At 68.3% G+C, this 56,731-nt stretch carries 51 protein-coding genes, 2 tRNA genes and 1 pseudogene (2 of these 54 cut by a window edge); 40 read left to right on the forward strand and 14 right to left on the reverse strand.

What is annotated here, in order from left to right; all coding sequences use genetic code 11:
- The 6 genes from lon to ABMY26_RS18225 all read left to right on the forward strand — a co-directional run.
- On the forward strand, positions 1 to 506 hold the 3' portion of the coding sequence (gene lon / locus ABMY26_RS18200; RefSeq protein WP_372398591.1) for an endopeptidase La. It extends 1,909 nt beyond the left edge of the window; 506 of the gene's 2,415 nt are visible here — the last part of the coding sequence; its start codon lies off the left edge, out of view; the stop codon is at positions 504 to 506.
- A 197-nt stretch (positions 507 to 703) separates the two neighbouring features.
- Complete coding sequence (locus ABMY26_RS18205) at positions 704 to 976, forward strand: HU family DNA-binding protein (protein WP_012974523.1); 273 nt, start codon at positions 704 to 706, stop codon at positions 974 to 976.
- A gap of 88 nt (positions 977 to 1,064) precedes the next feature.
- Positions 1,065 to 1,139 (forward strand) — tRNA-Val (locus tag ABMY26_RS18210).
- Between the two features lie 656 nt (positions 1,140 to 1,795).
- A complete protein-coding gene (locus ABMY26_RS18215; protein ID WP_372398592.1) occupies positions 1,796 to 2,215 on the forward strand; it encodes an organic hydroperoxide resistance protein in 420 nt (139 codons plus the stop codon).
- 168 nt (positions 2,216 to 2,383) lie between these two features.
- Positions 2,384 to 2,839, forward strand: coding sequence for a MarR family winged helix-turn-helix transcriptional regulator (locus tag ABMY26_RS18220; protein WP_372398593.1), 456 nt, complete (start codon positions 2,384 to 2,386; stop codon positions 2,837 to 2,839).
- 46 nt (positions 2,840 to 2,885) lie between these two features.
- Entirely contained in the window at positions 2,886 to 3,476 is a 591-nt protein-coding gene (locus ABMY26_RS18225) for a GNAT family N-acetyltransferase (protein WP_372398594.1), read from the forward strand.
- 7 nt (positions 3,477 to 3,483) lie between these two features.
- On the opposite strand, the gene ABMY26_RS18230 is transcribed toward ABMY26_RS18225, so the two are convergent.
- The 3 genes from ABMY26_RS18230 to arsC all read right to left on the reverse strand — a co-directional run bounded on the left by ABMY26_RS18230 (position 3,484) and on the right by arsC (position 5,904).
- On the reverse strand, positions 3,484 to 4,479 hold the full coding sequence (locus ABMY26_RS18230; protein ID WP_372398595.1) for an alpha/beta fold hydrolase: 996 nt from the start codon (positions 4,477 to 4,479) through the stop codon (positions 3,484 to 3,486).
- A gap of 97 nt (positions 4,480 to 4,576) precedes the next feature.
- Positions 4,577 to 5,509, reverse strand: a complete 933-nt coding sequence (gene prmB, locus ABMY26_RS18235) for a 50S ribosomal protein L3 N(5)-glutamine methyltransferase (RefSeq protein ID WP_372398596.1) — start codon at positions 5,507 to 5,509, stop codon at positions 4,577 to 4,579.
- Positions 5,510 to 5,562: 53 nt separating this feature from the next.
- Complete coding sequence (gene arsC / locus ABMY26_RS18240) at positions 5,563 to 5,904, reverse strand: arsenate reductase (glutaredoxin) (protein WP_372398597.1); 342 nt, start codon at positions 5,902 to 5,904, stop codon at positions 5,563 to 5,565.
- A 217-nt stretch (positions 5,905 to 6,121) separates the two neighbouring features.
- Between arsC and serA the strand changes: the two genes are divergently transcribed.
- A complete protein-coding gene (serA, locus tag ABMY26_RS18245) occupies positions 6,122 to 7,366 on the forward strand; it encodes a phosphoglycerate dehydrogenase (protein WP_372398598.1) in 1,245 nt (414 codons plus the stop codon).
- Positions 7,367 to 7,456: 90 nt separating this feature from the next.
- Complete coding sequence (locus ABMY26_RS18250) at positions 7,457 to 8,191, forward strand: hypothetical protein (RefSeq protein ID WP_372398599.1); 735 nt, start codon at positions 7,457 to 7,459, stop codon at positions 8,189 to 8,191.
- A gap of 21 nt (positions 8,192 to 8,212) precedes the next feature.
- Here ABMY26_RS18250 and ABMY26_RS18255 read toward each other — a convergent pair whose 3' ends face one another.
- Entirely contained in the window at positions 8,213 to 8,551 is a 339-nt protein-coding gene (locus tag ABMY26_RS18255) for an HNH endonuclease (RefSeq protein ID WP_372398600.1), read from the reverse strand.
- A gap of 50 nt (positions 8,552 to 8,601) precedes the next feature.
- Here ABMY26_RS18255 and ABMY26_RS18260 point away from each other — a divergent pair, with 50 nt between their 5' ends.
- On the forward strand, positions 8,602 to 8,886 hold the full coding sequence (locus ABMY26_RS18260) for a hypothetical protein (RefSeq protein ID WP_372398601.1): 285 nt from the start codon (positions 8,602 to 8,604) through the stop codon (positions 8,884 to 8,886).
- Positions 8,887 to 8,946: 60 nt separating this feature from the next.
- Here ABMY26_RS18260 and carA read toward each other — a convergent pair whose 3' ends face one another.
- A complete protein-coding gene (gene carA, locus ABMY26_RS18265) occupies positions 8,947 to 10,119 on the reverse strand; it encodes a glutamine-hydrolyzing carbamoyl-phosphate synthase small subunit (RefSeq protein ID WP_372398602.1) in 1,173 nt (390 codons plus the stop codon).
- Between the two features lie 380 nt (positions 10,120 to 10,499).
- On the opposite strand from carA, the gene ABMY26_RS18270 reads away from it, so the two are divergent.
- From ABMY26_RS18270 to ABMY26_RS18335, 14 genes are all read left to right on the forward strand, one after another.
- Entirely contained in the window at positions 10,500 to 10,964 is a 465-nt protein-coding gene (locus tag ABMY26_RS18270; RefSeq protein ID WP_372398603.1) for a GatB/YqeY domain-containing protein, read from the forward strand.
- Between the two features lie 193 nt (positions 10,965 to 11,157).
- The gene (dnaG, locus tag ABMY26_RS18275; protein ID WP_372398604.1) at positions 11,158 to 13,074 is read left to right on the forward strand and encodes a DNA primase; all 1,917 of its coding nucleotides are present in this window, start codon (positions 11,158 to 11,160) and stop codon (positions 13,072 to 13,074) included.
- 170 nt (positions 13,075 to 13,244) lie between these two features.
- Positions 13,245 to 15,257: an RNA polymerase sigma factor RpoD gene (gene rpoD / locus ABMY26_RS18280; protein WP_372398605.1), complete on the forward strand. Its 2,013-nt coding sequence runs from the start codon at positions 13,245 to 13,247 to the stop codon at positions 15,255 to 15,257.
- A 132-nt stretch (positions 15,258 to 15,389) separates the two neighbouring features.
- A tRNA-Ile gene (locus ABMY26_RS18285) sits at positions 15,390 to 15,465 on the forward strand.
- A gap of 43 nt (positions 15,466 to 15,508) precedes the next feature.
- Complete coding sequence (locus tag ABMY26_RS18290) at positions 15,509 to 17,182, forward strand: tetratricopeptide repeat protein (protein ID WP_372398606.1); 1,674 nt, start codon at positions 15,509 to 15,511, stop codon at positions 17,180 to 17,182.
- Between the two features lie 262 nt (positions 17,183 to 17,444).
- Positions 17,445 to 17,954, forward strand: a complete 510-nt coding sequence (locus ABMY26_RS18295; RefSeq protein WP_045580489.1) for a sigma-70 family RNA polymerase sigma factor — start codon at positions 17,445 to 17,447, stop codon at positions 17,952 to 17,954.
- A 14-nt stretch (positions 17,955 to 17,968) separates the two neighbouring features.
- On the forward strand, positions 17,969 to 18,886 hold the full coding sequence (locus tag ABMY26_RS18300; RefSeq protein WP_372398607.1) for an anti-sigma factor: 918 nt from the start codon (positions 17,969 to 17,971) through the stop codon (positions 18,884 to 18,886).
- A gap of 410 nt (positions 18,887 to 19,296) precedes the next feature.
- Complete coding sequence (locus ABMY26_RS18305) at positions 19,297 to 20,142, forward strand: SRPBCC family protein (protein WP_372398608.1); 846 nt, start codon at positions 19,297 to 19,299, stop codon at positions 20,140 to 20,142.
- Positions 20,139 to 21,374 carry a zinc-dependent alcohol dehydrogenase gene (locus ABMY26_RS18310; protein WP_372398609.1) on the forward strand — a complete coding sequence of 412 codons (1,236 nt, stop codon included), beginning with the start codon at positions 20,139 to 20,141 and terminating at the stop codon, positions 21,372 to 21,374. Before ABMY26_RS18305 ends, ABMY26_RS18310 begins: the two co-directional genes overlap by 4 nt.
- A 49-nt stretch (positions 21,375 to 21,423) precedes the next feature.
- On the forward strand, positions 21,424 to 21,678 hold the full coding sequence (locus ABMY26_RS18315; protein WP_372398610.1) for a hypothetical protein: 255 nt from the start codon (positions 21,424 to 21,426) through the stop codon (positions 21,676 to 21,678).
- A gap of 160 nt (positions 21,679 to 21,838) precedes the next feature.
- Positions 21,839 to 23,878, forward strand: a complete 2,040-nt coding sequence (gene treZ / locus ABMY26_RS18320) for a malto-oligosyltrehalose trehalohydrolase (RefSeq protein ID WP_372398611.1) — start codon at positions 21,839 to 21,841, stop codon at positions 23,876 to 23,878.
- Positions 23,879 to 23,903: 25 nt separating this feature from the next.
- Positions 23,904 to 25,940 (forward strand): amylo-alpha-1,6-glucosidase, encoded by a 2,037-nt coding sequence (locus tag ABMY26_RS18325; RefSeq protein WP_372398612.1) that lies wholly within the window; start codon positions 23,904 to 23,906, stop codon positions 25,938 to 25,940.
- A 590-nt stretch (positions 25,941 to 26,530) separates the two neighbouring features.
- Positions 26,531 to 26,881: a hypothetical protein gene (locus ABMY26_RS18330; RefSeq protein WP_372398613.1), complete on the forward strand. Its 351-nt coding sequence runs from the start codon at positions 26,531 to 26,533 to the stop codon at positions 26,879 to 26,881.
- Positions 26,882 to 27,005: 124 nt separating this feature from the next.
- Positions 27,006 to 27,368: a hypothetical protein gene (locus tag ABMY26_RS18335; RefSeq protein WP_372398614.1), complete on the forward strand. Its 363-nt coding sequence runs from the start codon at positions 27,006 to 27,008 to the stop codon at positions 27,366 to 27,368.
- 51 nt (positions 27,369 to 27,419) lie between these two features.
- Here ABMY26_RS18335 and ABMY26_RS18340 read toward each other — a convergent pair whose 3' ends face one another.
- The gene (locus ABMY26_RS18340; protein ID WP_372398615.1) at positions 27,420 to 29,042 is read right to left on the reverse strand and encodes a polysaccharide deacetylase family protein; all 1,623 of its coding nucleotides are present in this window, start codon (positions 29,040 to 29,042) and stop codon (positions 27,420 to 27,422) included.
- Positions 29,043 to 29,315: 273 nt separating this feature from the next.
- Here ABMY26_RS18340 and ABMY26_RS18345 point away from each other — a divergent pair, with 273 nt between their 5' ends.
- Entirely contained in the window at positions 29,316 to 29,705 is a 390-nt protein-coding gene (locus ABMY26_RS18345) for a DUF2934 domain-containing protein (protein WP_372398616.1), read from the forward strand.
- A 51-nt stretch (positions 29,706 to 29,756) separates the two neighbouring features.
- Here ABMY26_RS18345 and ABMY26_RS18350 read toward each other — a convergent pair whose 3' ends face one another.
- Positions 29,757 to 31,016: a L,D-transpeptidase family protein gene (locus tag ABMY26_RS18350; RefSeq protein WP_372398617.1), complete on the reverse strand. Its 1,260-nt coding sequence runs from the start codon at positions 31,014 to 31,016 to the stop codon at positions 29,757 to 29,759.
- Between the two features lie 510 nt (positions 31,017 to 31,526).
- On the opposite strand from ABMY26_RS18350, the gene ABMY26_RS18355 reads away from it, so the two are divergent.
- The gene (locus tag ABMY26_RS18355) at positions 31,527 to 32,027 is read left to right on the forward strand and encodes a DUF882 domain-containing protein (protein ID WP_372398618.1); all 501 of its coding nucleotides are present in this window, start codon (positions 31,527 to 31,529) and stop codon (positions 32,025 to 32,027) included.
- 641 nt (positions 32,028 to 32,668) lie between these two features.
- Here the strand turns inward: ABMY26_RS18355 and ABMY26_RS18360 are convergent.
- Positions 32,669 to 32,927 (reverse strand): annotated as a pseudogene (locus ABMY26_RS18360) (helix-turn-helix domain-containing protein); the annotation flags it as partial.
- A 543-nt stretch (positions 32,928 to 33,470) separates the two neighbouring features.
- On the reverse strand, positions 33,471 to 34,115 hold the full coding sequence (locus ABMY26_RS18365; protein WP_372398619.1) for a hypothetical protein: 645 nt from the start codon (positions 34,113 to 34,115) through the stop codon (positions 33,471 to 33,473).
- Between the two features lie 173 nt (positions 34,116 to 34,288).
- Here ABMY26_RS18365 and ABMY26_RS18370 point away from each other — a divergent pair, with 173 nt between their 5' ends.
- The 9 genes from ABMY26_RS18370 to ABMY26_RS18410 all read left to right on the forward strand — a co-directional run bounded on the left by ABMY26_RS18370 (position 34,289) and on the right by ABMY26_RS18410 (position 44,557).
- On the forward strand, positions 34,289 to 35,755 hold the full coding sequence (locus ABMY26_RS18370; RefSeq protein WP_372398620.1) for a dynamin family protein: 1,467 nt from the start codon (positions 34,289 to 34,291) through the stop codon (positions 35,753 to 35,755).
- A gap of 120 nt (positions 35,756 to 35,875) precedes the next feature.
- Entirely contained in the window at positions 35,876 to 36,760 is an 885-nt protein-coding gene (locus ABMY26_RS18375) for a substrate-binding periplasmic protein (protein WP_372398621.1), read from the forward strand.
- Positions 36,761 to 36,904: 144 nt separating this feature from the next.
- Positions 36,905 to 37,354: a type II 3-dehydroquinate dehydratase gene (gene aroQ / locus ABMY26_RS18380; RefSeq protein WP_045580475.1), complete on the forward strand. Its 450-nt coding sequence runs from the start codon at positions 36,905 to 36,907 to the stop codon at positions 37,352 to 37,354.
- Positions 37,355 to 37,376: 22 nt separating this feature from the next.
- A complete protein-coding gene (gene accB, locus ABMY26_RS18385; protein ID WP_045580474.1) occupies positions 37,377 to 37,826 on the forward strand; it encodes an acetyl-CoA carboxylase biotin carboxyl carrier protein in 450 nt (149 codons plus the stop codon).
- 19 nt (positions 37,827 to 37,845) lie between these two features.
- The gene (gene accC, locus ABMY26_RS18390; protein ID WP_372399031.1) at positions 37,846 to 39,186 is read left to right on the forward strand and encodes an acetyl-CoA carboxylase biotin carboxylase subunit; all 1,341 of its coding nucleotides are present in this window, start codon (positions 37,846 to 37,848) and stop codon (positions 39,184 to 39,186) included.
- Between the two features lie 478 nt (positions 39,187 to 39,664).
- Positions 39,665 to 42,148 (forward strand): methyl-accepting chemotaxis protein, encoded by a 2,484-nt coding sequence (locus ABMY26_RS18395; RefSeq protein WP_372398622.1) that lies wholly within the window; start codon positions 39,665 to 39,667, stop codon positions 42,146 to 42,148.
- Between the two features lie 27 nt (positions 42,149 to 42,175).
- Positions 42,176 to 43,618: a response regulator gene (locus tag ABMY26_RS18400; protein WP_372398623.1), complete on the forward strand. Its 1,443-nt coding sequence runs from the start codon at positions 42,176 to 42,178 to the stop codon at positions 43,616 to 43,618.
- 121 nt (positions 43,619 to 43,739) lie between these two features.
- Entirely contained in the window at positions 43,740 to 44,144 is a 405-nt protein-coding gene (locus ABMY26_RS18405) for a response regulator (RefSeq protein WP_372398624.1), read from the forward strand.
- Positions 44,145 to 44,149: 5 nt separating this feature from the next.
- Positions 44,150 to 44,557 carry a hypothetical protein gene (locus ABMY26_RS18410; protein WP_372398625.1) on the forward strand — a complete coding sequence of 136 codons (408 nt, stop codon included), beginning with the start codon at positions 44,150 to 44,152 and terminating at the stop codon, positions 44,555 to 44,557.
- Between the two features lie 21 nt (positions 44,558 to 44,578).
- Here ABMY26_RS18410 and ABMY26_RS18415 read toward each other — a convergent pair whose 3' ends face one another.
- Positions 44,579 to 45,175, reverse strand: a complete 597-nt coding sequence (locus ABMY26_RS18415; protein ID WP_372398626.1) for a nitrogen fixation protein NifQ — start codon at positions 45,173 to 45,175, stop codon at positions 44,579 to 44,581.
- Between the two features lie 121 nt (positions 45,176 to 45,296).
- Positions 45,297 to 45,746 (reverse strand): CoxG family protein, encoded by a 450-nt coding sequence (locus ABMY26_RS18420; RefSeq protein ID WP_372398627.1) that lies wholly within the window; start codon positions 45,744 to 45,746, stop codon positions 45,297 to 45,299.
- 119 nt (positions 45,747 to 45,865) lie between these two features.
- Between ABMY26_RS18420 and ABMY26_RS18425 the strand changes: the two genes are divergently transcribed.
- The 5 genes from ABMY26_RS18425 to ABMY26_RS18445 all read left to right on the forward strand — a co-directional run bounded on the left by ABMY26_RS18425 (position 45,866) and on the right by ABMY26_RS18445 (position 51,569).
- On the forward strand, positions 45,866 to 46,285 hold the full coding sequence (locus tag ABMY26_RS18425) for a secondary thiamine-phosphate synthase enzyme YjbQ (protein WP_372398628.1): 420 nt from the start codon (positions 45,866 to 45,868) through the stop codon (positions 46,283 to 46,285).
- A gap of 135 nt (positions 46,286 to 46,420) precedes the next feature.
- The gene (locus ABMY26_RS18430) at positions 46,421 to 48,001 is read left to right on the forward strand and encodes a DegQ family serine endoprotease (protein ID WP_372398629.1); all 1,581 of its coding nucleotides are present in this window, start codon (positions 46,421 to 46,423) and stop codon (positions 47,999 to 48,001) included.
- An 88-nt stretch (positions 48,002 to 48,089) separates the two neighbouring features.
- On the forward strand, positions 48,090 to 48,770 hold the full coding sequence (locus ABMY26_RS18435; RefSeq protein WP_045580465.1) for a response regulator transcription factor: 681 nt from the start codon (positions 48,090 to 48,092) through the stop codon (positions 48,768 to 48,770).
- Between the two features lie 25 nt (positions 48,771 to 48,795).
- On the forward strand, positions 48,796 to 50,241 hold the full coding sequence (locus ABMY26_RS18440) for an ATP-binding protein (protein ID WP_372398630.1): 1,446 nt from the start codon (positions 48,796 to 48,798) through the stop codon (positions 50,239 to 50,241).
- Positions 50,242 to 50,486: 245 nt separating this feature from the next.
- Positions 50,487 to 51,569: an AI-2E family transporter gene (locus ABMY26_RS18445; RefSeq protein WP_372398631.1), complete on the forward strand. Its 1,083-nt coding sequence runs from the start codon at positions 50,487 to 50,489 to the stop codon at positions 51,567 to 51,569.
- A 1-nt stretch (position 51,570) separates the two neighbouring features.
- Here ABMY26_RS18445 and ABMY26_RS18450 read toward each other — a convergent pair whose 3' ends face one another.
- From ABMY26_RS18450 to ABMY26_RS18460, 3 genes are all read right to left on the reverse strand, one after another.
- Positions 51,571 to 53,139, reverse strand: coding sequence for an MDR family MFS transporter (locus ABMY26_RS18450; RefSeq protein ID WP_372398632.1), 1,569 nt, complete (start codon positions 53,137 to 53,139; stop codon positions 51,571 to 51,573).
- Between the two features lie 585 nt (positions 53,140 to 53,724).
- Positions 53,725 to 55,476 carry a signal peptide peptidase SppA gene (gene sppA, locus ABMY26_RS18455; protein WP_372398633.1) on the reverse strand — a complete coding sequence of 584 codons (1,752 nt, stop codon included), beginning with the start codon at positions 55,474 to 55,476 and terminating at the stop codon, positions 53,725 to 53,727.
- Between the two features lie 73 nt (positions 55,477 to 55,549).
- The gene (locus tag ABMY26_RS18460) at positions 55,550 to 56,122 is read right to left on the reverse strand and encodes a peroxidase-related enzyme (RefSeq protein WP_372398634.1); all 573 of its coding nucleotides are present in this window, start codon (positions 56,120 to 56,122) and stop codon (positions 55,550 to 55,552) included.
- Positions 56,123 to 56,309: 187 nt separating this feature from the next.
- On the opposite strand from ABMY26_RS18460, the gene ABMY26_RS18465 reads away from it, so the two are divergent.
- Positions 56,310 to 56,731 carry the start of a response regulator gene (locus tag ABMY26_RS18465; protein WP_372398635.1) on the forward strand. Its footprint extends 691 nt past the window's final position, so the window shows 422 of its 1,113 coding nt (coding positions 1-422); it begins with the start codon at positions 56,310 to 56,312; its stop codon lies off the right edge, out of view.

Raw genomic sequence — 56,731 nt, forward strand, 5'->3', positions numbered from 1 at the left:
CGGTCCAGGCGGCCGAGAGCTACGTCAAGTCGCGCGCCGTCGCCTTCGGCATCAAGCCGACGCTGTTCGAGAAGAAGGACATCCACGTCCATGTTCCCGAAGGCGCCACGCCGAAGGACGGCCCGTCGGCCGGTGTCGCCATGGCCACCTCCATCGTCTCGGTGCTGACCGGCATTCCGGTGCGCAAGGACGTGGCGATGACCGGCGAGATCACGCTGCGCGGCCGGGTGCTGCCGATCGGTGGCCTGAAGGAGAAGCTGCTGGCCGCACTGCGCGGCGGCATCAAGCGGGTGCTGATCCCGAAGGACAACGAGAAGGATCTGGCCGACATCCCGGACAACGTGAAGCGCGGGCTGGACATCATGCCCGTCGCCACGGTGGACGAGGTGCTGCGCAACGCGCTGGTCCGTCCGCTGGAGCCGATCGAATGGACCGAGCAGGAGGTCGATCCGGCCGCTGCCAAGGTCCAGGAGAAGGCGGCCGACGGTGAGGGCCTGCGTCACTGATCCGGGGCGCGCGGTCCCGGCGGTACCGGGGCCGCTGCCGGACATGCGGCTTTCTGGATGAAACGAGCTTTGCCGCCCGTCGGGAATTGACGGGCGGCATACGCCGTGCTTATCCTTTGCTTTCAAAAAGTCGTGGACAAAAAGTCCTGGGGCGGCTTTTGTCTTTCAGTATTTGCTGAATTCGGAAGGGGGATTGCGTGAACAAGAACGATCTCGTGGCGCATGTTGCCGAAGCGTCCGGTTTGTCCAAGACCGACGCCACGAAGGCCGTCGATGCGGTATTCGACAGCATCGCCGAATCGCTGAAGAATGGCGATGAGGTCCGTCTGGTCGGCTTCGGCACCTTTGCGGTGGCCGAGCGTCCCGCGACCGAGGGGCGCAACCCGCGTACCGGCGAGAAGATCGACATTCCGGCTTCCAAGCAGCCGAAGTTCAAGGCGGGCAAGACTCTCAAGGACGCCCTGAACTGAGCTTGAAGTCTATCGCCCCTTCGGGGCATAGTGCCGCCGGCCGGGGACCAACCCGGCCGGTCGTCGTTTGGCGGCGACGGATTCTTCCGGGCGATTAGCTCAGCGGTAGAGCGCCTCGTTTACACCGAGGATGTCGGGGGTTCGATCCCCTCATCGCCCACCAGTTTTTTCAATGCTCTAGCGGTATCGCCACGACCCGCGAGAGTGCGCTGAACCGACCTGGGTAGCATTTAGGTAACGCCGTGCCGATGGCCGATGCCGGGCATGTGCGGAGCGGCGTCGCTCCCTGCGGCGACGCCAACCGTCGATCGCGCTGTGATAGCGATCGGTGCTATCCGGACAGCCTCCATCCCTTTCTACCGATCATTCAGCATTCGAGCGATGGTGTTGCAAGGCACGCGATATCCGCTGTGAACCGTGATTCGCTGATGTTGTCAGGCCTGCCGGGATCGATGACGCCCTCCTGAACGGAGCATGATCCCTTTCATGCCGTTGGCCGTCAGCCCCACGACATGCTGATGGCACAGTAGAATTTGAACGTCCCTCAAATCCCCGGTCCTGTGTATCGAAGCTGCCGACCGGTCCCGGCGGCAGGTGGGTTTTCGGCCGCGCCCCGAGCATCTGGATCCGATGGCATGCATATATCGCATCGTGCGCAATCGAATTGTGCATGCCGAAATTGGTTGCGAGCAATTCGATTGTGCGTCATATTCATTCCCACGAGATGACGCGGCGCCGGTGCTTCCCGCCGTCGCCTCCCGGTTCCAACCTGGCGACCCCTCCAGAGGGGCATCGCCTGCACGCAAGGAGTTGCACATCATGAAGACCCTCTATTCGACCAAGGTGACCGCCACCGGTGGCCGTGACGGCAAGGCCGTCAGCGAGGATGGCCTGCTGTCGGTCGCGCTGGCCGCGCCGAAGGAGCTCGGCGGGCAGGGTGGGGCCACCAACCCGGAACAGCTGTTCGCCGCCGGTTACTCGGCCTGCTTCATCGGCGCCATCAAGTTCGTCGGCAACCGCGACAAGATCGCCGTTCCTGCCGACCTGACCGTGAATGCCAAGGTCGGCATCGGCGCCCGTGACGACGGCGAAGGCTTCGGGTTGACGGTCGATTTCGTGGTTTCTCTGCCGGGCATGGACAAGGCCGCTGCCGAAGACCTCCTCGCCCGCGCGCACAAGGTCTGCCCCTACAGTCACGCCACCAAGGGCAACATCCCGGTCACCACGACCATCGCCTGAGGGCATCGCCTGAGGGCCTCGCGTAAGGCAGCGAACCGGACGCGCCCGCCGCGCATGGCAGGCGTTCCGGGGTTGCGCCGCCGGGCAGTTGCGCGCGATTGTGCCGGGCACGATCGACCGACGCGCGATGCCCTGGCGGCGCGCGCCGTTTTGAAGGTTTCGGAAATCATGACGGCCGACAAAGACGACCCGCTGTTGCTGTCCAACCAAGCCTGCTTTGCGCTCTATTCGGCGAATCTGGCGATGACGCGGGTCTATCGCCCGCTGCTGGAGTCGCTGGGCCTGACCTATCCGCAGTATCTGATGATGCTGCTGCTGTGGGAGGAGGACGACCAGTCGATGAAGGTCCTGGGCGAGCGGTTGGGGCTGGACAGCGGCACGCTCACCCCTTTGCTGAAGCGGCTGGAAGGGCAGGGGCTGGTCAGCCGCGCCCGCGACCCGCAGGACGAACGGCTGGTGCGCGTCCGTCTGACCGCGGAGGGGACTGCGCTGCGTGGCAAGGCCGAATGCCTGCCGGCCCGCATCACCGCCGCCGCCGGCTGTTCCGCGCCGGAGTTGGGCCCCCTGCGCGACGCGTTGCTGCGGCTGCGCGACGACCTGAACCGGTCGGCGGATCGGAGCTGATCCGAAGCCGTTGGTCTGCTGTCCTTCACTCACAAGGTGCTTCGCGATGACCGACGACCGTCTCCGCATCCGTCCAGCCGATGCCGACGACGCTCCGGACCTGGCACAGCTGATCGATATCGCAGGAGGCGGGGTCTACGCCTTCCTGCTCGACGGGCTGATGCCGGACATGAGCGCGGCGGAGATGCTGATGCCTGGTCTGGCCGGACGCAGCGGATCGCTGTCGCACCGGCAGAGCGGCGTTGCGGAACTGGACGGTCGGGTGGTCGGCATCGCCCACGGCTATCCCACCGACTGGATCCGGACGGAGGATTACAGCGGCCTGCCGCCGGACCGTGTCGCCCATATGGCCACATTTTCCGAAACGCTGGACTGGGGCAGCTATTTCCTGTCGGCGCTGGCGGTCGATCCGGCATGGCGGCGGCAGGGCATCGCCGGCAGGCTGCTCGGCTGGTTCTACGCGCGCGCGCGGACCGGCGGCTTCGACCGGGTTACGCTCCATGTCTGGGCCGACAATGCGCCGGCCCGCCATCTCTATGCCGGCGAAGGCTTCGAGGAAATCGGACAGGCCGACATCCCCTGGCACCCCCGCCTGCCGCACCATGGCGGCAGCATCCTGATGCGGCGTCACCTCTGAGCGGTTGTCACTCCGCGATCAGGGGCTCGACGGGCGCCTGTTCTACGGAGAGCCTGTCGACGCAACCCGCCACGAGGTCGGGGGCGGCGTAATGGACCATGTGGCCGGCCCCCGGCACCCAATGCAGGGTGCTGTTGGGAAGGACATGGTGCAGGCGGCCGCTCTGCTCCTCCTGGGTGACGACACGGTCGCCATGTCCGGCGACGATCGCCACCGGCAGGGACAGTCCGGCATAGCGGTGCTGCAAGCGGTCGGCGGCCGGCACCATGGTGACGCCATCCTGGGCATTGGCGCGCAGCTGGCCGGGGCGGGTGATCAGGGCGGCCGGGAAGGTCCCGGTCAGGTCGTCCGGCACCGGCTGGGGGGAGAACATCGCCTTCAGCATCAGCGGCATCATCGCCTTCGAGAGGGGCGGCGAGAGGGTGTGGCGCAGCAGGTCGCCCAGCACCGGCGTCGCCACCGGGGCCACCATCAGCGCGTCCACCCGCGTGGTCGGGAAATAATAGCCGGCCAGCAGCACCAGGGCGCGCGCCGAATCCGGATGGTCCAGCGCCAGGGCCAGCGCGACCAGCGTGGCATAGGAATGGCCGACCACCACCGCCTGCCCGATCCCCAGGACGGCAAAGGCCCGGGCCAGCAGATCGGCCTGGTCCTCCGGCGTCCAGTCGCGGCCGCGCGGCCGCTCGCTGTAGCCCATGCCCGGCCGGTCGAAGGCGATCACCCGATGGGACCGCGCCAGCCGGTCGAACAGTCCGCTCGCCAGCGAATCGTCGAGGGTCGAGGCGTTGCCGTGCAACAGGACCACCGGCGGTCCGCTGCCCGCCTCCAAATAATGCAGCCGCACGCCGTCGACGGTCAGGAAACGCCCTTCGGGCGGATGGCGCCGCTCGTCCCGCCGGGCGACCAGCGTGTTGACGGCCGCCAGGCCGCCCAGCGCCAGCGCGGCGATGCCGAAAGCCTTGACGGCGCCGGAATGGCGGATGTCGTGAGTGCGGCGGGTCATGGCGGTCGTTCTCCCAAACGGCTGCTGCTGCGATGCAGCATCGTGGGAGAACAACCGCCGGCGGAAGGAAGCGTTCCCGATCGGGGACGCGCTTGCTTTACTTCCCTGCCTTCAACTGCTCGCGCGTCAGCCAGAACACCTCGCCGAAGCTGTTGGCGGTCTGCAGCCACAGGAAGTCCAGGTGGGGATATTCCGCCTCCAGGATCTCGCGGCCGGTGCCGAACTCGCACAGCAGGCCGCCGTCCGGGGTCAGGTGCTTGGGCGCTTCCTTCAGGATGCGGCGGACGATGTCCAGCCCGTCGTCGCCGCCGGCCAGCGCCATCTCCGGCTCGGCGCGGAATTCCGGCGGCAAGACCTCCATCGCCTCGGCGTCGACATAGGGCGGGTTGGTGATGATGACGTCGTATTTCCGCGTCTTCAGCGGGGCGAACAGGTCGCCCTGGTGCAGCGTGATGCGGTCCTCGAAGCCGCTGTCGGCAACGTTGCGCTTCGCCACCTCCAGCGCGTCGGGCGACAGATCGACGGCGTCGACCTGGGCTTCCGGGAAGATGCGGGCGGCCAGGATCGCGAGGCAGCCGGAGCCGGTGCAGAGATCCAGCACCCGCTCGACCGAGGTCGGATCCTCCACCAGGGTGAAATCGTCGCCGCCGAACAGGTCGGAGAACAGCAGCTCGCCGATGTAGGAGCGTGGGACGATCACCCGCTCGTCGACATAGAAGGGGATGCCCTGGATATAGGCCTTGTTCAGCAGGTAGGGCGCCGGCTTGCGGGTGTCGATGCGGGCATGGAGGATGCCGGCCACCGCCTCGCGCTCCGCCGCGGTCAGCCGCGACTCCAGATAGGGCTCGAGCTGGTCGACCGGCAGGTGCAGCGTTTCCAGCACCAGGAACACCGCCTCGTCGAAGGCGGTGGTGGTGCCGTGGCCGTAATCGAGATCGGCCTCGTTGAAGCGGCTGACGCCGTAGCGCAGGAAATCGCGGATGGTCTTCAACTCGGTGGCCGCGGCGGCGGCGGTGTGCTTGGTGGTCACGGGCGGCGGGCTCCGGTGATGGGGCGGACGGCGGATCTGCGGGGATGGCGGGTTTACAGGATTTCCAGCACGGACTCCGGCGGGCGGCCGATGCGGGCACGGTCGCCCTTGACCACGATCGGGCGTTCGATGGCGGCGGGATGGGCCGACAGGGCGGCGACCAGCGCCGCGCCGTCCAGATCCCTGGCGATGCCGGCCTCGGCCGCTTCCTTGGCGCGGGTGACGGCGCGCGGCTCCTTGCCCAGCTTGGCCAGGATGGCGGCCAGCTCATCGGCGGTCGGCGGGGTCTTCAGATACTCGATCACCACCGGCTCGACGCCGCGGGAGCGCAGCAGCTCCAGCGTTTCGCGCGACTTGCTGCAGCGCGGGTTATGGTAGATCGTCACGTCGCTCATGGTCTGCTTCCAAGGTTCGAGGAGCGGTCCGAGAGATACACCCATCCCGCGTTCCGCGCCAATCCGGCATGCGGAAACGCTGCGGCGGCGCAACATCCCTCAGGTGACAAGGGCTTCCGTTGGTATTATTTTGCGCGCTCGCTTTTCCGCTGCCCGCCTGAGTCGTTTCGGCGGACGGGCCGCGGAACAGAACCGCTGCCCAGAACGGATGCCGGCCGTGACCAAGCTCTCGCTCTCCAAGGACAAGATCAACATCCTTCTTCTGGAAGGTGTCCATGACAACGCCATCGACGAGCTGGCCCGCGGCGGCTACGCCTCCGTCGAGCGGCTGCCCCGCGCGCTGGACGAGGCGGAGCTGCTGGAGCGCATCGGTTCGGTCCATATCCTGGGCATCCGCTCGCGCACCCACCTGACCGCCAAGGTGTTCGAGGCGGCGAGCAAGCTGATCACCGTCGGCTGCTTCTGCATCGGCACCAATCAGGTGGATCTGAACGCGGCGCGGCGCCATGGCGTCCCGGTCTTCAACGCCCCCTATTCCAACACCCGGTCGGTGGCGGAACTGGTGATCGGCGAGATCATCATGCTGATGCGCGGCATCTTCGAGAAGTCGCAGCTGGTCCATGGCGGCGGCTGGATGAAGTCGGCCAAGGACTCTTACGAGATCCGCGGCAAGACGCTGGGCATCGTCGGCTACGGCCATATCGGCACCCAGGTGTCGATCCTGGCCGAGGCGATGGGCATGCAGGTCCGCTTCTACGACACCGTGCGCAAGCTGGCGCTGGGCAACGCGCGGGCCTGCGACTCGCTGGAGGAGCTGCTGTCGGTCTCCGACGTGGTGACGCTGCATGTGCCGGACACCCCGCAGACCCGCGACATGATCGGCGAGCGAGAATTGGCCGCCATGAAGAAGGGCAGCCACCTGATCAACGCCGCCCGCGGCCAGGTTGTGCAGATCGAGGCGCTGGCCGCCGCGATGAAGTCCGGCCATGTGCTGGGCGCTGCCATCGACGTCTTCCCGGTCGAGCCCGGCTCGGACAAGGACGAGTTCCAGAGCGCGCTGCGCGGCATCAAGACCGCCATCCTGACGCCGCACATCGGCGGCTCGACCATGGAGGCCCAGGCCAACATCGGCACCGAGGTGGCGCAGAAGCTGATCGAGTATTCCGACAACGGCTCCACCGTCGGCGCCGTCAACTTCCCGCAGGTGGCGCTGCCGGTGCAGGCCGGCTGCACCCGCTTCCTGCACGTCCACGAGAACCGTCCGGGCATGCTGCGCAAGGTGAACGAGGTGTTCTCCGGCCGCGACCTGAACATCGCCGCCCAGTATCTCCAGACCGATCCGGAGCTGGGTTATGTCGTGGTCGACGTCAACGGCGACGTCGACGAGCTGGAGGTCACCAACGACCTGCGCGCCATCGAAGGCACCCTGAAGGCGCGCTTCCTGTTCCCGTCGCACCGGTGATCCTGCGGAAGGGCCGGAGCGCCGGTTTCCCGGCGGTCCGGCCCCTTCATGTCTCTTGTCGGCGGACGGTTTCCCGGTAACAGTGGCGGCATGACCGTTCGCTGCCTGTTCCTCTTCCTCGCCGCTGTCCTTGGCGGCATGTCGTCGGTGTCCGCCCCGGCCGCTGCGCAGTCCAACGGCTGCGACGGCTTTCCTGCGCCCACGCTGACAGTCGAGAGCGTCCTGGCGCCGATCCAGCGCGACGATGCGCTGACCGTGGTGCAGCTCACCCGGCTGCCGGGACGCTCGCCGGGACCGGTCGGCACCACCAGCGGCCATGTGCTCGGCCTGACCCAGGCGCGGTACGGCGAGCAGTCGCAGGTTTCCGCCCTGTTCAAGGCAATGGGCGACGGCACCTATTGCTCGGCCCCCAGGGCGGTCACCGTCACTTTCGGATTCCAGAAGCGCACCGTCCATGTCGCGAGGGAGATCCCTGCCGAGTCCTGCCTGCATGGCGAGGTGCTGGCGCATGAGATGAGGCATGTCGCGGTGGATGAGGAACTGCTGCGCGAGTTCATGCCGCAAATCCGCAGCCGTCTGGACGAGGTGGTCGCGCGCCTGGAGCCGGTGCGGTCGCGCAGCCAGGCCCAGGCGATGGCGGCGATCCGCCGGCCGCTCGAATCGGCGATGCGCGGCATCATGCGCGACTTCGGCGGCGAGCGCGACCGCCGGCAGGCCCGGATCGACACGGTGGAGGAGTATGAACGGGTCAGCCGCGTCTGCAACGGCGAGGCCCGCAACTATCTGCCCAAGCCGGCGGCGCGGCAGCCGGTACGCCGGGGCTGACGGTCAGGGCTTGAGAGGGGCTCAACGCCGCCGCCGGTCGGTGGCGTGGCCGTCGACGAACTCAGGCGGCTTGCGGCGGACCCAGCGGACGAAGGCGGCGAGGTCGGGATGGCCGCGCAGGGCATCGATCTCGTGATATTGGTCGCGCAGCTGCCGTTCGGTCAGCACCGCATGGATCTTGGCGTGGCAGATGCGGTGCATCGTCACCGCCTCGCGCCCGCCATAGGTGCGGGGGATCAGGTGATGGTCGTTCAGGCTGCCGCCCGGCACCATCGGGCGGCCGCAGAGCGGGCAGGCGGGCCGTTCGGGTTCGGCCGGCGGCGCGGGCCTGGCGGGAAAGGGATCGTCCGGAAGGCGCATGTCGTTCGGAACCGGCGGGCGTTGCCCATGTTGGCTGATCTGGAGGGACCATGATCCATATGGTCCGCAACCTCCGGGAGGCCACTGTGGACGATCGCAAATCACAGCCTCGCGACCAGAAGGCAGCCAGCCCGACGACGGCCGGGAAGAGCGCCGACAATGCCGCCGGCAAGGCTGCCGGTCCATCTGCCGACTGCACCGACTATGGCCAGGCCGCCGGCTCTCCGGGCGGCCGCGGCGGCACGACCTGCTACGGCGGTATCCAGCGGATCCAACCGCGCACCCAACCCGCCGCACCTGCGTCTTCCGAGAAAAAGCCGGGCTCGGACCCATAGGAAAGGGGGGAGCCGCGGTGACGGCTCCCCCCTTTTTCCTCCTGACGGCCGGATGCCGGTTCAGGCCGCCTTCTTCTCGGCGATCAGCTGGACGAAGCGGTCGAACAGATAGTGGCTGTCCTGCGGGCCGGGCGAGGCTTCCGGATGGTACTGCACCGAGAAGACCGGCTTGTCCTTCAGGCGGATGCCCTCGTTGGTGCCGTCGAACAGGCTGACATGGGTGACCTCGGCCTCGGCCGGCAGCGTCTCGGGGATGACGACGAAGCCATGGTTCTGGCTGGTGATCTCGACGCGGCCGCTCGCCAGATCCTTGACCGGATGGTTGGCCCCGCGGTGGCCCTGCTGCATCTTGGCGGTCTTGGCGCCGAGCGCCAGCGACAGCATCTGGTGGCCCAGGCAGATGCCGAACATCGGCACGCCGGTGTCGAGCAGGCCCTTGATCGTCGGCACGGCATATTCGCCGGTGGCGGCGGGGTCGCCGGGGCCGTTGGACAGGAAGATGCCGTCGGGGCTGTGTCGCATCACGTCCTCGACCGTGGCGGTCGACGGCACCACCGTCACCTTGCAGCCGGATGCCGCGAGGCAGCGCAGGATGTTGCGCTTGGCGCCATAGTCGATGGCGACGACATGGTATTGCGGCTTGTCCTGGGTGGCATAGCCGCCGCCGATGGTCCAGCCGGCCTCGGTCCAGTCGTAGGTCTGGCGGCAGGACACGTCCTTGGCCAGGTCCATGCCCTCCAGCCCCGGCCAGCCCTTGGCCTTGGCGACCAGCGCCTCGATGTCGAAAATGCCGTCGGGCGAATGGGCGACGACGCCGTTGGGCGCGCCGAGGTCGCGGATGCGGCGGGTCAGCCGGCGGGTGTCGACGCCGGCCAGCCCGACGAGGCCGTAGCTCTTCAGCCAGTCGTCGAGATGGCGGGTGGCGCGCCAGTTGGACGGGTCGGTGATGTCGGCGCGCAGGATCAGGCCGCGGGCGGCCGGGGTGATCGTCTCGATGTCTTCCGCGTTGGCGCCGGTGTTGCCGATGTGCGGGAAGGTGAAGGTGATGATCTGCCCGGCATAGCTGGGATCGGTCAGGATCTCCTGATAGCCGGTCATGGAGGTGTTGAAGCACACCTCGCCCACCGAATCCCCCGTGGCGCCGATGCCTCGGCCGCGGAACACCGTGCCGTCGGCCAGGACAAGCACGCCGGTGTGGACCGCTTCGTCGGAGGGGGGAGTGGCGACAGTCATTCCTATGAACCTTCCCAAAAACCGCGGCCGGCGACTGATCGGCTGATCGGCGGAACGGCGACGGCCTAGCGTCCCGCCGGGCGCGCACACGGAACCGCTCGCACCCCGCATCCGCCGGAAAGGACGGTGGTGCGGGATCGAGTGGGCTTATCGGGTGGGCCGGACATCCTATATGACAATCGGCCGGCGGATTTCCAGCAATAGCTTTGCAGGGCAGCCTTGGGCCGCGTTGCAGGGCGACCCAAGGCCGCTGGCAAAGTCCGGCATTTTGTGTGGAAATCGGCGGGCGCTTTCGGGGATAGTCCCCCGCTCCCGAACGGGCGGCCGGTTCTCCCGGCATGGCGCGTCCGGCACGGCACGACGAACAAGGAAGACAGGACATGACGCTGCGCACGCGGTTCACCGAGTCCCTGAAGGAAGCGATGCGCGCCAAGGACATGCGCGCGGTTTCCACCATCCGCATGATCATGGCCGGTCTGAAGGACCGCGACATCGCCGCCCGCTCCCGCGGGGTGACCGACGGCATCGACGAGGCGGAGATCCTGTCGATGATGCAGGGCCTGATCAAGCAGCGCAACGAATCTGCGACGATGTACGACCAGGGCGGCCGTCCCGAACTCGCCCAGCAGGAGCGCGAGGAGATCGGGGTGATCGAACGCTTCCTGCCCAAGCAGATGAGCGAGGAGGAGGCCGCTGCCGCCATCGACTCCATCGTGGCGGAGCTGGAGGCGTCCAGCATCAAGGACATGGGCCGGGTGATGGCCGAACTGAAGGCCCGCCATGCCGGCCAGATGGACTTTGCCAAGGCCGGCGGCCTGGTGAAGGCGCGGCTGTCGGGCAAATAGTCCGCCGGGCGAACGGGGCGGACCGGCCGCCGCGGGGCGATTATCAGGGCCAGGCCGGCCCCTGCGGCCTTGGGGCCGGCGGCCCTGATCCCCATACTATGCCTCTGCCGCAGCTTTGCGCCCTGAGGCGTCCGGCGCCCGATCCGCACCGCCCAACTCGCTCTGCCCAACTCGCTCCGGTGACCGTCCGACCATGGCTTTCCCGCCCCAATTCCTGGAGGAGCTGCGCAGCCGGCTCACGCTGTCGGAGGTGGTGTCCAAACGCCTGCGCCTGATCCGCGCCGGGCGGGAGTTCAAGGCGCCCTGTCCCTTCCACAATGAGAAGTCTCCCTCCTTCTACGTCAACGACCAGAAGGGGTTCTTCCATTGTTTCGGCTGCGGTGCCCATGGCGACGTCATCGGCTTCGTCATGCGCCACGACAATCTGGGTTTCCCCGAGGCGGTGGAGCATCTGGCCGGCGATGCCGGGCTGCCGGTGCCGCGCCCGACGGAGGAGGACCGCCAGCGCTACGAACGGCGCAAGACCCTGCACGATCTGGTCGAGCAGGCGACCCGCTGGTTCGAACAGCAGCTGCACGGTTCGGCCGGCCGCTCGGGTCTGGAGTATCTGGTGCGCCGCGGGCTGGACGACGACATCATCGCGCGTTTCCGCCTGGGCTATGCGCCCGGCGATTCGAACGCACTGCGCATCCATCTCGGCAGGCAGGGCTTTTCCGACGAGGACATGGTCAATGCCGGGCTGCTGAAGCGGCCGGACGACGGCCGGGCGCCCTACAGCTTTTTCCGCAACCGCGTGATGTTTCCGGTGACGGACCGGCGTGGACAGGTTGTGGCCTTCGGCGGGCGCATCCTGGAAGGCGACGGGCCGAAATACGTCAACACCGCGGATACGCCGCTCTTTCATAAAGGCACGCTGCTCTACGGCCTGTCGCGGGCGCGGCAGGCGGCGGCCGACGGCAAGCCGGTGATCGTCGCCGAGGGATACATGGATGTCATCGCCCTGGTCCGCGCCGGTTTCGAGGGAGCGGTGGCGCCGCTGGGCACCGCGCTGACCGAAACCCAGGTGCAGGAGCTGTGGAAGCTGATTCCTGCGGCGGAGAAGGTGCCCTTCCTCTGTTTCGACGGTGACAATGCCGGCCGGCGCGCGGCGTGGCGGGCGGTGGAGCGCATCCTGCCGCACCTCGCCCCCGGCCAGTCGGCCCGCGTCGCCTTCCTGCCGGAGGGCGAGGATCCGGACAGCCTGATCCGTGCCCAGGGGGCCAAGGCGATGGGCTCCGTGCTGGAGGCCGCCATCCCGCTGTCCGACGCGTTGTGGCGGATGGAGAGCGAGGGCAGGCCGACCGACACGCCGGAGGCCAAGGCGGCGGTGAAGGCGGCGCTGGAAGCCCGCGTCGCCACCATCGCGGACCGGGACGTCCAGAGCTTCTACCGCACCGAGATGCGCCGCCGCGTCGACGAGGCCTTCGCGCCCGCGCGGCCCGCCTACAATCGCGGCCCCTGGGTGCCGGGGCAGGGGCAGGGGCGCGGCCGGTTCGGCGAGCCGCCGCGCCGCCATGTGCCGGGTGTGCCGGGCCGCCTCACGTCCAAGCCGGCGGGAGAGGGGCGCGGCCGTGTCTCCCGCCTCGCCTCGATGCGCGAGCGGATCCTGCTGGCGACCATCATCAATCACCCGGAGCTGTTCGGCGAACTGACCGAGCCGTTCGGCCTGTTGCCGTTCGGTGACCCGGAGCTCGAAAAACTGCGCTGGGCCGTCATCGAATGCCTTTCCGACGACCGCAACGACGACTCGACACTTGACGCCGAAGCGCTTTGTCGCCACTTGTCATCCGCCGGCCATGAGGCCATGGTCGGCGCTTTGCTAGGCGAGTCGACCTATGTCCATGCTGGCTTCGCCCGTCCGGATGCCTCTACCGAGGACGCCCGGAAGGGATGGTGGCCTGCGTGGCGGCACCTGCACCATGAGCGGGTGCTCGACGATCTTAGGGAAGCGAAAGCGGCTCTGACCCGTGACAACAGCGAGGCAAACTTCGCGCGGGTCGTGGCTCTTCAGCAGGAGGTCATAAAGTCCGGCCTGGGTATGACGGATGATGGTGACTTTGACGATGTCTGACGGTTGATGGTTCGTATCGTCGGCAATCTGGCATCGGTTGATGGGACGGGGCCGCATGGCTGGTTCTGGGTAGTTGCACGGTTGGGGGGTGGGGCGGACGGGCCGGGGAACCGGGACCGGGCGCTCCTGTCGTCTTTTTTTCAATGGGGTAATGCGGGGGCACCGATCGCATGGCCACGAAAGCTGCGAACAGCGTGGAAGTTTCCGAAACGCGGGAGGAATCCGCAGACGGTCCTCTGATGGACGGCATGGGTTTGGCCGTCAAGAAGATGATCGCCCGTGGCAAGGAGCGCGGGTATGTCACCTATGACGAGCTGAACGCAGCGCTGCCGCAGGATTCGTCCTCGTCCGAGCAGATCGAAGACACGATGGCGATGCTGTCCGAGATGGGCATCAACATCGTCGAATCGGAAGAGCAGGATTCGGAGAACAGCGGCGAGGGGGCAGGCGAGGGCGAAGGCCGTTCGTCGGGCAATCTCGACGACGACGACATCGGCCGCACCGACGACCCGGTGCGCATGTACCTGCGCGAGATGGGGTCGGTCGAGCTGCTGTCGCGCGAGGGCGAGATCGCCATCGCCAAGCGCATCGAGGCCGGGCGCGAGATGATGATCGGCGCGATCTGCGAATCGCCGCTGACCATCCGCGCCATCCTCGACTGGCATGATTCCCTGATGGAAGGGAAGATGCTGCTGCGCGACATCATCGACCTGGACGCCACCTATGGCGGCGGCCCGGACGGCGAGGGGATCCCGGAAGGCCTGGTCGATGCGGTGGAAGCCGCCGGCGCCACTGTCGCGGGCCCCGGCCCGGCGGCCGAGGCGGCGCCTGCCGGCGAGGAGGGCGACGAGCCCCGTCCGCCGCGGGCGGAAGGCGAGGGCGAAGAGGGTGAGGAAGGCGAAGAGGGCGACAACAGCCTGTCGCTGTCCGCCATGGAAGCCGCGCTGAAGCCGCAGGTCATCGAGACCTTCGAGAACATCAAGGCGACCTACGACAAGCTGCACAAGCTGCACGAGACCCGCATGGCGGCGATGCAGCGCGGCGAGGACGTCGCCAAGCAGACCGACAAGAAGTACGACAAGCTGAAGCTCGAAATGGTCGAGCTGATGAACACGGTGCGGCTGAACAACCAGCGCATCGAGCAGCTGGTCGAGCAGCTCTATGCCTTGAACCGCAAGCTGACCGGCTTCGAAGGCCGTCTGCTGCGCATGGCAACCGACTGCCGGGTAAAGCGCGAGGACTTCCTCAACCAGTATTTCGGCCATGAGCTGGACCCGAACTGGCTGGAGCGCATCCGTGGCCTGAACCCCAAGACCTGGGGCAAGTTCGCGGAGAAGTACGACGGCGACATCCGCAAGACGCGCGAGGCGATCTCCAACGTCGCCGAGGAAGCGCGCCTGCCGATCAACGAGTTCCGCCGCATCGTCTCCACCGTCCAGAAGGGCGAGAAGGAAGCGAGCCGCGCCAAGAAGGAGATGGTCGAGGCCAACCTGCGCCTCGTGATCTCGATCGCCAAGAAGTACACGAACCGCGGCCTGCAGTTCCTGGACCTGATCCAGGAGGGCAACATCGGCCTGATGAAGGCGGTGGACAAGTTCGAGTACCGGCGCGGCTACAAGTTCTCGACCTATGCGACCTGGTGGATCCGTCAGGCCATCACCCGGTCCATCGCGGACCAGGCGCGGACCATCCGCATCCCGGTCCACATGATCGAGACGATCAACAAGCTGGTCCGCACCAGCCGCCAGATGCTGCACGAGATCGGCCGCGAGCCGACGCCGGAGGAACTGGCCGAGCGGCTGATGATGCCGCTGGAGAAGGTGCGCAAGGTCCTGAAGATCGCCAAGGAGCCCATCTCGCTCGAAACGCCGATCGGCGACGAGGAGGATTCGCATCTCGGCGACTTCATCGAGGACAAGAACGCGGTCCTGCCGCTCGACGCCGCCATCCAGGCGAACCTGCGCGAGACGACGACCCGCGTACTGGCCTCGCTGACCCCGCGCGAGGAGCGTGTCCTGCGCATGCGCTTCGGCATCGGCATGAACACCGACCACACGCTGGAAGAGGTCGGCCAGCAGTTCAACGTGACCCGCGAGCGCATCCGCCAGATCGAGGCGAAGGCGTTGCGCAAGTTGAAGCACCCGTCGCGGTCGCGCAAGCTGCGCAGCTTCCTGGATACCTGACCGGGAGCGGCATGGTTCGTAGCGAAACGGAGGCCTTTCGGCCTCCGTTTTCGCATGTGGATTTCGTGGACGGATCGAAGAACGAGGGGTTGCATTTCCCCCGGCCTTTGTCGCAGAGTGCGGCCCGCGGTTGGGCCTGTAGTTCAGCGGTTAGAACGCGCCGCTCATAACGGTGTTGTCGTCGGTTCGAATCCGGCCGGGCCCACCATTTTTTCCCGAACGACCCAACACTCTGATCGGGGGTCTTGGTCGTGGGTGATGCTCTCCAACTCGTTCAATCGGCTGCGGCGGCGTTGCAGCGGCGGGAGCCGGCGGCGGCGCGCAAGCTGTTGCGGCAGGCGCTGGCGCTCGACCCGGGGCGGGGCGACGGGTGGAGCATCCTGGGCGTGGCGGCCATCGGCAGTGGCGATGCGGCAGGCGCCCTGCCGCCGTTCCGCCGGTCGCTGTGCTGTGCGCCGGCCAATCCCGCCTATGCGCGCAATCTCGCCGCCTGCCTGAAGCGGCTGGGGCGGGCGGGCGAGGCCATGGCCGTCCTGCATCGGGCGATGCTGGCGGGCGCGCTGGCGCCCGACTTGCTCTGCGACCTGGCCGACTTGCGGCTGGGGAGCGGCGACGGTTCGGCGGCGCTGCAGCTTTACCGGCTGGCGTTGCTGCTGGCGCCGGACCATGGGCGCAGCCTGAACAATCTGACGGAAGCCCTGCGCCGGCAGGCGATGCCGGAGGCGGCGACCGAGCTGTTCCGGCTGGCGCGGCTTCGCGGCACGGCGACGGCCTGGGCCGCGGCAGGGGCGGAACTGGTCGAGGCCGGCCGGATCGAGGAGGCGCAGCCGGCGCTTCGCCGGTCGCTGGTGCTCGATCCGGCCGGCGCGGCAACCTGGAGCAACCTTGGATTCGCGCACCTGCAACGGCATCGGGCGGAAGCGGCGGTGGCGGCATTCGCCCATGCCCGCAGGCTTGACCCGGCATTGGCGGAGGCACCGGTCGGGCAGGGCAGTGCGCTGATGCTGATGGGACGCGTCCGCGAGGGAGCGGCGCTTTACGAGGAAAGAGTGCGGCTGCCGCTGTTCCAGCCGCCGCGGCGCTTCGACCGGCCGGACTGGGATGGCCGCATCCGGCCGGGAGCAACCCTGCTGGTCCATGCCGACCGCGGGTTGGGGGATGCGATCCAGTTCATCCGCTACGCACCCATCCTGCGGGCGCGGGGAATGCGGGTGCTGTTCTGCGGCCAGGAGAACCTGCTGGACCTGTTGCGGTCCTCCGGCGTCGTCGACGCGGCCTTCGGCTATGAAGATGAATTGCCGCCTTACGACATGCATGCCCATGTGATGAGCCTGATCCACCGGATGGGCACCGGATTGGACGACATCCCGGCCGACATTCCCTATCTCCGCCCGTCGGAAGCGGCGATGAGCCGCTGGGCCGGGCGGACCGCCGGGGTGAAGGGGCTGAAGGTCGGCATCGTCTGGGCCGGTTCGGCGCAGTTCCACTACGACCGGGACCGCTCGCCCCGGTTGGCGCCGCTGCTGCCGCTGTTCGACATTCCGGGGGTGACGGCGGTGGTGCTCCAGTTCGGCCAGGGACGCGACGACATGGCCAGATTGCCGTTACCCGCAGGCATTGTGGATTGGGGCGGGGAGTTGCAGGGCATGGACACCACCGCGGCGGCCCTGGAAGGGCTCGATATGGTGGTCAGCTCCTGCACCTTCATGGCCCATCTTGCCGGCGCGCTGGGGCGGCCGGTGTCGGTTCTGCTGCATGCCGGGTCGGAATGGCGCTGGCTGCGCGAGCGTGAGGAGTCGCCCTGGTATCCGACGGCGCGGCTTTACCGCCAGACTGTTCCCGGCGACTGGTCGGGGCCGGTGGCGCGGTTGCGGGCCGATCTGGCGGCGCTCGCGGAGCGGCGGATTGCCTTAGCGGGCAACTGACACCGGCCAGCCTGAAGCCTTTTGGGCACAAGCGTGGCCGTTGCGCATGAATTTTGCTGCAAGCCCGACAAAGTCTGGAATAAAGGATGCGCGGCAGGCGTTCGCCCCCATATGCATCGGGTTCTCCCTCGGCCGCAAGGCCGGATGGAACGGCCCGGCCCTGGACATGCGGCGCCCTTGTCGTCCCATCCGGCCGCCTTGCGGCCGACGGGGAAGGCCATGGCGTGAGCCGTGGCGTGATCGGTAAGGATCGGGTGCGCGGTTGAGCAAATTCGGGGTCGATCTGGAGGTCCACATCGCGTCCTTGCGGCGCTACGCGCGTGCGTTGCTGCGCAACGGCGCGGATGCGGAGGATCTGGTGCAGGAGGCGTTGACCCGCGCGGTGGCGCGGGCCGACAGCTTCCAGGCGGGGACGAACCTGCGGGCGTGGCTTTTCACCATCCTGCACAACGTCCACGTCAATCAGGTCCGTTCCAAGGCCGCCCGACCGCAGGAGGTCGACGTCGCCGACGTCGAATCGAAGCTGGTCACCCCGGCCCGGCAGGAAGAGCGGGTCGAGCTGCGCGAGATGATGCGTGCGGTCGACGAGTTGCCGGAGGAGCAGCGCAAGGTGCTTCTTCTGGTGGCGCTGGAGGGCCTGAAATACGACGAGGTCGCCGATACGCTCGGCGTGCCGATCGGAACCGTCATGTCGCGCCTGTCGCGGGCGCGGGAGGCGGTGCGGGCGAAACTGGCGAACGAGGGTGGCGTCACCCTCCGGCGGGTGAAGTGATGAATGCGCATCGGGTGTCAGAGGACGAACTCCACGCCTACGTGGATGGCCAGCTGGACGGAAACCGCCGCCTCGCGGTGGAACGATGGCTGGCCGACGATTCCGAGGCGGCGCGCCGGGTTGAGGATTATCGCGCCCAGGCGATGCTCCTGCACGAGATGTTCGATTCTGTCCTGCGGGAACCGCCGGGCGACACCGTCCAGGATCTGACCGACCGGCTGAAGGGCCGCATCGCCCGCAACGACAACCATCCGGCGTGGCATGCCCGGCCGCTGGTGCGTTTCGCCGCTGCGGTGATGCTGGTGGTCGCCGGTGCGGCCGGCGGCTGGATGGGCCGCGGCGCCGATCAGCAGGCGGCCGCTCCCATCGCCCAGCAGCGCCAGACCCTGGCCACCTTCGCCCAGGAGGCGACCCAGGCGCACCGCTTCTACACCTCCGACGAACGGTTCCAGGTGGAGCTGGGGGCCGACAACCAGGACGAGCTGAATGGCTGGCTGTCCAAGCGCATGGGCCGCGACGTCTTCGGCCCCGACCTCGGCCGGGTCGGCTACCGCCTGATCGGCGGCCGGTCGCTGCCGACCGACATGGGCGCCGGCGCGCAGTACATGTACGCCAACGACGCCAACAAGCGGATCACCCTGTTCGTCGGCGCACCGCAGAGCGGCAACCAGTCCAACTTCAGCTTCACCCAGAACGGCGACGTCGCCACCTTCTATTGGGTCGAGGGGCCGTTGGCCTATGCGCTGGCCGGCCGCCTGTCGAAGGAGGAGCTGCTGGAGATCGCCAAGGCGGTCTTCCAGGATGTGAAGGCCGGGCCGCCGCGGCGCGAGCCGCCGCCCGAACAGCCCCAACAGCAGCAGCCCCAACAGCAGCAGGATCAGCCGGCCGGCGTCCAGCCGGTCAGCGACACGCAGAAGCCGAAGGACAGCTGACGCCACGGGGGGCGCCCGCCGGGCGCCCTCTCCGCCTCTTCAAAAGCCTCTACCGCTCCAGCCGCGTCGCCTTCAGCCAGTCGCGCAACTTGCGGCAGACAGCCTCCGACGCCTCCTCCAGCTCGTGCGGGTCGCGGAAGCGCAGGCCGCAGCGAGGCGATCCTGTCGGCGGTCAGTCGGCGGCCAACCGCGGTTAGAGCCTGCTTGCCGGCGTATCGAAACCGCCGCCGATTCCGCCGACCCAGAGCACGGCCTTCCTCCCTTCCGGTCTGTATTTCCCCGACATAGCCGGGCGACGGGCGGCGTGGTTGCCACACGCCGGATGCCCCACCGCCTTTGCGATAGGCAACGAAGCCGCAACCCGGCTGTTCTCCAGTCACAGCGATTGGACAGACGGGAAAGGAGCGGCGATGGCGTCGAACAGTTTGAGCGGGTACGGCCGCCGGCCGGAGCCGACCATTCCGCCTTCGTCCGCGACGGACGGGGTTGCGGGACCCGGCGGGCGATGGCTTGCCATGATGGGCGGCGCCATGCTGGGGGTGCTGGGGTTGCGGCGGCCGGGATGGGGCGGGGCGATGATCGCGCTGGGCGGTGCCGGGCTGTTCGCCGCCGGTGCCCTGGGGCTGCGGCCCCTGACCGCGCAGATCCTGACCGCGCAGCCGAAAGCCGGTGCATGGCGCAGCGGCGGGCCGGGTTCGCGCCGCCATATGCTGACGCCGGAGCGCACCCAGGCGGTCGTCACCGTCGCGTCGGATCCGGGAACGGTCTTCCGCTTCTGGCGCAACTTCGCCAACCTGGCGAAGCTGATGCCTCAACTGGAGAGGGTCGACGTGCTGTCGGCCACCGAAAGCCGCTGGATCGTGCAAGCCGGCGGGATGCCCGGCGGGGAAGCCCTGAACTGGCGTTGCGTGCTGGACCGTGTCGACGAGGACCGGCTGCTGACCTGGCACACGGTGGGCGAGACGGCGCTGCCGCACCGTGCCTCGCTGATGCTGGGCCCGGCGCCGGGCGACCGCGGGACGGAGGTGCGCCTGACCCTGGTCTACCGCGTTCCGGCATCGGACGTGGCGGCGCTGCTGGGCGTGACCCCGCAGATGCAGGCGGAGGAGGCGCTGCGCCGGCTGAAGCAGCGGGTCGAGACAGGTGAGCTGTCGACCATCGACCGCCAGCCGCGCGGACATGGCTCGCCGGGGCTGGGGGCGTCCGGCTCGGCCTTCGGCTCTGGCCTCGGCGATTCGCGGGAGGCGACGGAATGAAGGCGCTCTGCTGGAACGGCCCCGGCGACCTGCGGGTGGAGCGGGTGGATGACCCGGTGCTGGTCAATCCGCATGACGCGATCGTCAAGGTGACGCTGTCGTCGGTCTGCGGATCGGACCTGCCCCTGGTCGACGGTCATGTGCCGACCATGCGGCCGGGCGACATCATCGGCCGCGAGTTCCTCGGCGAGATCGTGGAGAAGGGGGCGGAGGTCCGCCATCTCAACCGCGGCGACCGGGTCGTCGTCATGTCGGTCATCGGCTGCGGCCAATGCGGCCATTGCCGGAACGGCGAAAGCGCGCTGTGCGACAACTCCAACCCCAATCCGGAGGATGCCCGTGCCGCCTACGGCCATTGCGGTGCCGGCCTCTTCGGCCACAGCCACGCCTTCGGCGGCTATGCCGGCAGCCATGCCGACTATGTCCGCGTGCCCTATGCCGACTTCAACGCCATCCGCGTGCCGGAGGGGATCGGCGACGAGACGGCGGTCTTCCTGTCCGACACGGTGCCGACCGGCTACATGGCCGCCGAGATGGCCGGCATCAGGCCGGGCGACGTGGTGGCGGTGTGGGGCTGCGGCGGGGTCGGCCAGATGGCGATCCGCAGCGCCCACCTGTTGGGCGCCGGACAGGTGATCGGTATCGACCGCGTTCCCGGCCGGCTGCGCGCCGCCCAGATGAGGGCGGGGGCGGAAACGTTGGACTATGCCCGCGTCGACGTCTTCGACGCGTTGCAGGCGATGACCGGCGGGCGTGGTCCCGACGCCTGCATCGACGCTGTCGGAATGGACGCCGACGACAATTCTGGCGATGGCGTCTCCAACCCGGCGGAGGACCTGTACGACCGCGCCAGACGGACGGTCGGCCGGATGGCCGGTCAGGCGGTGGAGCGGGAGGCGGTGGGGGTGCGGACCGACCGGCCGGCGGTGTTGCGGCAGATGATCGAGAGTTGCCGCAAGGGCGGCACCCTGTCCATCGTCGGCGACTATGGTGGGCTGATCGACCGCTTCCCGGTTGGGGCGGCGATGAACAAGGGGCTGGCCTTCCGCATGGGGCGGCAGAACGGCCAGTGTTCAGCCAAGCACCTGTTCGAATATATCGGGAAGGGAGAACTGGATCCGTCCTACCTGATGACGCACCGCCTGCCTCTGGATGACGGGCCGCAGGGCTACCGCCTGTTCAAGGACAGGGCCGAGGATTGCCTGCGCGTCGTTTTCGCCCCGCATTCCTGAGGCCTGGCATTCCTGAGGCCTGGCATTCCTGAGACTGGGGAGAGCCGATATGGAGCTGATCTACGCCTATCCCGCCGAGCGGGGCCGTGGTGTCGAAGCCGAGATCGTCGGCACCCTGCGCGACCGCTTCGGTGCCGTCGTCCAGACCGCGCGCGAGGAACGCGACGCCGAACGCGGACGGCGTACCGACGTCTTCGTCACCCTGGACGTCGCCGCCGATCGGGCCGAAGCGGCGCTGACCGCCCTGCGCGCCCATCCGCTGGTGATCGACGCGGCGGCAGGGAGCTTCGGGGAGAGGGTCTGACGGCGGCAGCCGGGGCGCCGGAGAGGCCGGCTCCGAAGAGCGCCGGCGCAAAGGGACAGGATCCGGGCAATTTCCTCCATATGGCTGTGACCAAGCTCTTCCGCCGCTGTTGAGCAGGGAGGATATGCCAGCTCCGACCATCCAGTCCGGGAGGCCCGCCTTGGGGAAGTCTGCCACCGTTCCGTCTGCCGAACATCCGCCCGCCGACACGTCGCGTCGCTGGCCCATCGGCGTGGAGGTGCAGCCCGGCAGCGCTCTTCCGTGCGCCCTGCCGTGTGCCCATGCGCGGGTCTGGGCGCCCGAGGCGGGGCGGGTGGAACTGGTGGTCGAGCCGGATGGGCGCACCGCGGTGCTGGAGAGCGAGGGGAACGGCTATTTCTCCGGCGCGGTACCGGGACTGGAGGCCGGAGCGCTCTACCGGTTCCGGCTGGACGGCAGGGAGAGGCTCTATCCCGACCCGATGTCGCGCTTCCAGCCGGACGGGCCGCACGGCCCCTCGCAACTGGTCGATCCGCACCGCTTCGCCTGGACCGACCAGGATTGGCGCGGCCGGCCGATCGCCGGTCAGGTCATCTACGAGATGCACATCGGCACCTTCACCCGGGAAGGCAGTTGGGACGCGGCGCTGGCGGAACTCGCGGCGCTGGCCGAACTCGGCGTCACGGTGCTGGAGGTGATGCCGGTCTCGGACTTTCCCGGCCGCTTCGGCTGGGGCTATGACGGGGTGAACCTGTTCGCGCCGACGCACCTGTATGGCGATCCCGACGCCATGCGCCGCTTCGTCGACGGGGCGCACCGGCTGGGGCTCGCCGTCATCCTCGACGTCGTCTACAACCATCTGGGTCCGGACGGCAATTACCTGAAATGCTTCGCCGGGGCCTATTTCACCGACCGCTACAAGAACGACTGGGGCGCGTCGATCAACTTCGATGGGTCCGATTCCGCTCCGGTGCGCGAGTATTTCCTGACCAATGCAGCCTTCTGGATCGGGGAATATCATCTTGACGGGCTGCGGCTCGACGCCACCCAGTCGATCTTCGACGGCAGCTCCCCGCACATCCTGACCGACATCTCCCGTGTCGTGCGCGAGGCCGCCGGCCATCGTGCAGCCATCCTGGTGGGAGAGAACGAGCCGCAGCATTCCAGCATGGCGAAGCCGGAAGGGGAGGGCGGTTATGGGCTCTGCGCCATCTGGAACGACGATTTCCACCATTCGGCCATGGTGGCGCTGACCGGCCGGATGGAGGCCTATTACAGCGACTACCGCGGCACGCCGCAGGAACTGGTGTCGGCGGCGAAATACGGCTTCCTCTATCAGGGCCAATGGTATGGCTGGCAGGGCAAGCGCCGCGGCATGCCGGCCTTCGGGATGCCGCAACCGGCCTTCGTCGCCTTCCTGCAGAACCATGACCAGATCGCCAACTCCGCCCGCGGCCTGCGCCTGCATGCGCTGACCACGCCGGGCCGGATGCGGGCGATGACGGCGCTGACCCTGCTCGGCCCCGCCACGCCGATGCTGTTCCAGGGACAGGAATTCGCGGCCAGTACCCCATTCCTCTATTTCGCCGATCACCAGCCCGAACTGGCGGCCATGGTCGGGAAGGGGCGGGCGGAGTTCCTGAGCCAGTTTGCCAGCATCGCCGATCCGGCGATGCTGGACGGTCTGCCCAGGCCGGACGCCGAGGACAGCTTCACCCGGTGCAAGCTCGACCACCGGGAGCGGGAAAGCAATGCCGGTGTCTGGGCGCTGCACCGCGATCTGTTGCGGCTGCGCCGCGAGGATCCGGTCTTTTCCGCTCAGCGGGGCGGCGGGCCGGAGAGTGGCCAAGTGGGTGGACTGGATGGCGCCGTTCTGGGCGAGGAAGCCTTCGTCCTGCGCTTTTTCCATGACGGCGAAAAGGGGGGCGGAGAGGGCGGCGACCGGCTGCTGCTGGTCAATCTCGGCCGTGACCTGACGCTGCCCGTATTGGCCGAGCCGCTGCTTGCCCCGCCCGCGGACGGAGCCTGGACTTTGCTTTGGTCGAGCGAGGAGCCTGCCTATGGCGGGTGCGGAACTGCGCCGGTGGAGCGGCCGGGCGGTGCATGGCGGCTGCCCGGCCATGCCGCCCTGGTGCTGGGCCCGGCGCGCGGCTTCCCGAGGGAAAGCGACGGTGCCGGGGGCAACACGACCCCGGTCATCGTGGTTTCCAAAAGCAGGTAAACGCACAGCAGATCGCAGGTTCATCATGTCTGATTTCGTTCGCACCCTGTCGCACGACGTGCTCGAGAACGGTTCCGACAGCACGGGAACCCGGGAATGGCTCGTCGCGAACGGCCTCGGCGGCTACGCATCGGGGGCGGTTTCGGGGGCGGTGACCCGGCGCTACCACGGGCTGCTGATCGCGGCGCTGCCGGCACCGCTCGGCCGGGTGCTGATGCTGAGCCAGTTGAGCGACACCGTCGTCGATGCCGACGGCCGCGACTACTGGTTGAGCAGCCGCGAGGCGAGCGGCGACCCCCGAGAGGATGGACAGACCGCGGCATTGCAGGAATTCCGGATGGAATCCGGCCTGCCGGTCTGGCGCTTCCGTGCCGGCAGCGTGCTGATCGAGAAGCAGATCGTGCTGCCGCACGGACAGAACATCGTGCATGTCACCTATCGTGTGCTGGAAGCCGGACAGGCGGTCCAGTTGCGGCTGCGCCCCGTGCTCGCCTTCCGGACACAGGAATCGGCGGTGGACAGGCCGCTGGCCGGCGCCTACCGCATCATGGCGGAGGGCCAGCGCTATGAGGTGTCGGCCGGTCCCGACCTGCCGGTCCTGCGCATGGCGATCGAGGGCGGGGACTTCTCCATGACGCTCGACGGCGGCATTCGCCGCGAGATCTATTACCGGGTGGAGGACGAACGCGGCTACCAGGCCCGCGGCTCGCTGTGGACGCCCGGCTATTTCAGCGGTGAGGTCAGTGCCGGGCGGAGCATCACCTTCGCCGCCGCGACCGAGGAGTGGTGGCGGCTGGAAGCCTTGCCGCCGGGCGACGTGCTGGGCTTCGAGACGGAACGCCGCCGCCGCATCATCCAGAATGCCCACCCGTCCCTGCGCGCCGGCGCAATGGCGGACCTCGTGCTATCCGCCGATAGCTTCCTGTTCCTGCCGGCCGGCCGCGTCGCCGACCAGATGCGGGCACGGGCGGAGGGCGAGGAGGTGCGGACGGTGATCGCCGGCTACCATTGGTTCACCGATTGGGGCCGCGACACCATGATCGCGCTGGAAGGACTGACGCTGGCCACCGGCCGCCACATGGAGGCCGGCTGGATCCTGCACACCTTCGGCCATTACATCCGCGACGGCCTGATTCCCAACATGTTCCCCGATGGCAAGGATCGCGGGCTGTACCATACGGCGGATGCCACGCTGTGGTTCTTCCATGCGCTGAACCGCTATCTGGGCGTCACCGGCGACCGCGACACGCTGCGGCTGCTGCTGCCAAGGCTGCGCGAGGTGATCGACTTCCACCGCCGGGGCACCCGTTTCGGCATCGGCGTCGATCCCCGCGACGGGCTGCTCCGCCAGGGCCAAGAGGGATATCAGCTGACCTGGATGGACGCCAAGGTCGAGGACTGGGTGGTCACGCCGCGCCGGGGCAAGGCGGTGGAGATCAACGCCCTGTGGTACAACGCATTGCGCCTGACGGCAGGCTGGCTGCGCGAGGAGGAGGACGAGGCCGCGGCACAGCCGCTGGACGAGTTGGCCGATCGGGTATACGCCTCCTTCAACGCCCGCTTCTGGTGCCAGTCGGCCGGCCATCTGTTCGACGTGGTGGACGGGGAGCATGGCGACGACATCGCGTGCCGGCCCAACCAGATCTTCGCCGTCTCGCTCGACAATCCGGTGCTGGAGCGCGACCGGTGGGCACCGGTGGTGGAGACGGTGCGCAGCCGGCTGCTCACCCCGGTCGGGCTGCGGTCGCTGGCGCCGGGTAGCCATGACTACAAGGCCAAATATTTCGGCGACCTGCGGGCGCGCGACGCAGCCTATCACCAGGGCACAGTCTGGGGCTGGCTGATCGGCCCCTATGTCGATGCGTGGTTGAAGCTGCATCCGGAGGACAAGGCGGGGGCGCGAGGGCTGCTGGAGGGGTTCCTGCCCCATCTGGACGAGGCCGGCATCGGCACCATCAGCGAAATCTTCGATGCCGAGGCCCCTTTCACACCGCGCGGCTGCATCTCCCAGGCCTGGAGCGTGGCCGAGGTCCTGCGCTGCTGGGTGAAGACGGACGGATAGGCCGGCAGGCCGCTGCGGCCCCGTTTCCGACGAAGGGCATAGGGCCCGAGACGAAGGTTGCCTCCCCTGTAACAATGGTGCAATGGCCTTGGAAGCAGTTGTCAACAGGGCACAATCGGGTGTGAAATCGACGCGCCGGCTGGAATGTGACAGATTTCGGTTGACACGCAGCCCAGGCTTCCCAAGGCATGAATAGTAGTTTCTCTTTATAGATCAGGCATTTACGTTAATTGCCTGATTTTTGGGCAAACACCGTGAGGCCCTTGAATCGCCTAATGCGAATCGGGGCTGCCCACGGCTTGCCCACACAGTTATCCACAGCCTCTGTGGAGACTGCGGGCCTCGCTGGCGGTCATGCCTTCCGCCGCGCCTTCCTGGGGCCTGTTCGTCGGTACCTGTCCGTTGGTTGCCTGTGCTTTCGACCAATGGCAGGGATGGCCCCGGTCCAACGGGGTAATCGGTTTGGATTTTGGCCAAGCCGGGAAAAGTCTCCTATAGTTTCCCTGCCAGTCTCTTCAGCGCCCTGTCCATCCGGATGGTTCCGATCGTTCGGATCGGCGGCAGGGAGGATAGCCAGAGCGGAGGTGCCAATGCGGAACCTTGTGCGGAGCGTTGCCGGCGCGCCGTATCCGGCGGTCCGGACCGGTTGGCCCGTTGGCCTGCCGGAAGAGTCCTCCCGTCGCCGCGGCACGGTCGGCCTGCTGGCCGCGCTGGCCGGTCCGGTGCTGGGGGCGACCGTTCTGGGGGCGCTGATCCTGCACTTGATGGCCGGTCTGGCCGCGCGTCTTCCCGTTTCCGACGCCCTGGGTGCCGTGTCGATCGTGGCCGGCATGACGGTGGTTCTCGTTACCCTGCTGCCCTTTGCCTTGCTGTGGGTGCGGCGGGCGCAACGTGTCTGGGCGGATGTCCAGGATGCCCTGCAGGATGACGCACGCCGCTGACGAACAGTCAGGGATTGCCCGAAGGCTCTATCCCGCAGGAATCCGTTGCTCCCGGCGCTTTGCCCGCGTTTAATCGCTGGCGGGAGCGGTATCGCGCCGTTCCGCGGTGTTCCCGGGGGCAGGTATGGGGCTTTTCGACTTCCTGAAAGTCACGGTGAGCGACAAGAAGGCGGCAAAGCCGGCCGGCAGGCTTCCGGTCAGCGTCGTGGAGTTCGACGGGAAGTGTTTTCCCATCGTCTCGCTGACGCCCAAGGGCTTCGTCGCCCGTAGTTTCGACGGATCGCTGATCGCCGGCCAGAACGCTCGGGTGTCGGTGCGGGTCGACGATGCGTCCGGAAAATTCTCCTTCTCCACGACCGTGACCGTGGTGGAAGTCAAGGGGGCCAGCCTGGGGGCGGCCTGGACGTTGCTGCCGGCGGACGTTCAAGCGGCGATCCACAAGTACGCACAGCTTCGCAAGCAACAGGACGCGAAAGGCGCGAAGTAGGGCGTTGCCCGTCCTTCCCCGCTCCCGGCCGGAGGCGGTTCCCGGCTGCCCTTACTGGCGTCCGGCCGCGGCATCGGCAGGCGGCGAGGGCATCCCGGCATTCACGATCTTGGGAAGCGTCAGGTTGCGTGCCTGATCCAGCCACTCCGACAGGGTGACGAACTCGCACCCCTTTTGCCGCAGTTCGGCGATCACGCGGGGCAGGGCCTGTGCGGTGGTCGGATAGGTGGAGTGCATCAGGAAGACGTTGCCCGGCATGCCGCCGACCTTGATCTGGCTGACGATCTTGTCGGCGTTGCGGACCTGCCAGTCGCGTGTATCGACCGACCACAGGACGGAGCCCATGCGCTCCTCCCGCGCGATGGTCAGCAGGTCTTCCGAGTAGCGGCCATAGGGCGGGCGGAACAGCACCGGATTGGCACCGAATTCGCGCAGGATGCGATTGGTTTCGGTGATCTCGTAACGCGCCCCCGCCGCATCCATCTTTCGCAGGTCGGAGTGGGTCAGGCTGTGGTTGCCGATCTCGTGCCCGCTCACGACGAAGTCGTGGATCAGTTCCCCGTGCCGTTCGGCGATGCGCCCGACCGGAAAATAGGTGGCGCGCACACCTTCGCGGTTCAGGATGTCCAGGACCTGGCGGGTGACCGTGCGGTGCGGACCGTCGTCGAAGGTCAGGGCGCAGAGGTTCCAGTTCTGCTTCTTCAGCGTCGCCGGCATCACGTCGTAGCGCGAATCCGGCATCACCGAGCGCAGCCGGCCCTTGCGCCGGCTGTGCTGCTCGATGTCCGCCATCGTGCGGGCGTCTTCCTCGCTGTAGATGATCGTGCCGTCGGCTGGCGGTACCGCAAGGGCGACCGATGGCGGTGGCGGGGCCAGCGGTGCAGCGACGGCAGAGCCGATGGGCGCCAGGACCGAGGTGGTGGTGCCCGGCTGCGGCGGCTCGGGCTTGACCGCCGGCTGCGGCGCCTCCGGTTTGACGGCCGGTTGCGGTTCGGCCGAAGGCGGCGCGACGGCGACGGTCACGGCCGGCGGTTTGGCCGGTGCCGGGGCGGGAGCGGCGGCGACGGCCGGCATCGGGGCATTCGCCGTGGCGGCCGCCGTCCGGGTGTTTGGAGCCGGTGCGGCGGACGGCGCCGGCCGATCGACGACGAGGCAGCCGAAGCCGGCACCGACGAGCTTGCGGCACAGCGCCTTCGGATCGACGCCGTTGCCGATCTGGGCGTACAGCGCCACGCCGCCGGCCTCGCTCTTGCCGTCCAGCAGCATGACCGACGCGGTCAGGTTGGCGGTCAGCTCCGGCTCGCGCCGTTGCAGGCTCTTCCAACTCCACCATGCGTCGCCGTCGCCGGAATAGATGCCGAGCTGCAACACCGGCCCATTGGCCGGGGGCGTCGCGGCGGGCTTCTCCTCCGCCTTGGCAGAAGCGGCGGCGGAAGCGGCGGCCGGAGCGGCGGTCTGCTTCGCGGCGGGCGGGCGTTGCGGTCGGGTTTCGGCGGCATGGGACGAGGCCGGCAGGCTCAGGGCGCCGCCCAGCAGGGCCGTAGCGACCACCACCGTTCCCAACAGGATGCCGTGCGACCGGACGACCGGTGCGGCGACTCGGCTGCGGACGGCGTCGGCCACCCTTGGGGAGGGGGCGGGGAAGGCGGCGTTCGGCCAAAGGATGCGCAACATATCGGTCCCGTCGCTTGGCCCAGCCACAATTTGCGGGACCGCCGGTTGATCCCGGTGCAATATCACCACGAAAGTATTAATTCAAACGACAAGCGGCGGAATTGGGGCAAATCCGGCGGTTTTCGGGCAGGCGTTGCCGTTGGGAAACGGTGCGGTGCGGTAGGGCCGGAACCGGCGGGGGAACGGCGGGGTTCACTAGGGACCGGCAGGGTGGCCGGAGGGCGCGCAAGGCGCTTTCCAAGGCCTCCGCTCCCTTCACTCAAAGGCCCACCGATGAAGACGACACCCCATCATATGGACGAGGAACTGGAAAGCCGCATCCGCCGGCGTGCCCATGAAATATGGGAGCGGGAAGGCCGTCCGGACGGGCGGGAGAATGCCCATTGGGAACTGGCCAGCGAGGAGATCGCGATCCAGGACAATTATCTGGACACGCTCAAGCCCAACCCGGCCGGGGGGCCGGAAGCGACGGCGATGCGGACGGAACCGGTCGAACCGGTGCTGAGCATCGCGAACCAGGGCGAACAGCCGGGGCTTGCCGACCAGGGCGAGGAGTTCGGCATGCCGATGCGCGGCGACCGCGACGTCTGGCCGAGGCCGGACGAGGCCGCCTCCACCGCCGTTCCGCCCAACCGCAGCAGGAAGACGCGCCGCCGGGCCTGAATGTCCGTGCGGCCGCCAAGATCTCCAACTGGCCTTGGCGGCCGCCGGGGATCAGGCCCGCGACCTGACGTTCGTCGCCGCGGCGCGGCCGGCATCGGTCGGAGATCCGACCGGTACCGCCGGCATGGTGGCGGGGGCATCCGTCGTCGGGACCGACACGGTGGCCGGCGCGTCGTCCAGCCGGTCGTAGATGTCGGGATGCAGGCGGACCGTTCCGTCCGTCTCCACGGTCGCGATCCAGTAGACGAACTGCACCGGCATGGGCGCCGCCAGCTTCACCCATTGCGGTTGCGGGCGGTCCAGCATGCGGTCGATGCGTGCCGGTGTCACGGTGGTTCCCTGGAGAAGCAGTTCGGCCAGGCGCCGCGGATCTTCCAGCCGCACGCAGCCGGAACTGATCGAGCGCAGCTCGCGGGCGAACAGCCGCGGCTCGTTGGTGCCGTGCAGATAGATGTCGTAAGGGTTGGTCAGGTTGAAGCGGAAGCGGCCAAGCGCATTGTGGTCGCCCGGCTGCTGCACGATGCGGACGCGGCCGGGGCTGACCTCGTTCCAGTCGACCGTTTCGGGTGCCACCTCCTGTCCGTCGAGATAGACGACGGCGTTCTGGATGCCGGGCGTGCCCTTGGCGCGCAGCATCGGCAGCTTGTCTTCCTTCAGGATGGTGGGCGGCACGGTCCAGGTCGGGTTGACGATGATGTGCGTGATCCGGTCGGTCAGCAGCGGCGTCTCGCGCGACGGCCGGCCGACGATGGCGCGCATCGTCAACTCCTCCTCCCCGCCGCGGACCAGCGTGGTGGTCTGGTCGGTCAGGTTCACCACCAGCACGCTGTCGGGCGCGGTGTCGCGGAAGCTGCGCATCGCCGCCGCGCTCTGCCGCATGAGGGCCGCGGCCTCGGCGGGCGTCCGGTCGAGCGCCGCGCGGGTGCCGGCCCCGACCAGCCCGTCCTGCTTCATCCGCTGCGAGAGCTGGAACGACTTCACTGCACGGTCGATGTCGATGGTGAACAGGTCGGACAGCTTGTCGGCCGGCAGCAGCCCCAACTCCACGAGCCGTTGCGCCAGGCGACCCACCCGCTCGCCCGTGCTGCCGAGCTTCATCAGCCCGCCTTCGCCGATTCGGGCCGAAACCTGCGGTGCGGCGCGATCCAGCTCGACCGCGGCGGCATCCAGACGGTCGGCCCATTGCGTCAGGGTGTCGCGGTAGGGCAGGGCGTCCGCCGGTGCGGCCCCAAGCAACGCCAACGCCGATGCGGCGGCCAGTGCCAGGGCGGCCAGCTTGCGGGGCTTGTGGAGATCGGCGGATACGGTCATGTCGGAACCCTCTGTCGCATGGGGGCGGCGACTTGTCCGAAGGGATGCGCCGCGGTCCTTTTACTCAATCTATGCAACGCAATAATGGAAGGCGAGGCGTGGAGGGCGAATTTCCTCCAATCATTCCTCCGGTGTGATTTTCCTGCCGCCATCCTATGACTGTCCTATGCAATAAGGTCACAGTATAAAATTTTTTAATTGCCTCGGCCGATGACCTTCCCTATACGAATATCCGTCCGGAGACGTTTCGCACCAGATGGGACGGTTCGGACCAGCGTTGGACATAAGGTTTACACCATCGCGGGCGCTGCGCGACCCGCCAAACGCCGAACGGCCACAACGTAGAACGGCCAAAACGTAAAACGAAGAGGTTCGGGGATGCATTTGGGGGATGACGAGCGTGCCGCGCCGGCAATCGGGCGGCGCGGGTTCCTGGGTTTTGCCGTAGCGGCAATGTCTGCGGCGGTTCCTGTCGCTTCGGCGACGGTCACGGGGGTAGCCACCAGCGTCGTGACGGCTCCGGTCCTGTTCGGGACCGGTTCGGCGGAGGCGGCGCCTCTGAGCGGCGGCGTCCGGCGCCTGACCCTTCACAACATCAACACGAACGAACGGTTCGACGGGGTCTATTGGGCGGACGGCCATTACAAGCCCGACGCGTTGCGCAAGCTGGACGTGCTATTGCGCGACCACCGCGCCAAGCAGGTCTGCCGCTATGACCCGCGCCTGTTCGATCTGCTCGCCCGCGTACACCAGTCCGTCGGTTCCGACGACCCGTTCGAGGTGATCTGCGGCTACCGCTCCCGCCGGACCAACGCCATGGCGCGGCGCCGGTCGCGTGGGGTCGCCAAGGAAAGCTACCATACCCGCGGCATGGCCATCGATATCCGCCTGCCCGATACCCAATTGCGCGCGATCTCCGAAACCGCGCGGGCGATGGAGGCAGGCGGCGTCGGATTTTACCCGCGCAGCGGTTTCGTCCATCTCGACGTCGGTCCCGTCCGCAGCTGGTGAGGCCGGCGCATCCTTCCGGGGACCATGCCGATAACGGAAAGGCTCCGCATTCTTAACGATGCGGAGCCTTTCCGTTATCCAGTTCACTCGACGATCACGCCTTGCGTGACGTTCGGGTCCGTCGTTTTCGAGTCTGTCGTTCGCAGCTGTTCAGTTGCGGGGCGGCGGTTTGGATGCGCGCAGAATATCCGTCGGATCCCACACGGCACCGTGCCGCCGTCGCGCCTTGTTCGAATTGTCGGTGGATTTCACCGTCTTGACCCGCGGGGAGTCGCTGCGGACGGTGCGGCTCGGGCCTCGAACGCCTTCCGTCTCCTGGACCGAGCCGTCCGCTTCTCCGGCCGTCGTGCCGTTCTCGGCAGGGTGGCCCGACGATCGTGCCGGGGTCTTGAGCTGGGGCGGCTGGCCCCCATTCTGCGGTGCCGCTGCGGATCTTCCGTCCTCGCCGTCTTCCGGGCCCTCGGGGGTTTCCTTGATTTCGGGCGAGAGGGCGGAGAGCAGGGACAGCATCTCGTCGGAGACATGGGCCGGGGCGGCGCGCCACAGGCGCAGCAGGCGCGCCTCCCTCCGGCTGATCTGGGTTCCGGTTTCTTCCGCCTCGTCGCCGCTGCTGCGCAGCCGGCGCGACGAACCGGGGTCGTTGTAGCTATCGAAGAAGAAGCTGACCGGAACATCCAGGACTTGGCCCAGGCGATAGAGCGTGCCTGCCGAGATACGGTTGGAGCCGCGTTCGTATTTCTGCACCTGCTGGAAGGTCAGGCCGATGGCCTCGCCCAATTTTTCCTGGCTCATTCCCAGAAGGGTCCGGCGCATCCTCACGCGCTGCCCGACATGGGCGTCCACAGACCAGGATTCCGGCGATCCGCGTCGTCCTCTTTTGCGCGCCGTCGGTTCACTCATGTCCATTGGTCTCCGATACCCAGTCGTTCACAGCCTCTCTTTGCGAGAATGAAAGGATTGTTTGCACGTCCGCTGTTTGACTTCAAGAGAAAAATCATTAATATTAACGTATTTCCGTCATATTCCGATAGGCGACGCTGATCGACCAGCATTCGCCGGTAACTCCCTGTTACAGTTTTGTATTATGCGCGTGGTCAAGGAAATCAATTCCGTAGACACTCTATCCGTACCCTGCGCATATCCCATTGTGAAAATGACCGATTCTTTGGGCTCATCCACTGGTTGGATCGACAGCTTTCCGATTTCGGAATTTATCCGTTCGATCACGGGCGGTGCTTGGATCTTCCCAGATGTCGGTAGAAGACGTTCTGGCTTCGGCAAATAATCATGCGTTGGCAAAGCAATTTTCAGCATACTTAGGGCCGATAGCGTCCGTCACGCGCATGAAATCTCAGGCTGTCGCAGGCGGACTTGTTGCCCAACCAAACGTTAACCCATAATTAACCATGAAAAGATGCCGGATCGGCCGTCCCATCGGCCGATTCAGGCTTTCCCGGCCCGCGATGCGTGACGACGCATATCGGCCTTGGCAGCGCCTTTCCGCCGCGCAGGAGATGCGGCCTCCTCCCATGGGCCGCCGGGCATTGCGAAGCCCTCCACATGGTCGCGCAGCTTCTGGACCTGGGAAGGGGTCAGGCTGCGGCCGAAGCGGGACTTCAGCAGGGTCGCCAGCGCTCCCCGGGTCGGCCGGGCTCCGGCGGACGACAGCGTCCGGTAGGCGACGAAGGCCTCGGCGTACAGGCGGATGCGGTCGGGTTGCCGTCGCAACTGCGCGGCCTGGGCGGAGGCCGAGCGGTCGAGATGGGCCGCCAGCCGTTCCGCCGCCTGGGCCTCGCTCAGGTCGGGCAGCGGCACGGCCGGAACCTCCTGCGGTTCGGGCCGGCCGATGGCGTCGCGCATGCGGCGGCGGCGCTGGCGCTCGCGATCCCCTGCACGCAGCCGCTCGGCATAGTCTGGGTCGCTGGCCCTGCGTTCGGTGCGGCTGCGGTTGGATCGCGCCGCGCGCTCGGCGTCGCGGGCCCGCTCGGCCGGGTCGCGCAGCAGGAAGGCAAGTTCCTCCGCGGTCAGCCGATGGTCCTCCTCCGGCGTGGGGGCGGGTTGTCCGTCGGGTGTGTCGGCGCTGTCCATCGCCGGGTAACGCGCCGGTCCCGCCCGCGGTTCCCGCCGGAGCCCCGCATGGATGATGAGGGAGATTTCATGTCCGGCAGCCGTCCCGCCCGTGCTAGACAGGACCGTTCTTCCCGGGCCGGCGTCCCATCGGGCCCGGTCCTGCCCCGTGCCACTTTGGAACGTGTCCGCCCATGACCCCCCGGCAAGCCCTTCAGCAGCGCCTCGCGGCATTGGACGCGCATCTGCGCGCTGAAAACCCGAACCTGCTGCCGGTCCTCCCGACCTTCCGCGCCTTCGACCGGATCCTGTCCGGCCTGGGGCTGATCGACCGCCACGAATCCCTGACCACCCGCATCCCCTGGTGGCCGATGGTGGCGGTGCTCGGCACCTTCTCGGCCGGCAAGTCGACCTTCCTCAACGGCTATCTGGGCGAGGCGCTGCAGAATACCGGCAACCAGGCGGTCGACGACAAGTTCACGGTGATCTGCCACGGCCCGCAGACGCGGAAGGAGGCGCTGCCCGGCACCGCCCTGAACGCCGATCCGCGCTTTCCCTTCTACCGCATCGCCGACGAGATCGAGAAGGTGTCGGCCGGCGAGGGCAAGCGGATCGACAATTATCTGCAGTTGAAGACGTTGTCCGGCCCGCGGACACGGGGCAAGATCTTCATCGATTCGCCCGGTTTCGACGCCGACGACCAGCGCCGCTCGGTCCTGCGGCTGGTGGACCATATCGTCGAGCTGTCCGACCTCGTCCTGGTCTTCTTCGACGCCCGCCATCCCGAACCGGGCGCCATGCAGGACACGCTGCGACATCTGGTCGCCAAGACGGTCAACCGCGCCGATGCCCGCAAGGTCTGCTACATCCTGAACCAGGTCGACACCACGGCGAAGGAGGACAACCTGGAGGCGGTGTTCGGCGCCTGGCAGCGCGCCATCGCCCAGGCCGGGCTGGTGTCGGGCCGATTCTATGCGATCTACGACCAGCGGTCCGCCGTCGCCATCGAGGATGACGGCCAGCGCGCCCGCTACGAGGCGCGGCGCGATCACGACCTTGCCGAGATCCACAGCCGGATCAACGAGGTGGAGGTCGCCCGCTCCTACCGCATCATCGGTTCCATCGACAGCCTGACCAAGGAGCTGGAGGGAGAGGTGGTGCCCAAGCTCCGCGAGGCGATGGCGGCATGGCGCCGCCGCGTGCTGATCGCCGACGCGGTGTGGGCCACGCTGCTGGTGCTGGTGCTGGGCGTGGTGCTGCAAACGGTTGGCGGCGGGTTCGGCGCCTTCCTCGGCTGGCTGTTCGAAGCCGGGACCGACGGCGGCGCCCCGGTGCGGCCGATCGGTGCCGCCGTGGTCCTGGGCGGCCTGTTCCTGGCCGGGCATTTCAAGATCCGGCAGTTCTTCGCCGGCCGCATCGCCGCGACGCTCGGCGACCGTTTCGGCGACGTCGACCTCAACCTGCGGCAGGCCTTCCTGCGCAACACGCGCTTCTTCCGGTCGATCTTCGCCAAGCAGCCGGCCGGCTGGGGCGGCCGCGCCCGCAAGGCCATCTTCGCCATCCGCGAGGCGACGGCGGTGCATGTCCAGCGCATCAACGACCTCTACACCGACCCGGCCGGCCGCCGTGCCAAGGCCGCTGCCGCGGCGGCGGCGGAGTGATCCCGGGCGCGCCGGCTTGCCGGCCGCCCTTTACAGCGCGGCGGAAAGGCCGTTAGATCCCGCCTTCATGCGCCGCGTGGCCGCAGGCCCGGCAAGCGGACGGAAGGGGAATCGGGAAGCATGGGCGCTCGAAGAGCCGGTGCGGCCGGCGATGCGGGGCAGGGCGCGCGCAGGGCATTCGCCGCGCCATTCGTGCTGGCCGGCCTGTTTCTCGCCGCCGCCCCGGCACCGTTGCGCGCGGCGGACGCCGGCCCCGCTCCGGCCCAGGCACCCTATACCGGTCTGGATCTGGTGACCGGCGACGATTATGCCCCCTATACCGGCGAGGATTTGCCCGGCGGCGGTCTGGTGACCGACCTGGTCCGCCGGGCCTTCGCGTTGCAGGGCCGCCAGTACGATGTCCGCTTCATGCCGTGGAAGCGCGGTTACGACGGGGTGGTTGCAGGGCGTTTCCTCGCCACCTTTCCCTATGTCCGCACGCCGGAGCGTGAACGCGAGGTCCTGTTTTCCGATCCGGTGATCGAGGTGCGGCAATTCGTCTACCTGTCGAACCGCACGGCAATGACCTTCCACGGCCGCGCCGGCGGCCGGGAGGAGACGGCCGGTTCCGGCGGGGCGGAGGAGTTCCACGGCCGGACGGTCTGCCAGCCGGTCGGCTATGCCCTGCCGCCCGAACTGGAGGCGCTGGTCGAGCGGAGGGCTCTGACGCGGCAAACGCCGTCCGATCTCGGCGCCTGCGTGCGCATGGTGGCGACCGGACGGGCGGATGCCTTCATCATCGACGAGTACAGTGCCGCCGCCGCCATCGCCCGGTCCGGCCTGGCGGACGACATCCGGATGTCGGAGCGGCCCTATGCCGTCGTCACCTTCCATCTGGTGATAGGCCGTGCCACGCCTGGGGCGGATTCGACGGTGGCCGCCTTCAACGACGGGCTGAAGGCACTGAAATCGCAGGGCGCATACCGCGACCTGCTGACCGGCCATACACCGCCCCCACCACCCTGAGGGCGATCCCGGGGCAGGGCGGGGGCGTTGCGGGGGCGCCGCGGGCGCGCGCTTTTCCGCGCAATGCCATCCGCTCACCATGGACAGGACGATGCTTCGTGCTATAAACGCGCGGTTTCGATCTATGGAAAAGGGGCGCGGGCCGTGGCCATCGACGCGTCGATTTTGGTCCTCAACGGGCCGAACCTCAACATGCTGGGCGTACGCGAGCCGCAAATCTATGGGTCGATGACCCTGGACGACCTGGAGGCCGCCTGCCATGAACGTGCCGACCGGCTGGGTCTGACCGTCGATTTCCGGCAGTCCAACCACGAGGGCGAACTGGTCTCGTGGATCCAGCAGGCGCGGACCGAGAATGACGGCATCGTCATCAATGCCGGCGCCTACACCCACACCTCGGTCGCGATCATGGACAGTCTGATCCTGTCGGAACTGCCGGTGATCGAGGTCCATCTGTCGAACATCTTCAAGCGCGAGCCGGTCCGTCATCACTCCTACATCTCGCCGGTGGCGAGGGGAATGATCTGCGGATTCGGGCCGCACGGGTATCTTCTGGCGCTGGACGCCATCGCGAACATCATCGACCGCGATTAAGGAAACGGGAACGACTGACATCATGGCGAGCTTCGACATCGACGGCGATCTGGTCCGCAAGCTGGCGGACCTCCTGCGTGAGACGGGCTTGAGCGAGATCGAGTTCGCCGAAGGCGAAAAGCGCATCCGCGTCACCCGTCCGACCGCCGCCCAGACGGTCGCCGTCCAGGCAGCCCCGGTCCTGGCTGCGGCCCCCGTCGCCGCCGTCGCGGCTCCGGCCGGCCGTCCGGCCGCCCATCCCGGCGCGGTGACCTCGCCGATGGTCGGCACGGCCTATCTGGCGGCCGAGCCGGGCGGCACCCCCTTCGTGCGTCCGGGCGACGTGGTCAAGGCCGGCCAGACGGTGATGATCATCGAGGCGATGAAGGTCATGAACCCGATCAAGGCGCCGCGCGGCGGCACGGTGGCCGAGGTGCTGGTGTCCGATGCCCAGCCGGTCGAATTCGGCGAAGTTCTCCTCATCATCGAGTAAGCGGGGCATTCCCTTGGCGATGTTCGAAAAGGTCCTGATCGCGAACCGCGGTGAGATTGCGCTCCGCATCCACCGCGCCTGCCGCGAGATGGGGATCCAGACCGTGGCGGTGCATTCCACCGCCGACGCCGACGCCATGCACGTCCGCCTCGCCGACGAGAGCGTGTGCATCGGCCCGGCCTCCGCGCGCGACAGCTACCTCAACATTCCGGCCATCCTGTCGGCGGCGTCGATCACCAATGTCGACGCCATCCATCCCGGCATCGGCTTCCTGTCGGAAAACGCCCAGTTCGCCGAGATGGTGGAGGAGCATGGCTTCACCTTCATCGGTCCGACGCCGGAGCATATCCGGGTCATGGGCGACAAGGTGACCGCCAAGAAGACGGTGATGGAGCAGGGGTTGCCCGTCGTTCCCGGCTCCGACGGTCCGGTGACGACGCTGGAGGAGGCGGAGAAGGTCGCCCACGACACCGGCTATCCGGTGCTGATCAAGGCGGCGGCCGGCGGTGGCGGCAAGGGCATGAAGGTCGCCCGCAACCCCGACCAGTTGAAGGAGGCCTATCAGCTGGCCCGTGGCGAGGCGCGCGCCGCCTTCGGCAACGACGAGGTCTATCTGGAGAAGTATCTCGGCCGTCCCCGCCACATCGAGATCCAGCTTCTCGGCGACACCCACGGCACCTGCGTGCATTTCGGCGAGCGCGACTGTTCGGTCCAGCGCCGGCACCAGAAGGTGATCGAGGAGGCGCCGAGCCCGGCGCTCAACGCCGAGCAGCGCGAGTTCATCGGTGCCCTGGCGGCGAAGACCGCGGCGGCCATCGGCTATCGCGGCGTCGGCACGATGGAGTTCCTGTTCGAGGACGGGCAGTTCTATTTCATCGAGATGAACACCCGCCTGCAGGTCGAACACACCATCACCGAGATGATCACCGGCATCGACCTGGTGCGCGAGCAGATCCGCATCGCCGCCGGCGCGCCGCTCGGATACGGCCAGTCGGACATCCGCTTCGAAGGCCATGCCATCGAATGCCGCATCAACGCCGAGAATCCGGAGACCTTCATGCCGTCGCCGGGCAAGATCGACGGCTACCACGCGCCGGGCGGACTGGGTGTCAGGGTCGATTCGGCCTTGTATGACGGCTACCGCGTTCCGTCGCACTATGACAGCCTGATCGCCAAGCTCGTCGTCCACGGCACCAGCCGCAACGAGTGCCTGATGCGCCTGCGCCGCTCGATCGAGGAGTATGTGATCGGCGGCATCCAGACGACCCTGCCACTGCATGAGCGCATCATCGCCCAGCAGGCCTTCATCGACGGCAATTACGACATCCATTGGCTGGAGCAGCTGATGGCAAAATCCTGATCGTCGACCAGGATCCATCGTGTAAAGCCAATGGCTGCGACAAGTTGCCGCAGTATTGACGCCCCCATCTCAAGTTGAGGTGGGGGTTTTTATTTACAAGATTTTACTATATGATATTTTTCTACTTTATAATTGCATGTTATGATTTTTGCATTTTGGAAATTCATCCGGAAATTCGCGTTTCTATTCGCAAAATGCAAATCCGGGACAGCGGTCAAGCCTGTTTCAACATAGCGGGGGGCGTCTGGCGGAGCTTGCCGCCCATAGGGGTTGTTCCGGAAGCCGGCTTTCCGGACAAGCCGGTGCATGTGGCATGCCCCTTGCTGTTTTGATCTGGGTCAGTGCGGAGCGATGCCCACCCAGGGTAGATGAAACAATCTTCCGTTCGCCGTCCTGAACCGCCGCCCCTTCCGCAAGGTGCGGTGTTCCTTGTTTTGCCGCCCCCTGCCAGAGCCTATTCTCCGACGAGGCCCCGTCCATGCGTGTGAACGAACCGATCAGCAACCGTGAAATCGTGATGGAAGACGGCGTCCTGCTGGTGTCGCGCACCGACACGGGCGGGCGCATAACCTTCGTCAACAAGGCCTTCGTGGATATCAGCGGATATGCGGAAGACGAACTGGTCGGCGCACCGCACAACCTGATCCGTCACCCCCACATGCCGAAGGAGGCCTTCGCCGACCTGTGGGCGACGATCAAGGACGGGCGGCCGTGGGAAGGGCTGGTGAAGAACCGCACCAAGGCGGGAGACTTCTATTGGGTCCGCGCGAATGTCACCCCGGTGATCGAGGATGGGAGGATGACCGGCTTCATCTCCATCCGCACCAAGCCGTCGCGCGATCAGGTGGCTTCGGCCGAACGGCTCTATGCCGACATCCGCGAAGGACGGGCACGCCATCTGACGGTGCGTGACGGGCAGGCGGTCGGGCGCGGCGCGGCGGCCTCCCTGCGGCGCTGGTCGGCCAGCATCACCGGCCGGCTGACCATGATCTTCGCCTTCATGGTCCTGTCGATGCTGGCGGTGGGCGGGGTCACCCTGCGCGGCATGGCCGACAGCAACGCCTCGCTGAAGACGGTGTACGAGGACCGGACGGTTCCGGCGGTGCAGATCGGCCAGATCCTGGACCATATGCGCGACCAGGTGCAGACGCTGCAGACTCTCGTCATCGATACCCGCGACGGCAGCGACGCCAAGGTGACCGCCGGGCGCGAAGCGCGGATCGCCGGCAATACCGCCACCATCGACCGGCTGTGGGCGGAATACCTCACCACCTACCTGACGCCTGAGGAGAAGGAACTGGCGGAGCGCTTCGGCAAGCAGCGCGCCGCCTTCCAGGCCGACGGGCTGAAGCCGGCGCTGGATTTGGCGCGTCAGGGCGATTCGCTACGGCTGGAAGTGCTGGTTCGGGACCGGATCGAGCCGCTGTTCCAGGCCGCCTTCCAGACCAACAAGGATCTGCTGACCCTGCAGTTGAACGTCGCCAGGGCGGAGTATGAAGGGGCGCTGGTCGATTTCCAATGGCATCTGGTCTTCGCCGTGGCGGCCGGGCTGGCCGTGCTGATCGCGGCGGTGCTGTGCGGCCTGCTGCTGTTGCGCACGGTGCGGCGGCCGCTGGCGGCCTTCTCGGCGGATTTCGACGCCATCGCCCGCAACGACCAGTCCCACATCATCGACCTTCCGGCGGAGGCCGAGTTCCACCCGGTGGCCGGCCAACTGCGCGGGCTGAAGGCGCGTCTCTGCTATGCCGTGCAGGAGCGTGTCGAGCGCGCGCGCCATGCCGACGAGGAGCGGCGTCGGGCGCTCGAGGCGATGGCCTCGACCGTGGAGCGCGAAGCCGGGCGCGCGGTGGAGGAGGTGGCGCAGCGGACCGGTGCCATGGCCGACGACGCCGAAGGCATGTCGGGCTCGGCCGAGCGGGTCAGCGTCAACGCGCAGACGGTGGCCTCGGCCGCCGGGCAGGCGCTGGCCAACGCCCAGACCGTCGCCGCCGCCAGCGAGCAGCTGGCCGCCTCGATCCGCGAGATCTCGTCCCAGGTCGTCCATTCCAGCGAGGTGACGCGTCGTGCGGTGGAGAATGGCCGCAACACCCAGACCACCATCCGCTCCCTGTCGGAGACGGTGTCGAAGGTGGGCGAGGTGGTGAACCTGATCCAGTCGATCGCCGGCCAGACCAACCTGCTGGCGTTGAACGCCACCATCGAGGCGGCACGGGCGGGCGAGGCCGGCAAGGGCTTCGCGGTGGTGGCGCAGGAGGTGAAGAACCTCGCCAACCAGACCGCAAGCTCGACCGAGGAGATCACCCGCCAGATCACCGCCATCCAGGCGGTGACCGACGATGCGGTGCAGGCGGTGGAGGAGATCGGCAGGACCATCGCCGAGATCGACCATATCGCCGGCTCCATCGCCGCGGCGATGGAGGAGCAGGCCGCCGCGACCCAGGAGATCAGCCGCAACGTGGTGGAAACCTCCACCGCCGCGCAGGAGGTGTCGCACCGCATCGCCGCGGTGTCGGAGGAGGCCGACCGCACCGGCGAGCAGGCCACCCAGGTCAAGAACGGCTCCGGCGACGTTGCCCGCTCCATCGAGGCCCTGCGCATGGTGCTGGTCCGCATCGTCCGTACCTCCACCGGCGATGCCGACCGCCGGCGCAAGCCGCGCTTCCAGGTGGAGGAGACGGGAACCCTGCTGGTCGGCGGCGACCGGCTGGCGGTGACCGTGCGCAACCTGTCTATCGGCGGCGCCATGATCGATCCGGTGACGGCGACGGACGGCCGCTCGCTCGCCGGGGCCGTCGGGCACTTGCGGCTCGACCGCTATGGGGCAGAGGTCACGGTCGTCGTGAAGGCGGTGGAGCATAAGCGCATCCATCTCGCCTTCGATACCAAGGAGATGTCGCGCGACTTCATCCACGCCGTGGAGATGGCGACCAACGGCCGCCCGCCGGTCGATGCGGCTGCCTGACCTGCCGCCGCCATGACCGATGGAAGGATGACCGACGGAAGGATGACCGGCGAACGGGAGCCCGAGGGACGCCAGGAGCCGGCGCAGGCGCAGGTGACGACCCTGCTGGTCGCCGGCCCGTGCTGTCCGCCCGTGCGCGCATCGCGGATTGCCCTGGCATTCGCCGGTGTCCTCACGCGGGTGGAGACGGTCGACGGGGCGCTCGACCGTCTGCGCAGCGGCCGGGATGCGGCCGGGACCGGTGTCGTTCTGCTGGACGGGGATGCTGCCACTGCCGAGGCGGTCGCGGCATTGGCGCGGCTCGATCCGGCGCCGGCTGTTCTGGTCCTGCTGCCGGAGGAGGGGCATGCCGATGCCGCGGCTTCGATCGCTGCCTCGATCGCGGCCGGTGCGCAGGATGTGCTGGCGGCGGACGATGCCGTTGCCCTGGGCCGTGCGGCGGACAGCGCCCGGCTGCGTCAGGCGCGGGAGAACCGGCTGCGCACCGCGCTGGCGGCGGCGGAGCGCGGCAAGGCCGAGGCTGCCGCGCTGTTCGAGGCGGCCGGTGCCATGGTGGACGCGGCGCTCGACCCGATGCTGGCGCTTGCGGACGCCACGCTGGATTCGCTGCTGCTGCCGAGCCAGCATGACCGGCTGACCGGGTTGCGGACCGTGGGGGCGGCATTGCGCGCCACGATGTCGGCGCTGGGCGATGCGGCCGGGCCGGCACTGGACGAGACGGTGACGCTTGCCGGTCTGGCCGGCGCCGCGAACGCCATGGGCACGACCACCGTGACGGCGGATGCGGAGCCATGCGGGCGGTTCGTCGGCGATGGCGCCGGGCTGCGGGCGCTCCTCTCCGTGCTGACGGCCGAAGGCGGAGCGGTGCAGACCCTGGCGCTGCAGCCGGCGGGAGATGCTGCCGAACTGGTTCTGCTGCGCCGGGGCAGTCCCCGGCTGCGCCCGCTGGTGCTGGCTGCGGCCCGTCCCCTGGTGCGGCGGTTGGGCGGCCGCCTGCTTGCCGAGGGCGGGGTGGGGGACGGGGTGTCCATCCACATCCCGGTGCGGCCGGTGGAGACGCCTGCCGCCCTGTCGGTGCTGCTGGTGGAGGACAATCCGATCGGCCGTCTCGTTGCCGCCGGCTTCTTCAGGGCGCTCGGCCATGGCGTGACGACGGCGGAGGACGGTGCCCAGGCGTTGGCGGCGGCCACCGGCGGCGGCTTCGACCTGATCGTGATGGATGTGCAGATGCCGGTGATGGATGGCCATGAGGCGTCGCGCGCCATCCGCGCGCTGCCCGGCAAGGCCGGCCGGGTGCCGATCGTGGCGTTGACCGCCGGGACCGATGCCGCGGACGACGCCCGATGCCGCGCTGCCGGGATGGACGACTGCCTGCACAAACCGCTGACCATGGATCGGCTGCGCGCGGTGCTGGAGCGCTGGTTTCCGGGTCGCGTCCAGGCGGGTGGGCGGGCGGTGGATCCGGAGTAAATTGTCGTAAACTTTACAGGGCCAAAACCATATTCCATGCGCTCGTAACCGACCGGCGGTTGCCTGTTTCCGGTCCTGGCGGTATCAGTGGGATGCGGTGAATTGGCGTTGAGGATCGGGAATGGACATGCAGGCGATCGATTACTCTCAGCATCGCATCCTGGTCGTCGAAGACCAGCCCTTCGTCCGCCGCACCATCGTCCAGATTCTGGGACAGATCGGTTTCCGCGGCATCGCCGAGGCCGACAACGGCGAAACCGCGATGCAGGAGTGCATCCGCGTGAACCCCGACCTGATCGTCTGCGACATCGACATGAAGCCGGTATCCGGCCTGCAGTTCCTGGCCCGGCTGCGCGCCAGCACCGAGGCAGCCAACCCCCGCGCTCCCGTGGTCTTCCTGACCAACCATACCGAATCGGAGATCGTGAAGCAGGCGATGACGCTGGGCGTCAACGGCTTCGTGGTCAAGCCGCCGTCATTCGCCGCCCTGAAGGAGCGGGTCGACCGGCTGTTGGGGGGACGCTGAGGGCGGTGCCGGCTTTCCCCTTTTCCGGCGGGGCACGATGCGGGCGGCATCTCGGCGCCTTTGCCGCCCTCGCCGCGACCCTCATCCTTGCCGCCTGCTCCGGCGAGCCGTCGGAAGGCGACATGCGGCGGCTGGTGGAGACGCACACGCGCCGCGTACTGGAACGGCAGGGCAATGCCGGCTTCCGGGCCTTCGACGATTTCCGCAAGCAGGGCTGCGTCGAGGCGAAGCCGAAGGCCGGGCAGGGGATCGGACAAGCTGGCGGCCGGGATGAAGCGCCGTACGACTGCTATTACGCCGCCACCTTCGTGCCGCAACCGGGGCAGCCGGCGCTGACCGTCAACGGCAAGGGGCGGTTCCGCCGCACCGACAAGGGGCTGACCTTCGAGGATCTGGGCGCCCAGCCGCGTTGAACCCGGCCGCGTGGAGCGATGTCAGGCCGCCACCCCGCGGGCCAGCCGCGACAGCGTCGCCAACGGATCGCCGTCCTCTTCGCCGAAGCAGACGTCTACGTCCTCGCAGACCTCGCAGTTGGGGGACTTGCACAGCATCAGCCCCTCGCGCTCGCAGAGCTGGCGGTAGAAGAACTTCTTCCATTTCATGTCGGCGGAATTCAACGCCACCAGCGCCGGGAAATGGCGGCGGAACATGGTGTTGAGTTCGCCGCGGTCGTGGAATCCCATATCCTGCCACAGATGGTTCGGCTCCAGCGACCGGCGGGCCAGGATCGCGGCGAGCCAGCGTTCCTCCGCTTCACCCCGGACGCCATGTTCGGTCAGGAAATCGCGCAGGTCCGCCTCCTCGATGGCGTCCTCGCCGAAATCGGCCGGCTCCGGGATGGCGGCGACGGTGGCGGCGAATTGCGGCGCATGGCGGGCGGTGAGCAGTGCCAGTTCGTCCTTCGGCAGTGCAAGCGCCTGCGGCAGGCTCCGCGCCGGGTCGGCGACGGCAAGCGCCAGCACGCGGCCGAAGATCATCCGGTCGATGGCCGAATCATCCTGGGCGGGGGCAAGGGGCTGGGATTTGTCCATTCGGCATCTCCACCGGCAATGAGCACCCGCGACACCCCTATCCTGTCCCAGGATGCTGCACGCGCGAAAGGCGCTCGTCGCCCGGCCGGGCTGCGGCATTACGCCGCATTCTTCGACCGCGTCACTCTGCCCCGCCGTCGACCTCCGCCGCGAAGCGCTCGAAGAAGGCGGCCAGCACCCGGTCGGTCTTGGCCTGCACCAGCTTCACCGCCAGCCGGCCGACCGCTCCGCCCAGCGCAACCGTCAGGCTGTAGGTCAGCAGCGTGCGCCCGTCCACTTCCTCCAGGACGACCAGCGCCTCGCCCTTCACCGCACCGGCGAGCCCGCCGTTGCCCTGGGCGACCAGCCGGTAGCGGTGGCTGCCATCCTCCGGCTCCAGCCGCAGCCGGCCGGAAAAGCGCGCCTTCAACGGCCCGACGGTGGTTTGCACCCGTGCGGCATAGTCGGAGGCCGACAACCGCTCCATCTCTTCCAGGACGGGGATGCAGCGCATCAGGACCTCCGGGTCGCAGAGCGCGGCGAACACGCGGTCGCGCCGTCCGGGAACGCTGTGGGTGCCGGTGATGTCCATGTGCGGTCGTCCTTTCCACGATCCCGCTTCGCCGCCCGGGCGGAAGCCTATGGGCTGCAACATCTGGTATGGCTTGCATCCGGAACCAAGCCGGCGATTTCTGCGAAAGGACAGGAGCGATGCGACAAGCCACCACGACGCTGGATGTACCCACCCGCGGCGCCGGACTGGTCGAGGTGACCGCCCCGGTGCGGCGATGGGTGGCGGCGCAGGGGATGACCACCGGACTGCTGACCGTGTTCTGCCGCCACACCTCTGCATCCCTGACCATCCAGGAGAATGCCGACCCCGACGTGCAGGCTGACTTGCTGCGCTTCTTCCGCCGTCTGGTTGCGGAGGATCCGTCGCTGTACGCCCACACGACCGAGGGGCCGGACGACATGCCGGCCCATATCCGCTCGGCCCTGACCGGCGTCAGCCTGTCGATTCCGGTGATGGACGGCGAACCGGTACTGGGCACCTGGCAGGGCATCTACCTGTTCGAACACCGCGCCAATCCGCACCGGCGTGAGATCGCGCTGCATCTGCTGGGAGAATAGGCGGCAAAACCGCCGTCCGTCCCGGCATCGTCCCTGAAAATTCTTTCATCCGGTCGCAAGGCCGCGGTGAGCGGCGGAGTCCTAGATTGCGGACAACACCGGATTGCCGGAACCGCTTCACTGGAGTGCCGCCGCATGACCACCCCTTCCTCGCCCGCCACGCGCCAGCGCCCGGCCGGCCAGCGCCCGAACCGCCTGCGCCGGACCGTCGCCGCCCTGCTGCTCGGCTCCACGGTGCTGACGGCTCCGGCGCTGGCCGGCTGGGCGGCCTCGCAGGCCCAGAACGGCTCGCCCGCGGTCACCATGGTGCAGGACGCGCCGGCCAGCTTCGCCGACCTCGCCGCCAAGGTTTCGCCCGCCGTCGTCAACATCGCCGCCACGCAGGAGGCCAAGCCCGAGCAGCGGGCGCAGCGCGGGCCGGCCGTGCCGGGCTTCCCGCCCGGTTCGCCGTTCGAGGAGTTCTTCCGCCAGTTCCAGGACCAGTTGGGCCGGAACGGCGGTCCGGGTGGCGACCAGGACGACCAGGACCAGGCGCCGCGCGGCAACAAGACGGGGGCGCTCGGCTCCGGCTTCATCATCGACCCGGCCGGCTTCGTCGTGACCAACAACCACGTCATCGACGGCGCCAGCGAGATCACCGTCACGCTGCAGGACGGCACCGCCATGCCGGCCAAGCTGATCGGCCGCGACGCCAAGACCGACATCGCCCTGCTGAAGGTCAATTCGGACAAGCCGCTGCCGGCGGTCGACTGGGCCGACAGCGCCAAGACCCGCGTCGGCGACTGGGTGATGGCGGTCGGCAACCCGTTCGGGCTGGGCGGCACCGTGACCAAGGGCATCGTGTCGGCCCGCGGACGCGACATCCACAGCGGCCCCTATGACGATTACTTCCAGCTCGACGCCGCCATCAACCGCGGCAATTCCGGCGGCCCGACCTTCGACCTCGGCGGGCGCGTGATCGGCATCAACACGGCGATCTACTCGCCCAACGGCGGCTCGGTCGGCATCGGCTTCGCCATCCCCTCCAACCTCGCCAAGGAGGTGGTGGCCCAGCTCAAGGAATCCGGCAAGGTCGAGCGCGGCTGGCTCGGCGTGAAGATCCAGGAGGTGACGCCGGACATCGCCGACAGCGTCGGCCTGCCCCAGGCCAAGGGCGCCCTGGTGGCGGACGTCACCGCCGACAGCCCGGCCCAGCGCGCCGGCCTGCACCAGGGCGACGTCGTGCTGTCCTATGCCGGCAAGCCGGTCGACACGCTGCGCGACCTGACCCGCGGCGTGGCGGAAACCAAGGCCGGCGACACCGTCGAACTGAAGGTTCTGCGCGAGGGCCGGGAAAAGACGGTGGCGGTGCGCATCGACCGCCTGTCCGAGGAACAGCAGGTCGCCGCGGCGGAGACCGGCAACGCCCCGGCCGGACAGGCGGAGGTCGCGCCGGTGAAGGGGCTGAAGCTCGCCCCGCTCGACCCGGCGGCGCGCAAGCGGCTGGGCATCGGCGAGGACGTGCACGGCGTCGTGGTGACCGGCCTGACCGCCAACGTCGATGTGCCGATCCGCCCCGGCGACGTCATCGAGCGGATCGGCGACAGCGTGGTCAAGAGCCCGGCCGACGTCCGCCACCATGTCGCCGAGGCCGAGAAGGCCGGGCAGAAGGCGCTGCTGATGCTGATCAACCGCCAGGGCAACGAGTCCTTCGTCGCGCTGAAGCTGAAGGCGTGAACCGCATCGCCGTCAGTCCAGGGAAGACCCGGCCGGGCGTGCCACCGCACGCTTGGCCGGGCCGCGTCGGGAGGCTACACTCGTGCTCATGAAGATTCTTGTCATCGAAGATGATCGCCAGGCCGCCAGCTACCTTGCCAAGGGGCTGAAGGAGGCGGGGCATGTGGTCGACGTCGCCAACGACGGGAAGGAGGGCCTGTTCCTGGCGGGGGCCGAGCATTACGACGTGATGATCGTCGACCGCATGCTTCCCGGCCGCGACGGGCTGTCGCTGGTCCAGGTGCTGCGGGCTGCCGGCAACGACACGCCGGTGCTGTTCCTGTCGGCGCTGGGCAGCGTCGACGACCGGGTGAAGGGGCTGAAGGTCGGCGGCGACGACTATTTGACCAAGCCCTTCGCCTTTTCCGAGTTGCTGGCCCGCATCGAGGTGCTGGTGCGCCGGCGCGGCGCCGCGCAGCCGCAGACCCGCCTGTCGGTGGGCGACCTGGAACTGGACCTGCTGTCGCGCAGCGTGAAGCGCGCCGGCAAGGCCATCGACCTGCTGCCGCGCGAGTTCACGCTGCTGGAATATCTGATGCGCAACGCCGGCAGCGTGGTGACCCGCACAATGATGCTGGAGAATGTCTGGGACTATCATTTCGATCCGCAGACCAACGTCATCGACGTGCACATTGCCCGTCTGCGCCAGAAGATCGACAAGGATTTCCCGACCCCCCTGATCCACACCGTGCGCGGTGCCGGATACAGCCTGCGCGCCGCGGAAGGATGACCAAATTCGTGACGAAGCAAGTGCCGTGAGGCATGAGGGCGTGGTTGGCGGCCTGCACAGCTGCCTGGCCGTCGGGCTGCGGCTGGTGCGGGCCACCGCGTTCCGGCTTGCGTTGCTGTATCTGGCGATGTTCGTGCTGTCGGTCGGGATGATCCTCGGCGTGGTCTACCGCACCACCGCCGGCTTCCTGGAGGGCGAGATCGGCGAGACCATCGCGCTGGAGGTCGCCGGGCTGCAGGACCATTACCGGGGCTACGGGCTGCCCGGTCTGGTCGATGTGGTGCGGACGCGCAGCGCGGTCCCCAACAACAACTCCATCTATCTGCTGACCACCGCGGCGGGGGTGATCCTGGCAGGCAACCTGTCGGGATGGCCGGCGGCGGTGCCGAACGCCAGCGGCTGGACCCATTTCAAGGTCGCCGATTACGGCGGCGTGACCGACCGTCCGTCGACGGCGCAGGCCATCACCTTCACCCTGCCGGGCCAGTTCCGCCTGCTGGTCGGCCGCGACATGAGCGAGATCGACCAGCTGCGCACCCGCATGTTCCGCTCGCTGGGCTGGATCCTGGGCTCCACCGCGCTGCTCGGGCTCGGCGGCGGGTTGCTGATGAGCCGCGGCGCCATGCGGCGGATCGAGGCGATCAACCGCACCACCCGCCAGATCATGAGCGGCGACCTCAGCGACCGGGTGCCGCGCTTCGGCGGCGGCGACGAGATGGACCGGCTGGCCGGCAACCTGAATGCCATGCTCGACCGCATCGAACGGCTGATGACCGGGATGCGGCAGGTGACCGACAGCGTCGCCCACGACCTGCGCACCCCGCTGAGCCGCCTGCGCTCGCGGATCGAGCTGGCCCTGCTGCACGAAACCGAGGATGCGGAGGTCTACCGCGCCGTCCTGCAGGACACCATCGTCGAGGCCGACCGGCTGCTCGCCACCTTCACCGCCCTGCTGTCGATCGCCGAGGCGGAGTCGGGGGCAAAGCGGCAGGACTTCGTCATGGTCGAGCTGGCCGAGGTGGTGGAACTGGCCGCCGACCTCTACGAGCCGGTGGCGGACGAGCGCGGACAGCGGCTGTCGGTGGAGATCCGGGCCAAGCCGACGGTCCGCGGCAACGGCCAGCTGCTGGCCCAGGCGGTGTCGAACCTGCTGGACAATGCGATCAAGTACACGCCGGACGGCGGCACGATCTCGCTGGTGCTGGACGGGCCGGGGCCCGGCCGCGCCGCCTGCATCGACGTCGCCGACAGCGGCCCCGGCATTCCGCCGGAGATGCGCGACAAGGTCCTGCAGCGCTTCGTCCGCCTGGATGCCGCCCGGGCCTCTCCCGGCAACGGGCTGGGGCTGAGCCTGGTCGACGCGGTGGCGACTCTGCACGGTGCCCGGCTGGAGCTGGGCGAGAGCGCACCGGGGCAGCCGGCGCCCGGACTGAAGGTCAGCCTGGTGTTCCCGCCGGATGGACGGCGGTAGGGGCCGGCTGTAGGCGGATAAAAAAGAGCCCGCCGGGAGGCGGGCTCTTGAAGGTGACATCAGCGAGAATGACTCCTTGGCGTCATCCTCCGATATGGGGCGGGACGGACGATCTTCCATACCCATCTTCGGACTACCGCCGACGGACTAACCGGCCGGCTGACGGCAACGTCTGCGGCTCCCGCGCGTTCCTTCCTCCGGGCTGCCCATAGGGGTGCCGCAGCGGGAACGGGGAGCATCGGATCATGGCGATACCCAGCCGGCCGGGGAACGCGGCGACGCGGGACGAGCCTCCGGTACGGGACGAGCCTGCGGCGCGGGCCGGGCGCGGCGAGCTGGCCGTCTTCACCTGGAAGGTGCTGATCGTCGCCGGGGTGGCGGCGCTGGCGCTGTTCCTGTGGAAGATCTCCGGCACGCTGCTGCTGATCTTCACCGGCGTGCTGTTCGCCATCCTGCTGCAGCGGCTGGCCGGCTATGTCGGGCGGGCGACCGGGCTCGGCCATGGCTGGTCGCTGGCCATCGTGCTGGTGGTGCTGGCGGCGCTGGTCGGCGGCGGGGTCTGGCTGATGGGGACCTCGATGGCGGCGCAGGTCGACCAGCTCCAGCAGCAGGTCGGCAAGGCGATGGGCATGCTGCCCGACACATGGCGACAGCGCATCGTCGACCAGGGCAAGGAATGGCCCTGGATGAACCAGCTGAGTTCCTTCGCCTCCGGCCTGGTCTATATCGTCGGCGACGGGGTGGTGGTGATGTTCGCGGCGCTCTACCTGGCGGCGTCGCCGGGGGTCTACAAGCGCGGCGTGGTGCTGCTGGTGCCGCCGCGCGGGCAGGAGCGGGCGACCGAGGTGATGGAGGTCGCCGGCGACAGCCTGTGGAAATGGCTGATCGGCCAGCTGGTGGCGATGGCGCTGGTCGGAACCATGATCGGGGTCGGGCTGTGGCTGCTCGGCATCCCGTCGGCGCTGGCGCTCGGCATGGTGGCCGGGCTGCTGGAGTTCATCCCGCTGGTCGGCCCCTTCCTGGCGGCGGTGCCGGCCCTGCTGATCGCCTTCGCCCAGTCGCCACAGGACGCGCTGTGGGTCGCCGGCCTCTATCTCGTCATCCAGCAGATCGAAGGCAATCTGGTCACGCCGATCCTGCAGAAGCAGGTGGTCGACCTGCCGCCGGTGGTCACCATCGGGGCCATCGCCGCCGGCGGGGTTCTGTTCGGCATCATGGGCATGTTCCTGGCGACGCCCATCGCCGTGGTCGTGCTGGTGCTGGTCAACCTGCTCTACATCGAGGACAAGCTGGGGCAGCGCCGGCATTTTCCCGACCCGGACGCATGAGTCACGCCTCCGCCGGCTGGGGGCGGGCGGAGCGCAGCGGCAGTTCCTTCAGGAACAGGGTCATGGCGAAGGAGATCGCCGCCAGACCCGCCGCCAGCAGGAACAGAACCGAGAAGCCGTGCTCCAGCGTCGCCACCACCCCGCCGCGGACCGCCGGGGCCAGGCCGCCCAGCGCCGCGGCGCCATGTTCCAGCACGGCGCGGCCGGACAGGCCGGCATCCTCCAGCCGGGCGGAGACGACGGCGTTGAAGACGGCGCCGAACACCGCCACCCCGACCGACCCGCCGAGCGAGCGGAAGAAGCCGACCGAGGCGGTGGCGGCGCCGAGGTCGCGCTGGGCGACCGCGTTCTGGACGGCGACGGTCATCACCGGCATCACCAGCCCGAGCCCCATGCCGAGCGGCACCAGGATCAGCGTCGACCACAGCCCGTCGGCGGCAAGCGAAGGCAGGAGGCCGAGCAGCGCGTACATCACGCCGGACAGCGCCAGCCCGGCCAGCGGGAACGCCTTGTAGCGCCCGGTGCGCGCAATCAGCCGGCCGCCGCCGACCGAGCCGACGGTCATGCCCAGCACAAGCGGCAGCAGCAGCAGGCCCGACAGGGTGGCGCTGCTGCCCTGCACCAGCTGGAGATGCATCGGCAGATAGACGATGCCGGCGAACAGCACCATCGCCGACACCGCGACCACCGGCAGCGCCACCGCGACCACCGGCAGGCTGAACAGGTGCAGCGGCAGGATCGGCTCTGCGGTCCGGCGCTCGTGCCACAGGAAGGCCGCCAGCATGGCGAGGCCGGCCGCCAGCAGGGCCAGCGCCGCCGGGCTGGTCCAGCCCATGGCGTCGCCGCGGGTGACGAACACCAGCAGTCCGGTCACCGACCCGGTCAGCAGCGCCGCGCCGATCGCGTCGATCCGCGGCTTGGCCCGGCCGGCGGGCAGGCGCGACAGGCTGCTGCGCGTCATGGCGAAGGCGGCCAGCCCGAGCGGCAGGTTGATCAGGAAGATCCACTGCCAGCCGATGGTTTCGGTGAAGATGCCGCCGAGCAGCGGCCCGGCGACGCTGGCCAGCGCGAAGACGCCGCCGATCATGCCCTGGTAGCGCCCGCGTTCGCGCGGCGCCACCACGTCGCCGATGATGGTGAAGGCCAGCGACATCAGCCCGCCGCCGCCCAAGCCCTGCAGGCCGCGGAACAGGATCAGCTGGGTCATGCTCTGCGCCATCGCGCACAGCAGGGAGCCTGCCAGGAACAGCAGGATCGCGGTCTGCAGCACCCGCTTGCGGCCATAGAGGTCCGACAGCTTGCCGTAGATCGGCGTGGTGGTGGTCGAGGTCAGCAGATAGGCGGTGACCACCCAGGGCAGCATCTCCAGCCCGCCGAACCGGCTCGCCATCGTCGGCAGCGCCGTGGCGACGATGGTCTGGTCCATCGCCGCCATCAGCATCGCCAGCGCGACACCGCTGAACACGCGCAGGATCTCCTTGTGGGTGAAGACCGGCGGGGCGTCGTCGGGCGATACGGTGTCCGGCTTTGCGGTGTCGGGCCGGGGGGAGCGGGCGGCGGTCTCGGTCATGGTCGGGCGTCTCGGCCGTTGAGATCTTTGAACGGGCATCCGGAAGCGGCCCCACCATAGACCCGGAACCGCTCCGCGCAAGCCCGATGCGCCATGGCGGTCCGGCAGCGGGATGGCGATGGAACGCGGACTGGAACAGGGGTTGAGGCGCGGCGTTGCGTGTTCCATGCCGGGGTTGGGTGGCGATTCCGGGAAATCTGTTTTCTTTCAGGAGGTTGATCGTCGGACTCGGGGCCGGGGGCTGTCCGGGTGGCGATGGCGGATGGAACGTTTGAAACCGTATGGAACAGGAATCCAGACCTGTTCCATTGTTTCATGCCGCCGATCCGGCAGGCGGGAATCGGCGCGGCGCAGGGTATCGTCGGTGGGAAAAACGAACGGGTTTCAACGGTTGTGGCGGACTGGCGGGCTCGGGACACGGGCGGATCTCCGTTGCCGGGAACAAGCAATTATTCCTAGCATGGCGCCGGTGGCCGGTAAACGTGGGTGGGGAAATCCGCATCCCCGCAGAGTCCCCCTCACCCTAACCCTCTCCCCGGGGGAGAGAGGGGATCCTCACCGGGGAGGGAGAGGGCATTGACGGCTTTACCGGTCGAGCGACATCGCCGGCATGCGGGCCTGCACGCCCTCGCCCTGCGCGGCGGCCAGCAGGGGGCGAAGCTGGGCCAGCAGCGGCCGCAGTTCGGCCACCGCCGCCAGCGCGCCGACCAGCTCGCCCTTGCCGGCCATCAGGTCGAACAGCTGGTCGGTCACCGATTTCGGCGGCGGGTAGGGGGCCAGCGTCACCTCGGCATCCGCGGCCAGCCCGGCGGCGGTGCGTGCCAGCGCCAATGCCTGGTCCTGCCCGCCGAGATCGTCGACCAGCCCGAGGTCGCGCGCCTGGGCGCCGGTCCACACCCGGCCCTTGGCGATGCCGCGTGCCTGCTCCGGCGTCATCCGCCGCGCGTCGGCCACCCGTTGCAGGAACGTGGCATAGGTGTCGTCGACGATCGCGTTCAGCCGCTCCGCCCCGCTGTCGTCGAAGGGGTGCAGCGGCGACCACAGGCCGGCGTTGCGGGCGCTCTGCACCCGCTCCCAGTGGATGCCCAGCTTCTCCGACAGGCCGTTGACCCCGAACTTGCCGGCGACGACGCCGATGGAGCCGGTGACGGTGGCCGGGGAGGCGACGATGCGGTCGGCCGCCAGCGCGATCCAGTAGCCGCCCGAGGCCGCCGCGTCGCCCATGCTGGCGATCACCGGCTTGCCCTTCTCGCGCGCCTTGACCAGCGCCCGCCGGATCGCCTCCGACGCCGAAACCGAGCCGCCGCCGCTGTCGATGCGGAACAGGATGGCGCGCACATCGGGATCGTCGGCGGCCTCCTCGATCGCCTCGACGATGGTCTCCGACCCGGCGGCGACCTCGCCCAGCGCCGGCGTCTCGCTCTTGCCGCCGGTGATGGTGCCGACCGCATGGATCAGCGCGATGGTCGGACCCTTGTCGTTGGGGCCGCCGGCCACCGACAGATAGTCGGCCGGCTCGACCGTCTCCGCCCCGGCGCCCGCCCGCTTGAGCGCGGCGTCCCGCGCCTCGTCGGCATAGCCGAGACGGTCGACCAGCTTCTGCTCCAGCGCCTCGCGGCTCAGCAGCGGGGCCTTGTCCATCGCCGCCCGCACCGCGGCGGGGGCGAGGCGGCGGCTCTTTGCGACGCCATCGACCAGCTGGCCGGTCAGGTCGGCCACCAGCGCCTCGGTCATCTCCCGGTTGGCCGGGGTCATGCCGGACTTCATGAAGGTCTCGGCGAAGCTCTTGTATTCCTCGCGCTGCATGAACTGCGGCTGCACGCCCAGCTTGTCGAACGCCTCGCGGGCGAAGGGCAGCTCGGCCGACAGGCCGGTCAGGCCGAGCGTGCCCAGCGGCTGGAGCCAGACATCGTCGAAGGCGCTGGCCAGCAGGTAGGAGCGGTTGCCCGGCCCGGCCCCGCCATACTCCTCGGCGAAGGCGACGGCGAAGCGGCCCGACGCGCGGAACCGCTCGATGGCGGCGCGCAGCTCCTGCGTCTGGGCGAAACCGATGGAATCGTCGCCGAAGCGGGCCAGCACACCCTTGACCCGCGGGTCGCGCCGGCCGCGGTCGAGCGCGTCCAGCGCCTCGCGCAGGGTGGCCTGATGCTCGAACAGGCCGCCCAGCTTGCCGCCCTGGCTTTCGGACAGCGGCTTGGAGAGGTCGAGATCCAGCACCACCGCGTCGGGCAGGGCCGGCTCGTGGCGGACGGCCAGCACCACCACCGTCACTGCGCCGGCCACCATCAGGAATCCGATGGTGGCGAACAGGCGGACGAAGAAGCGGACAATCCTCATGATTCCAACCCTGTGTGGCTCGGCCCGATGTGACCCGGCCCAATGTGCTTCGGGGGTGCCGGATGCGCCCGCGTCAGCGGTCCTGCCTGTGGTACTCGCGGTTCGGGATCATGTCCACCGCGGTCGCGACACGGTTGGACATGTTGTAGAAGCCGGCGGTGTCGGCGATGTCGAAGATCTCCTCGGCGCTGAAGCCGGCGGCGCGCAGGGCCTCGCGGTCGGGCTCGCCCACCGACATCGGTTCCTTCGTCAGCTTCCAGGCGAAATCGAGCATGGCGCGCTGGCGCGGTTCCAGCGGGGCGACGCGGTAATTGGCGACCAGCATCTCGCCCAGCTCCGGATCGCCGGACAGCTTGCGCACCGCCTGCCCATGGGCGACGAGGCAGTAGTAGCAATGGTTGGCCGACGAGACGACCACGGCGATCATCTCGCGCTCCAGCTTGCTGAGTCCGCTCTCGCCCAGCATCAGCTCGTTGTAGAACAGGGCGAAGTTGCGCAGCTTCCGCGGCCGCAAGGCATAAGCCTGGAGCACGTTGGGCACGAATCCAAGCTTCTCGACGCATTTGTCGAACAGGGCCTGCATGTCGGCGTCGAGATCCGGCTTTTCGGGCAGCGGCAGGGCCATGACGTGATCGGGCTGCGGCATCGGGCGGTTCCTCTCTCTGTTCGTTCGTTTGCTTTTACGGGATGCAGAAGGTAACCGGGCCTGGGGCCTCCTGTCTCGCCGATCCGGACTGCGGCGTTCCTTCCACCCGGCATAAGGGTCCGGTCCCGGCTTGTCCCTCGCCAAGCGGGTGCCGCTGTGTCAGAAATAAGGGGATGAATGCGGGGATATGCCCCGGTTCGCGATGCGGGGGGCGATGACCCAGCCGAAGCTCGAGCTTCTGTCGGTCCTGGTGGTCGAGGACAGCGGCTTCATCCGCACCGTCCTGACCGCGACGCTGCGCGCCATCGGCATCGGCCGGGTCGAGGGGGTGGCGAGCGGCGCCGCCGCGATCCGCTGGCTGGAGGAACGGCGCGCGGCCTTGCCGGCGGGAACCGCGCCGGTCGACCTGATCCTGTCCGATCTGGTGATGCCCGAGGTGAACGGGCTGATGCTGCTGCGCTGGATCCGATACAGCCCGAAGAGCCCCGACAAGTTCCTGCCGGTGCTGATGCTGTCGGGTGCCGCCGACCGCCAGTATGTCGAGCAGGCGCGCGACCTGGGGGCGACCGATTTCATCGCCAAGCCCTTCTCCGCCCAGACCATCGCCAG

The organism is Azospirillum sp. HJ39 (assembly GCF_041507355.1).
GTDB classification, from domain to species: Bacteria; Pseudomonadota; Alphaproteobacteria; order Azospirillales; family Azospirillaceae; genus Azospirillum; species Azospirillum thiophilum.

Excerpts from the sequence above, each read along its gene's own strand:
- ABMY26_RS18215 (WP_372398592.1), top strand. The coding sequence starts at position 1,796 with ATGAAGACCCTCTATTCGACCAAGGTGACCGCCACCGGTGGCCGTGAC.
- ABMY26_RS18220 (WP_372398593.1), top strand. The coding sequence starts at position 2,384 with ATGACGGCCGACAAAGACGACCCGCTGTTGCTGTCCAACCAAGCCTGC.
- ABMY26_RS18225 (WP_372398594.1), top strand. The coding sequence starts at position 2,886 with ATGACCGACGACCGTCTCCGCATCCGTCCAGCCGATGCCGACGACGCT.
- ABMY26_RS18230 (WP_372398595.1), bottom strand. The coding sequence starts at position 4,479 with ATGACCCGCCGCACTCACGACATCCGCCATTCCGGCGCCGTCAAGGCT.
- arsC (WP_372398597.1), bottom strand. The coding sequence starts at position 5,904 with ATGAGCGACGTGACGATCTACCATAACCCGCGCTGCAGCAAGTCGCGC.
- ABMY26_RS18250 (WP_372398599.1), top strand. The coding sequence starts at position 7,457 with ATGACCGTTCGCTGCCTGTTCCTCTTCCTCGCCGCTGTCCTTGGCGGC.
- ABMY26_RS18255 (WP_372398600.1), bottom strand. The coding sequence starts at position 8,551 with ATGCGCCTTCCGGACGATCCCTTTCCCGCCAGGCCCGCGCCGCCGGCC.
- ABMY26_RS18260 (WP_372398601.1), top strand. The coding sequence starts at position 8,602 with ATGATCCATATGGTCCGCAACCTCCGGGAGGCCACTGTGGACGATCGC.
- carA (WP_372398602.1), bottom strand. The coding sequence starts at position 10,119 with ATGACTGTCGCCACTCCCCCCTCCGACGAAGCGGTCCACACCGGCGTG.
- ABMY26_RS18270 (WP_372398603.1), top strand. The coding sequence starts at position 10,500 with ATGACGCTGCGCACGCGGTTCACCGAGTCCCTGAAGGAAGCGATGCGC.
- dnaG (WP_372398604.1), top strand. The coding sequence starts at position 11,158 with ATGGCTTTCCCGCCCCAATTCCTGGAGGAGCTGCGCAGCCGGCTCACG.
- rpoD (WP_372398605.1), top strand. The coding sequence starts at position 13,245 with ATGGCCACGAAAGCTGCGAACAGCGTGGAAGTTTCCGAAACGCGGGAG.
- ABMY26_RS18305 (WP_372398608.1), top strand. The coding sequence starts at position 19,297 with ATGGCGTCGAACAGTTTGAGCGGGTACGGCCGCCGGCCGGAGCCGACC.
- ABMY26_RS18310 (WP_372398609.1), top strand. The coding sequence starts at position 20,139 with ATGAAGGCGCTCTGCTGGAACGGCCCCGGCGACCTGCGGGTGGAGCGG.
- ABMY26_RS18315 (WP_372398610.1), top strand. The coding sequence starts at position 21,424 with ATGGAGCTGATCTACGCCTATCCCGCCGAGCGGGGCCGTGGTGTCGAA.
- ABMY26_RS18325 (WP_372398612.1), top strand. The coding sequence starts at position 23,904 with ATGTCTGATTTCGTTCGCACCCTGTCGCACGACGTGCTCGAGAACGGT.
- ABMY26_RS18330 (WP_372398613.1), top strand. The coding sequence starts at position 26,531 with ATGCGGAACCTTGTGCGGAGCGTTGCCGGCGCGCCGTATCCGGCGGTC.
- ABMY26_RS18335 (WP_372398614.1), top strand. The coding sequence starts at position 27,006 with ATGGGGCTTTTCGACTTCCTGAAAGTCACGGTGAGCGACAAGAAGGCG.
- ABMY26_RS18340 (WP_372398615.1), bottom strand. The coding sequence starts at position 29,042 with ATGTTGCGCATCCTTTGGCCGAACGCCGCCTTCCCCGCCCCCTCCCCA.
- ABMY26_RS18345 (WP_372398616.1), top strand. The coding sequence starts at position 29,316 with ATGAAGACGACACCCCATCATATGGACGAGGAACTGGAAAGCCGCATC.
- ABMY26_RS18350 (WP_372398617.1), bottom strand. The coding sequence starts at position 31,016 with ATGACCGTATCCGCCGATCTCCACAAGCCCCGCAAGCTGGCCGCCCTG.
- ABMY26_RS18365 (WP_372398619.1), bottom strand. The coding sequence starts at position 34,115 with ATGGACAGCGCCGACACACCCGACGGACAACCCGCCCCCACGCCGGAG.
- ABMY26_RS18370 (WP_372398620.1), top strand. The coding sequence starts at position 34,289 with ATGACCCCCCGGCAAGCCCTTCAGCAGCGCCTCGCGGCATTGGACGCG.
- ABMY26_RS18375 (WP_372398621.1), top strand. The coding sequence starts at position 35,876 with ATGGGCGCTCGAAGAGCCGGTGCGGCCGGCGATGCGGGGCAGGGCGCG.
- accB (WP_045580474.1), top strand. The coding sequence starts at position 37,377 with ATGGCGAGCTTCGACATCGACGGCGATCTGGTCCGCAAGCTGGCGGAC.
- accC (WP_372399031.1), top strand. The coding sequence starts at position 37,846 with ATGTTCGAAAAGGTCCTGATCGCGAACCGCGGTGAGATTGCGCTCCGC.
- ABMY26_RS18395 (WP_372398622.1), top strand. The coding sequence starts at position 39,665 with ATGCGTGTGAACGAACCGATCAGCAACCGTGAAATCGTGATGGAAGAC.
- ABMY26_RS18400 (WP_372398623.1), top strand. The coding sequence starts at position 42,176 with ATGACCGACGGAAGGATGACCGGCGAACGGGAGCCCGAGGGACGCCAG.
- ABMY26_RS18405 (WP_372398624.1), top strand. The coding sequence starts at position 43,740 with ATGGACATGCAGGCGATCGATTACTCTCAGCATCGCATCCTGGTCGTC.
- ABMY26_RS18415 (WP_372398626.1), bottom strand. The coding sequence starts at position 45,175 with ATGGACAAATCCCAGCCCCTTGCCCCCGCCCAGGATGATTCGGCCATC.
- ABMY26_RS18420 (WP_372398627.1), bottom strand. The coding sequence starts at position 45,746 with ATGGACATCACCGGCACCCACAGCGTTCCCGGACGGCGCGACCGCGTG.
- ABMY26_RS18425 (WP_372398628.1), top strand. The coding sequence starts at position 45,866 with ATGCGACAAGCCACCACGACGCTGGATGTACCCACCCGCGGCGCCGGA.
- ABMY26_RS18430 (WP_372398629.1), top strand. The coding sequence starts at position 46,421 with ATGACCACCCCTTCCTCGCCCGCCACGCGCCAGCGCCCGGCCGGCCAG.
- ABMY26_RS18435 (WP_045580465.1), top strand. The coding sequence starts at position 48,090 with ATGAAGATTCTTGTCATCGAAGATGATCGCCAGGCCGCCAGCTACCTT.
- ABMY26_RS18445 (WP_372398631.1), top strand. The coding sequence starts at position 50,487 with ATGGCGATACCCAGCCGGCCGGGGAACGCGGCGACGCGGGACGAGCCT.
- ABMY26_RS18450 (WP_372398632.1), bottom strand. The coding sequence starts at position 53,139 with ATGACCGAGACCGCCGCCCGCTCCCCCCGGCCCGACACCGCAAAGCCG.
- sppA (WP_372398633.1), bottom strand. The coding sequence starts at position 55,476 with ATGAGGATTGTCCGCTTCTTCGTCCGCCTGTTCGCCACCATCGGATTC.
- ABMY26_RS18460 (WP_372398634.1), bottom strand. The coding sequence starts at position 56,122 with ATGCCGCAGCCCGATCACGTCATGGCCCTGCCGCTGCCCGAAAAGCCG.